This window comes from Pseudomonas tremae, from assembly GCF_001401155.1.
GTDB classification, from domain to species: Bacteria; Pseudomonadota; Gammaproteobacteria; order Pseudomonadales; family Pseudomonadaceae; genus Aquipseudomonas; species Aquipseudomonas tremae.
The window spans coordinates 1-56,705 of sequence record NZ_LJRO01000200.1; the positions used below are offsets into that span (position 1 = coordinate 1).

General features: G+C 59.5%; 53 protein-coding genes (1 of these 53 running past the window's edge). 29 read left to right on the plus strand and 24 right to left on the minus strand.

The window, feature by feature from the left end; translation table 11 throughout:
• From ALO43_RS14050 to phnP, 7 genes are all read left to right on the plus strand, one after another.
• A partial coding sequence (locus ALO43_RS14050) for a carbon-phosphorus lyase complex subunit (protein WP_235662988.1) occupies positions 1–1,032 on the plus strand: 1,032 nt, incomplete at its 5' end.
• On the plus strand, positions 1,029–1,916 hold the full coding sequence (locus ALO43_RS14055) for an alpha-D-ribose 1-methylphosphonate 5-phosphate C-P-lyase PhnJ (RefSeq protein ID WP_005893370.1): 888 nt from the start codon (positions 1,029–1,031) through the stop codon (positions 1,914–1,916). The genes ALO43_RS14050 and ALO43_RS14055, both read left to right, overlap by 4 nt.
• The gene (gene phnK / locus ALO43_RS14060; RefSeq protein ID WP_005893366.1) at positions 1,913–2,734 is read left to right on the plus strand and encodes a phosphonate C-P lyase system protein PhnK; all 822 of its coding nucleotides are present in this window, start codon (positions 1,913–1,915) and stop codon (positions 2,732–2,734) included. Before ALO43_RS14055 ends, phnK begins: the two co-directional genes overlap by 4 nt.
• Before the next feature lie 32 nt (positions 2,735–2,766).
• Positions 2,767–3,483 (plus strand): phosphonate C-P lyase system protein PhnL, encoded by a 717-nt coding sequence (phnL, locus tag ALO43_RS14065; protein ID WP_054997686.1) that lies wholly within the window; start codon positions 2,767–2,769, stop codon positions 3,481–3,483.
• Positions 3,477–4,622, plus strand: a complete 1,146-nt coding sequence (locus ALO43_RS14070; RefSeq protein WP_005893358.1) for an alpha-D-ribose 1-methylphosphonate 5-triphosphate diphosphatase — start codon at positions 3,477–3,479, stop codon at positions 4,620–4,622. The genes phnL and ALO43_RS14070 overlap by 7 nt, the downstream gene beginning before the upstream one ends.
• Positions 4,622–5,188: a phosphonate metabolism protein/1,5-bisphosphokinase (PRPP-forming) PhnN gene (gene phnN / locus ALO43_RS14075; RefSeq protein WP_005893356.1), complete on the plus strand. Its 567-nt coding sequence runs from the start codon at positions 4,622–4,624 to the stop codon at positions 5,186–5,188. The genes ALO43_RS14070 and phnN overlap by 1 nt, the downstream gene beginning before the upstream one ends.
• Positions 5,179–5,931 carry a phosphonate metabolism protein PhnP gene (gene phnP, locus ALO43_RS14080; protein WP_005893354.1) on the plus strand — a complete coding sequence of 251 codons (753 nt, stop codon included), beginning with the start codon at positions 5,179–5,181 and terminating at the stop codon, positions 5,929–5,931. Before phnN ends, phnP begins: the two co-directional genes overlap by 10 nt.
• Before the next feature lie 9 nt (positions 5,932–5,940).
• Here phnP and ALO43_RS14085 read toward each other — a convergent pair whose 3' ends face one another.
• The 8 genes from ALO43_RS14085 to ALO43_RS14120 all read right to left on the minus strand — a co-directional run bounded on the left by ALO43_RS14085 (position 5,941) and on the right by ALO43_RS14120 (position 15,820).
• On the minus strand, positions 5,941–7,464 hold the full coding sequence (locus tag ALO43_RS14085) for an amidase (protein WP_005893352.1): 1,524 nt from the start codon (positions 7,462–7,464) through the stop codon (positions 5,941–5,943).
• A 286-nt stretch (positions 7,465–7,750) separates the two neighbouring features.
• On the minus strand, positions 7,751–8,914 hold the full coding sequence (locus tag ALO43_RS14090; RefSeq protein ID WP_005893349.1) for a M20 family metallopeptidase: 1,164 nt from the start codon (positions 8,912–8,914) through the stop codon (positions 7,751–7,753).
• Positions 8,911–10,338, minus strand: coding sequence for a M20 family metallopeptidase (locus ALO43_RS14095; RefSeq protein WP_005893347.1), 1,428 nt, complete (start codon positions 10,336–10,338; stop codon positions 8,911–8,913). The genes ALO43_RS14090 and ALO43_RS14095 overlap by 4 nt, the downstream gene beginning before the upstream one ends.
• Positions 10,335–11,348, minus strand: coding sequence for an ABC transporter ATP-binding protein (locus ALO43_RS14100; protein ID WP_005893344.1), 1,014 nt, complete (start codon positions 11,346–11,348; stop codon positions 10,335–10,337). The genes ALO43_RS14095 and ALO43_RS14100 overlap by 4 nt, the downstream gene beginning before the upstream one ends.
• Positions 11,345–12,346, minus strand: a complete 1,002-nt coding sequence (locus ALO43_RS14105) for an ABC transporter ATP-binding protein (protein WP_005893341.1) — start codon at positions 12,344–12,346, stop codon at positions 11,345–11,347. The genes ALO43_RS14100 and ALO43_RS14105 overlap by 4 nt, the downstream gene beginning before the upstream one ends.
• Positions 12,347–12,362: 16 nt before the next feature.
• Positions 12,363–13,271 (minus strand): ABC transporter permease, encoded by a 909-nt coding sequence (locus tag ALO43_RS14110; protein WP_054997687.1) that lies wholly within the window; start codon positions 13,269–13,271, stop codon positions 12,363–12,365.
• Positions 13,272–13,279: 8 nt separating this feature from the next.
• Positions 13,280–14,197, minus strand: coding sequence for an ABC transporter permease (locus tag ALO43_RS14115; RefSeq protein WP_024669088.1), 918 nt, complete (start codon positions 14,195–14,197; stop codon positions 13,280–13,282).
• Between the two features lie 102 nt (positions 14,198–14,299).
• Positions 14,300–15,820 carry an ABC transporter substrate-binding protein gene (locus tag ALO43_RS14120; protein ID WP_054997688.1) on the minus strand — a complete coding sequence of 507 codons (1,521 nt, stop codon included), beginning with the start codon at positions 15,818–15,820 and terminating at the stop codon, positions 14,300–14,302.
• 207 nt (positions 15,821–16,027) lie between these two features.
• On the opposite strand from ALO43_RS14120, the gene ALO43_RS14125 reads away from it, so the two are divergent.
• From ALO43_RS14125 to ALO43_RS14140, 4 genes are all read left to right on the plus strand, one after another.
• Positions 16,028–16,936, plus strand: a complete 909-nt coding sequence (locus tag ALO43_RS14125; RefSeq protein WP_005893330.1) for a LysR substrate-binding domain-containing protein — start codon at positions 16,028–16,030, stop codon at positions 16,934–16,936.
• 174 nt (positions 16,937–17,110) lie between these two features.
• Complete coding sequence (gene folE2 / locus ALO43_RS14130; RefSeq protein ID WP_024669091.1) at positions 17,111–18,016, plus strand: GTP cyclohydrolase FolE2; 906 nt, start codon at positions 17,111–17,113, stop codon at positions 18,014–18,016.
• 11 nt (positions 18,017–18,027) lie between these two features.
• The gene (locus tag ALO43_RS14135) at positions 18,028–18,588 is read left to right on the plus strand and encodes a gamma carbonic anhydrase family protein (protein ID WP_005893326.1); all 561 of its coding nucleotides are present in this window, start codon (positions 18,028–18,030) and stop codon (positions 18,586–18,588) included.
• 56 nt (positions 18,589–18,644) lie between these two features.
• Complete coding sequence (locus tag ALO43_RS14140) at positions 18,645–19,811, plus strand: DUF1624 domain-containing protein (protein WP_042932588.1); 1,167 nt, start codon at positions 18,645–18,647, stop codon at positions 19,809–19,811.
• 84 nt (positions 19,812–19,895) lie between these two features.
• Here the strand turns inward: ALO43_RS14140 and ALO43_RS14145 are convergent, their stop codons facing one another.
• The gene (locus tag ALO43_RS14145) at positions 19,896–20,231 is read right to left on the minus strand and encodes a hypothetical protein (RefSeq protein ID WP_005893322.1); all 336 of its coding nucleotides are present in this window, start codon (positions 20,229–20,231) and stop codon (positions 19,896–19,898) included.
• 326 nt (positions 20,232–20,557) lie between these two features.
• Here ALO43_RS14145 and sfnG point away from each other — a divergent pair, with 326 nt between their 5' ends.
• Together sfnG and ALO43_RS14155 are read left to right on the plus strand one after the other, a co-directional pair.
• Positions 20,558–21,658: a dimethylsulfone monooxygenase SfnG gene (sfnG, locus tag ALO43_RS14150; RefSeq protein WP_024669093.1), complete on the plus strand. Its 1,101-nt coding sequence runs from the start codon at positions 20,558–20,560 to the stop codon at positions 21,656–21,658.
• A gap of 309 nt (positions 21,659–21,967) precedes the next feature.
• A complete protein-coding gene (locus ALO43_RS14155; RefSeq protein WP_024689876.1) occupies positions 21,968–23,539 on the plus strand; it encodes a sensor domain-containing diguanylate cyclase in 1,572 nt (523 codons plus the stop codon).
• A 35-nt stretch (positions 23,540–23,574) separates the two neighbouring features.
• On the opposite strand, the gene ALO43_RS14160 is transcribed toward ALO43_RS14155, so the two are convergent.
• Positions 23,575–26,715 carry an efflux RND transporter permease subunit gene (locus tag ALO43_RS14160; protein WP_054997689.1) on the minus strand — a complete coding sequence of 1,047 codons (3,141 nt, stop codon included), beginning with the start codon at positions 26,713–26,715 and terminating at the stop codon, positions 23,575–23,577.
• Positions 26,716–26,748: 33 nt separating this feature from the next.
• Positions 26,749–27,909, minus strand: a complete 1,161-nt coding sequence (locus ALO43_RS14165) for an efflux RND transporter periplasmic adaptor subunit (protein WP_042932583.1) — start codon at positions 27,907–27,909, stop codon at positions 26,749–26,751.
• A gap of 179 nt (positions 27,910–28,088) precedes the next feature.
• Between ALO43_RS14165 and ALO43_RS14170 the strand changes: the two genes are divergently transcribed.
• The 5 genes from ALO43_RS14170 to ALO43_RS14190 all read left to right on the plus strand — a co-directional run bounded on the left by ALO43_RS14170 (position 28,089) and on the right by ALO43_RS14190 (position 32,237).
• Entirely contained in the window at positions 28,089–28,646 is a 558-nt protein-coding gene (locus tag ALO43_RS14170) for a TetR/AcrR family transcriptional regulator (RefSeq protein ID WP_024669097.1), read from the plus strand.
• A 189-nt stretch (positions 28,647–28,835) separates the two neighbouring features.
• Entirely contained in the window at positions 28,836–29,441 is a 606-nt protein-coding gene (locus ALO43_RS14175; protein ID WP_005893304.1) for an SCO family protein, read from the plus strand.
• Positions 29,435–29,929: a copper chaperone PCu(A)C gene (locus tag ALO43_RS14180; protein WP_162235589.1), complete on the plus strand. Its 495-nt coding sequence runs from the start codon at positions 29,435–29,437 to the stop codon at positions 29,927–29,929. The genes ALO43_RS14175 and ALO43_RS14180 overlap by 7 nt, the downstream gene beginning before the upstream one ends.
• A 255-nt stretch (positions 29,930–30,184) precedes the next feature.
• Complete coding sequence (glsB, locus tag ALO43_RS14185) at positions 30,185–31,093, plus strand: glutaminase B (RefSeq protein ID WP_005893300.1); 909 nt, start codon at positions 30,185–30,187, stop codon at positions 31,091–31,093.
• 67 nt (positions 31,094–31,160) lie between these two features.
• The gene (locus tag ALO43_RS14190) at positions 31,161–32,237 is read left to right on the plus strand and encodes a DUF1615 domain-containing protein (protein WP_054997691.1); all 1,077 of its coding nucleotides are present in this window, start codon (positions 31,161–31,163) and stop codon (positions 32,235–32,237) included.
• Between the two features lie 48 nt (positions 32,238–32,285).
• Here the strand turns inward: ALO43_RS14190 and ALO43_RS14195 are convergent, their stop codons facing one another.
• A complete protein-coding gene (locus ALO43_RS14195; RefSeq protein ID WP_054997692.1) occupies positions 32,286–32,711 on the minus strand; it encodes a DUF1810 domain-containing protein in 426 nt (141 codons plus the stop codon).
• Positions 32,712–32,797: 86 nt separating this feature from the next.
• On the opposite strand from ALO43_RS14195, the gene ALO43_RS14200 reads away from it, so the two are divergent.
• The 4 genes from ALO43_RS14200 to ALO43_RS14215 all read left to right on the plus strand — a co-directional run bounded on the left by ALO43_RS14200 (position 32,798) and on the right by ALO43_RS14215 (position 38,419).
• Complete coding sequence (locus ALO43_RS14200; RefSeq protein WP_024689882.1) at positions 32,798–34,609, plus strand: ABC transporter ATP-binding protein; 1,812 nt, start codon at positions 32,798–32,800, stop codon at positions 34,607–34,609.
• Between the two features lie 86 nt (positions 34,610–34,695).
• Positions 34,696–35,733 (plus strand): NADP(H)-dependent aldo-keto reductase, encoded by a 1,038-nt coding sequence (locus ALO43_RS14205; RefSeq protein WP_005893286.1) that lies wholly within the window; start codon positions 34,696–34,698, stop codon positions 35,731–35,733.
• 66 nt (positions 35,734–35,799) lie between these two features.
• Positions 35,800–36,600: an SDR family oxidoreductase gene (locus ALO43_RS14210; protein WP_024669101.1), complete on the plus strand. Its 801-nt coding sequence runs from the start codon at positions 35,800–35,802 to the stop codon at positions 36,598–36,600.
• The gene (locus tag ALO43_RS14215) at positions 36,593–38,419 is read left to right on the plus strand and encodes a glycoside hydrolase family 15 protein (protein ID WP_024669102.1); all 1,827 of its coding nucleotides are present in this window, start codon (positions 36,593–36,595) and stop codon (positions 38,417–38,419) included. Before ALO43_RS14210 ends, ALO43_RS14215 begins: the two co-directional genes overlap by 8 nt.
• 63 nt (positions 38,420–38,482) lie before the next feature.
• Here ALO43_RS14215 and ALO43_RS14220 read toward each other — a convergent pair whose 3' ends face one another.
• From ALO43_RS14220 to ALO43_RS14240, 5 genes are read right to left on the minus strand one after another with little or no spacing between them, the layout of a single operon-like run.
• Positions 38,483–39,913 (minus strand): hypothetical protein, encoded by a 1,431-nt coding sequence (locus ALO43_RS14220; protein WP_005893277.1) that lies wholly within the window; start codon positions 39,911–39,913, stop codon positions 38,483–38,485.
• A gap of 57 nt (positions 39,914–39,970) precedes the next feature.
• Positions 39,971–40,942 (minus strand): lysylphosphatidylglycerol synthase transmembrane domain-containing protein, encoded by a 972-nt coding sequence (locus ALO43_RS14225; protein WP_053932274.1) that lies wholly within the window; start codon positions 40,940–40,942, stop codon positions 39,971–39,973.
• Complete coding sequence (locus ALO43_RS14230) at positions 40,939–41,679, minus strand: SDR family oxidoreductase (protein WP_053480824.1); 741 nt, start codon at positions 41,677–41,679, stop codon at positions 40,939–40,941. Before ALO43_RS14230 ends, ALO43_RS14225 begins: the two co-directional genes overlap by 4 nt.
• Entirely contained in the window at positions 41,676–42,992 is a 1,317-nt protein-coding gene (locus ALO43_RS14235; RefSeq protein WP_054997693.1) for an FAD-binding oxidoreductase, read from the minus strand. The genes ALO43_RS14230 and ALO43_RS14235 overlap by 4 nt, the downstream gene beginning before the upstream one ends.
• Positions 42,989–44,440, minus strand: a complete 1,452-nt coding sequence (locus tag ALO43_RS14240; RefSeq protein WP_054997694.1) for a UbiA family prenyltransferase — start codon at positions 44,438–44,440, stop codon at positions 42,989–42,991. The genes ALO43_RS14235 and ALO43_RS14240 overlap by 4 nt, the downstream gene beginning before the upstream one ends.
• Before the next feature lie 277 nt (positions 44,441–44,717).
• On the opposite strand from ALO43_RS14240, the gene ALO43_RS14245 reads away from it, so the two are divergent.
• Entirely contained in the window at positions 44,718–44,942 is a 225-nt protein-coding gene (locus ALO43_RS14245; RefSeq protein ID WP_005893272.1) for a DUF6555 family protein, read from the plus strand.
• Between the two features lie 33 nt (positions 44,943–44,975).
• Here the strand turns inward: ALO43_RS14245 and ALO43_RS14250 are convergent, their stop codons facing one another.
• Entirely contained in the window at positions 44,976–46,394 is a 1,419-nt protein-coding gene (locus ALO43_RS14250) for an MFS transporter (RefSeq protein WP_005893271.1), read from the minus strand.
• 277 nt (positions 46,395–46,671) lie between these two features.
• Between ALO43_RS14250 and ALO43_RS14255 the strand changes: the two genes are divergently transcribed.
• Together ALO43_RS14255 and ALO43_RS14260 are read left to right on the plus strand one after the other, a co-directional pair.
• Positions 46,672–47,991, plus strand: a complete 1,320-nt coding sequence (locus ALO43_RS14255) for an Nramp family divalent metal transporter (protein WP_042932619.1) — start codon at positions 46,672–46,674, stop codon at positions 47,989–47,991.
• Positions 47,992–48,052: 61 nt separating this feature from the next.
• A complete protein-coding gene (locus ALO43_RS14260) occupies positions 48,053–49,504 on the plus strand; it encodes an MFS transporter (protein ID WP_054997695.1) in 1,452 nt (483 codons plus the stop codon).
• Between the two features lie 4 nt (positions 49,505–49,508).
• Here the strand turns inward: ALO43_RS14260 and ALO43_RS14265 are convergent, their stop codons facing one another.
• The 3 genes from ALO43_RS14265 to ALO43_RS14275 form a co-directional block, all read right to left on the minus strand.
• Positions 49,509–49,706 (minus strand): hypothetical protein, encoded by a 198-nt coding sequence (locus tag ALO43_RS14265; protein ID WP_054997696.1) that lies wholly within the window; start codon positions 49,704–49,706, stop codon positions 49,509–49,511.
• A gap of 145 nt (positions 49,707–49,851) precedes the next feature.
• Positions 49,852–50,055 carry a hypothetical protein gene (locus tag ALO43_RS14270; RefSeq protein ID WP_024689889.1) on the minus strand — a complete coding sequence of 68 codons (204 nt, stop codon included), beginning with the start codon at positions 50,053–50,055 and terminating at the stop codon, positions 49,852–49,854.
• A gap of 63 nt (positions 50,056–50,118) precedes the next feature.
• Complete coding sequence (locus ALO43_RS14275; protein ID WP_024669111.1) at positions 50,119–50,607, minus strand: DUF3828 domain-containing protein; 489 nt, start codon at positions 50,605–50,607, stop codon at positions 50,119–50,121.
• 210 nt (positions 50,608–50,817) lie between these two features.
• Between ALO43_RS14275 and ALO43_RS14280 the strand changes: the two genes are divergently transcribed.
• Positions 50,818–51,402 (plus strand): LysE family translocator, encoded by a 585-nt coding sequence (locus ALO43_RS14280; protein WP_054997715.1) that lies wholly within the window; start codon positions 50,818–50,820, stop codon positions 51,400–51,402.
• 9 nt (positions 51,403–51,411) lie between these two features.
• Here the strand turns inward: ALO43_RS14280 and ALO43_RS14285 are convergent, their stop codons facing one another.
• From ALO43_RS14285 to ALO43_RS14295, 3 genes are all read right to left on the minus strand, one after another.
• The gene (locus ALO43_RS14285; protein ID WP_054997697.1) at positions 51,412–52,245 is read right to left on the minus strand and encodes an AraC family transcriptional regulator; all 834 of its coding nucleotides are present in this window, start codon (positions 52,243–52,245) and stop codon (positions 51,412–51,414) included.
• Positions 52,246–52,474: 229 nt separating this feature from the next.
• The gene (locus ALO43_RS14290; RefSeq protein ID WP_005893256.1) at positions 52,475–52,783 is read right to left on the minus strand and encodes an RcnB family protein; all 309 of its coding nucleotides are present in this window, start codon (positions 52,781–52,783) and stop codon (positions 52,475–52,477) included.
• Between the two features lie 96 nt (positions 52,784–52,879).
• On the minus strand, positions 52,880–53,737 hold the full coding sequence (locus ALO43_RS14295; protein WP_054997698.1) for an SDR family oxidoreductase: 858 nt from the start codon (positions 53,735–53,737) through the stop codon (positions 52,880–52,882).
• Between the two features lie 87 nt (positions 53,738–53,824).
• Between ALO43_RS14295 and ALO43_RS14300 the strand changes: the two genes are divergently transcribed.
• From ALO43_RS14300 to poxB, 3 genes are all read left to right on the plus strand, one after another.
• On the plus strand, positions 53,825–54,253 hold the full coding sequence (locus tag ALO43_RS14300) for a winged helix-turn-helix transcriptional regulator (RefSeq protein ID WP_005893254.1): 429 nt from the start codon (positions 53,825–53,827) through the stop codon (positions 54,251–54,253).
• 138 nt (positions 54,254–54,391) lie between these two features.
• Entirely contained in the window at positions 54,392–56,281 is a 1,890-nt protein-coding gene (gene mrdA, locus ALO43_RS14305) for a penicillin-binding protein 2 (protein WP_005893253.1), read from the plus strand.
• A gap of 151 nt (positions 56,282–56,432) precedes the next feature.
• Positions 56,433–56,705: the beginning of a ubiquinone-dependent pyruvate dehydrogenase gene (gene poxB, locus ALO43_RS14310; RefSeq protein WP_005893252.1), read on the plus strand. Its footprint extends 1,446 nt past the window's final position; only the first 273 of its 1,719 coding nucleotides appear in the window; it begins with the start codon at positions 56,433–56,435; the stop codon falls past the right edge of the window.

The following is a 56,705-nucleotide window of genomic DNA, read 5'->3' on the forward strand; positions in this document are numbered from 1 at the left end:
CGCCTGCTGGCCAGCAGGCGCCGTGGCGATACAGGCATCGCTGAGCTCGATGTCGAACAAATCCGTCAGCAGCTGCCGCTGGCCGTTGCAAGGGTCATGAGCGAAGGCTCGTTGTACGACCCGCAACTGGCTGCGCTGGCGATCAAGCAGTCGGCAGGCGACCTGGTCGAGGCGATCTTTCTGCTACGTGCTTACCGCACGACCCTGACGCGCTTTTGCGCCAGCCAGCCTATCGACACTTCGAACATGCAGCTCGACCGGCGCTTGTCTGCCACCTTCAAGGACCTGCCGGGCGGTCAGTTACTGGGGCCGACCTTCGACTACACCCATCGTCTGCTGGATTTCACCCTGCTGGCCGAAGGCGAGCATTCGGGGCCGAATGCGGCTGCGGAGGCGACGCTGGAGCCTTGTCCACGCGTGCTGGGCTTGCTGGCCAGAGAAGGGCTGATGAAGCCCGAGGTCGATGACGGCGAAAGCGTGGCGGACATCACCCGTGAACCGCTGGAGTACCCCGCCAGTCGTGCCCAGCGCTTGCAGGCGCTGGCGCGTGGCGATGAGGGCTTTTTGCTGGCACTGGGTTACTCGACCCAGCGCGGTTATGGCCGTAATCACCCGTTCGCCGGAGAGATCCGTATCGGCACCGTCGAAGTCTGGCTCGAACCCGAAGAACTGGGGTTTCCGATTTCAATTGGCGACATCGAAATCACCGAGTGCGAGATGGTCAACCAGTTCGTTGGCTCGGCGAGCGAACCGGCGCAGTTCACTCGCGGTTACGGGCTGGCGTTCGGCAACGCAGAGCGCAAGGCAATGGGCATGGCGCTGGTGGACCGTTCGTTGCGCGCTGAAGAGTTCAACGAGGAGATTCGCTCGCCTGCGCAACAGGAAGAATTCGTGCTGGCGCATTGCGACAACGTCGAAGCCGCAGGCTTTGTTTCGCACCTCAAGCTGCCGCATTACGTGGACTTCCAGTCTGAACTGGAGTTGATCCGCAAACTGCGCAAATCCGCACCGAAACCGGAGAGGGACCAATGAGTACTGCCCCCATTAGCACTGCGCAACCAGCACCAGGGCGGGACGAGGCTTACAACTTCGCTTATCTGGACGAACAGACCAAACGCATGATTCGTCGCGGGCTGCTCAAGGCGGTCGCGATTCCCGGTTATCAGGTGCCATTCGGTGGGCGCGAAATGCCGCTGCCTTACGGCTGGGGAACCGGTGGCATGCAACTGACGGCCACGATCCTCGGTGACGACGACGTGCTGAAAGTCATCGATCAGGGCGCTGACGACACCACCAACGCGGTGTCGATCCGGCGCTTTTTTGCCCGTACGGCAGGCATCGCCACCACCGAGCGTACCCCGGAGGCTACCGTCATTCAGACCCGCCACCGGATTCCGGAAACGCCGCTGCACGCCGATCAGATCATGGTCTATCAGGTGCCGATTCCCGAACCCCTGCGTTTCATCGAGCCCTCGGAAACCGAGACCCGCACCATGCACGCCCTGGATGATTACGGCGTCATGCACGTCAAACTCTACGAAGACATCGCCACCTTCGGCCACATTGCCACCAGCTACGCCTACCCGGTGATGGTCGATGATCGTTACGTGATGGACCCGTCGCCGATTCCGAAATTCGACAACCCCAAGCTGCACATGAGCCCGGCGCTGATGCTGTTCGGTGCAGGCCGTGAAAAACGCCTGTACGCCGTACCGCCTTTTACCCGAGTAGTGAGCCTCGACTTCGAAGATCACCCCTTTGAAGTTCAGCGCTGGGAGCAATGCTGCGCCATTTGCGGCAGTCACGACTCGTTTCTCGACGAACTGATTCTCGACGACGCCGGCACCCAGAGTTTTGTCTGCTCCGATACCGATTACTGCTCCCAGCGTGTCAAACAGCAGGAGAACGCACGATGATCAGTGCCCTTTCTTTGAATTCCGAGGCCGAGCGCCAGGCAGAACCTGTGCAGCCGCTGCTCAAGGTCCGGGGGCTGACCCGACTGTACGGAGTGCAGAAGGGCTGTCAGGACGTCAGTTTCGACCTGTACCCCGGCGAGGTGCTGGGTATTGTGGGTGAATCCGGCTCGGGCAAATCCACTCTATTGTCGCTGCTGAGCGGACGTTGCCCGCCGGATCGCGGCAACATCGATTATCGCGGTACGGATGGCGACTGGCTGGATCTGTACAGCGCCAGCGAGGCGCAGCGTCGCACGTTACTGCGCACTGAGTGGGGTTTTGTCGAGCAAAACCCGCGTGACGGTCTGCGCATGGGCGTGTCGGCCGGGGCCAACATCGGCGAACGGCTCATGGCCCAGGGCGTGCGCAATTATCAGCAGCTGCGTGGTGCGGCGGTGGATTGGCTGACTCAGGTGGAGATTGATCCGCAACGCATCGACGACCTGCCGCGCACGTTTTCCGGCGGCATGCAGCAACGCCTGCAAATCGCCCGCAATCTGGTGTCCAGCCCGAGGCTGGTGTTCATGGACGAACCCACCGGCGGGCTGGATGTGTCGGTGCAGGCACGCTTGCTCGATCTGCTGCGCGGGCTGGTTCGCGAACTGGACCTGGCGGTGGTGATTGTCACTCATGACTTGGCGGTGGCAAGGCTGCTGGCGGATCGGCTGATGGTCATGCGCCGCTCGAAAGTCGTGGAAAGCGGCCTCACCGATCAGATCCTCGATGATCCGCAGCATCCGTATTCGCAGTTGCTGGTGTCCTCGGTGTTGCAGCCATGAGCCAGCCGGTCCACTCACAAGAGGTGAGCTCAATGACGACGTTGATCGAGGTCCGCGACCTGTCGAAAACCTTCACCCTGCATCAGCACAACGGCGTGGTCCTGAATGTGTTGCGCGGCCTTAATTTCTCGGTGCGAAGTGGCGAATGCCTGGTACTCAGCGGGCAGTCCGGCGCTGGTAAAAGCACGCTACTGCGCACCCTGTACGGCAACTACCTGCCTGCCGCCGGGAGCATTCGCGTGCAGCACGAGAGGCAGATGATCGAGCTGGTCGGCGCTACCCCGCGACAAGTACTCGAGGTGCGGCGCAAGACTCTGGGCTACGTCAGCCAGTTTTTGCGCGTCATCCCGCGTGTATCCAGCCTGGACGTGTTGATGGAACCCGCACTGGCGCGAGGCTGGTCCCGCGAGCAGGCTCACGAGCGGGCGCAACTGCTGCTGACCCGCCTCACCATACCGCAACGCCTGTGGCCGCTGGCGCCCAGTACGTTCTCCGGCGGCGAGCAGCAACGCATCAACATTGCCCGAGCATTCATGGTGCCTTGGCCCGTGTTGTTGCTTGACGAACCGACTGCCTCGCTGGATGACGCCAACCGCCAGGTGGTGCTGGAACTGGTCACTGAAGCCAAGCAGGCCGGTGCTGCACTGATCGGCATCTTCCACGACCGTGACGCCCGAGAGTCGGTCGCCGACCGTCAACTCGACATGACCCCGGTGGCACTCACCGCCAAGGAGTTGCAGCAATGCTGAACGAACAGATTTTCAGTAACGCCCGTGTAGTGACTGCCGAGCAGGTGTTCACCGGCACTGTGGTGGTGCGTGACGGGCTTATCGCGGAGCTTCAGACCGGGAGCAGCCAACTGAGCCAGGCTCATGACATGCGCGGCGATTACCTCTTGCCGGGGCTGGTGGAGCTGCACACGGATAACCTGGAAAAGCACTTGTCGCCGCGCCCTGGTGTCGACTGGCCGTCGATGTCAGCCGTGATCAGCCACGATGCACAAATCGTCGCAGCCGGTATCACTACGGTGTTCGACGCACTGTCTATCGGCGACATCAACCCCAAGGGCAAGCGCATGCAGCAACTGCCCTCGATGCTGAAGGCAATTGCCGATGCAAACGAGGCTGGCCTGACCCGCGCTGATCATCTGTTGCACCTGCGCTGCGAGGTCAGCCATCCGGACACTCTTGATGTGTTTCGCGACCTGGTAGGCCAGCCCTTGGTGCAACTGGTTTCGGTGATGGACCACGCACCCGGCCAGCGCCAGTTCGCCCTAGAGTCCAAGTACCGCGAGTACTACATGGGCAAATACCACATGAGCCATGAGGAAATGGATCGTTTTATCGTCGAACAGGTCGCCAACTCCACCGAGTACGCCGACCGCTACCGGCGTGCGATTGTCGAACTGTGTCTGGCACGTGGCCTGTCGATTGCCAGCCACGACGACGCGACGATGGCGCATGTCGAGGAGTCGGCAGGTTACGGCATGAACATCGCCGAATTTCCGACCACACTCGAGGCAGCCAAAGGCTGTCGCCAACTGGGCATGAGTGTGTTGATGGGCGCACCGAACATCGTGCGCGGCGGCTCACACTCCGGTAACGTGGCGGCAGCATCATTGGCAAGGGAAGGGCTACTGGACATTCTCTCCAGCGATTATTATCCGGCCAGTCTACTGCAGGCGGCATTCATGCTCGCCGATCAGGACAACGAATGCGGTTTGCCGCAGGCTGTCAACATGGTCAGCCGCACACCGGCCGTTGCAGCAGGGCTGACGGATCGTGGCGAAATTCGCGTTGGGCTGCGCGCAGATCTGATTCAGGCGCGTAGCCATGGCGGTCTGCCGGTAATCGATAAAGTCTGGCGACAGGGCAAGAGGGTGTTTTGATGGTTGGCAGACTGATTTATCTGATCGGGCCGTCTGGTTCAGGCAAGGACAGCCTGCTGGACGCTGCCCGGGAAACCCTGGCGCGGCGCGACTGCCGGGTGGTTCGCAGAGTGATCACCCGTTCTGCGGAAGCGGTGGGCGAGGCGGCACAGGCAGTGACCGTCGAACAGTTCGAATACATGCGCGAGCGCGGTGCGTTCGCCTTGTGCTGGCAGGCCAACGGCCTGCGCTACGGCATCCCCATCGAGATCGATCAATGGCTGCTTGAAGGCCATGACGTGCTTATCAACGGTTCCCGAGCGCATCTGCAGAAAGCCCAAGCGCGTTATCCGAACCTGTTGGCCGTATTGTTGATGGTCAATCAAGACGTTTTGCGTCAGCGCCTGCTGGCGCGTAACCGGGAAACCCTGGCGGAAATCGAGGAAAGGCTGGAGCGCAACGCACGCTTCGCCGGGGGCTTGATGGCAGATACTCCGCAGGTGGTGCCACTGGATAATTCCGCTGATTTGCAACAGACGGTTGCGACCCTGATCGGCTTGCTGGACAAGCGACACGCATGCGCCTGACCCTGCTGGGCACCGGTGATGCGCGGCAGGTGCCGGTCTACGGTTGCAACTGTATGGCCTGTTCTGCGGCGCGGGACGATCAGGATTTACGGCGCTTGCCCTGCAGTGCGTTGATCGAATGCGCAGACCAACGCTGGCTGATCGACAGCGGCCTCAACGATCTGACCGAGCGTTTTCCGCCGCACAGCCTGAGCGGCATTTTGCAGACCCACTACCATGCCGATCATGCGCAGGGCCTGCTGCATCTGCGCTGGGGGCAGGGGTTGATCATCCCGGTCCACGGCCCGGCGGACCCGGAAGGCCTGGCTGACCTTTACAAGCACCCCGGCATTCTTGATTTCAGCCAGCCATTTGCAGCGTTCGAAACCCGATCGCTGGGCGCTATGCAAGTCACTGCGCTGCCATTGACACACTCCAGGCCCACCTTTGGTTATCTGTTTGAAGGTGACGGGCAACGCATTGCTTACCTGACCGACACCGTCGGCCTGCCCGACGTGACCCGCGAGTTCCTGCAACGCCAGCCGCTGGACGTGCTGGTTCTCGACTGCTCCATGCCCCCGCAACCTCAGCCACCGCGTAATCACAATGACCTGACGTTGGCGCTGGAAAGCATTGACCAACTGCGACCGGGCAAAGCGGTGTTGACGCATATTGGCCACACGCTGGATGCGTGGTTGATGACACAGCCTAGAGAGTTGCCGGGCAATGTGGTGGTTGGGCGTGATGCAATGGCGGTGGTCTGAGAATCCCCCTCACATCGCCCCCACCTCAGGCTTACCGCCCTTCGACCCACCATAAATAGGCGGATGCGTGACGATATGTGTCAGATCGACTCCCGACGTCAGCAGTTTCTGCAGGTCCGGGCGTGGCCGGGACAAGCGTGGGTCGTACGCCGTCGCTTGCTCAAGCGCCTGGGCGCAGGCGAGCAGTTTTGCGTCGCCACGAAAACCGCCGATCACCTGCAGCCCGAATGGCATGCCTTTATGATCGGTGCCGCAGGGCAGGGACAACGCGGGGTTGGTGGTCAGGGTGATGGTGTAACACAGCGCCAGCCAGCGGTAGTAGTTGTCCAGTGGTTCGCCGTTGACTTCGCGCAGGTACAGCTCGCTCCAGGGGAACGGCGACACCGGTGTGGTCGGGGCGAGGATAACGTCGTAGTGTTCGAATTGCTTCTGGAAGCCGCGAAAGATTCGGCTCTGTTCGCCATGTGCCTTTACGCAGTCCTGCAACGACATCGCTACGCCCATGTCGAAATTGGCTCGGGTGTTGGGGCCCAGCGCTTCCGGGTTGCGGTCGTGGGCGTCCTGCAAGCCGGCGACGAATGCTTCGGCGCGCAGGACGTCGAAGGTACGGTGGGCACTGCTCAGGTTCAGGTCGATGGCTTCGCAGGACTTGAACAGCGGTTTCAGTGCGCTGATCTTTTCCCGGAAGACTGCACGAATATGGGTGTCCACCGCGCAGGTGCCGAAATCTTCGCTGTAGCCGACCCGCAGTTGGCTGAGGTCTACCTGACGAGGAGCAAATTCGTCAGCGGCGATGGCATAGCTCAATGGGTCGGACTGCGCCAGCCCGGCGCTGGCACGCAGTTGCAGCAGGGTGTCGGCGACGTTGCGGCCCATCGGGCCGACGACGGAAATGGGGGTCCAGCCGAGTTTCTTGCGCTCGCTCGGCACCAAGCCCGGAGAAGGGCGCAAGCCGACGATGCCGCACAGCGCGGCGGGAATTCGCAGCGAGCCACCGGTGTCAGAGCCGCTGCACAGTGGCACCATATCCACCGCCAGCGCAGCGGCCGAGCCACCCGAAGAACCGCCTGCATTCAATTCAGGGTTGAACGGGTTGCCGGTTGCGCCCCAGACCACGTTGCGGGTGTTGGCGCCGGCGCCCAGTTCCGGCACGTTGGTCTTGCCGAGCATGATTGCCCCGGCAGCGCGCAGGCGGGCGACGAACAGGTTGTCCTGGGTGGGTATGTTGTCGCGGAACAATGGCGAGCCGTAGGTGGTGAGTACTTCTGCGGTTTCTTCCAGGTCCTTGATGCCGATTGGCAAACCATGCAGCAAGCCCAGCGGTTTGCCTTGCATCACCGCCTGTTCGGCGCTGACAGCCTCGCTTCTGGCGCGGTCAAAGCAGGTCGCGGCAAAGGCGTTGATTTTCGGATTGAGGGTCTCGATGCGCTCGATACAGGCGTCGAGCAACTCCACTGGCGAGATCTGTTTGCTGCCGATCAGCGCCCGCAGTTCGGTGGCGGATTTGCCGAGAAGCTCGGAAGAATTTTGCATGGGGTTTCCTCGTAGTGTTGATCGCAGCCACGCGCCACATTTACGGCTTTACACGAATCTGCTTTTGATTCTGGCCGCATGCCGTGGGAGCTTCAGGAGGTCACGACGGCTGCGATGGGCTGCGAAGCGGGCCTGAAATTGGTAACCTCGGTTGTGCCTGATGTCCTTTATATGCTGGTTTTGCTGTCGGTTCCCGACAGTTCGCGGACAAGTCCGCTCCCACACAAGCGACGCGTCGCCCGGTCTGCTCCTACCCTCATACATACCTGGCGGTAATGAGGCATCCTCAAAAATCCCCGAGCGCCAGTATCGTCGCCACTAGTGCCTGGCCTCTGGGGATCAAAGTATCAAGCTCCAGATACTCACGGTCGGTGTGCACTTTGCCGCCTACCGGGCCGAGGCCGCACAGGGTGGGGATGCCGAGGCTGGCGGTGAAACCCGAGTCGGCGCAGCCGCCGGTGAATTCGCCTTCGACAGCGAAGCCCAGCTCCTGCGCAAGGCCCTGATAAATAGCCAGCAAATCAGTGCTGTGCTTCGCTTCCATTGGCAGGAAAGTGGTGGCTTCCAGCAGTCTGGCCGATGTGCCGGTCAATTCCTCCTCGGCAACGATGGCCTGGACTGCTGCGAGAATTTCATCCCATTGCCTGAGCTCGACAAAACGTACATCGAGTTTGGCTGTGGCGCTGGGTGCAACGGTGTTGCTGGACGTACCGCCCGAGATCAGCCCGACATTGGTGGTAATACCCGCTGCATAGTTGGTCAGCGCATGCAGCTTGATCACCTTGTGTGCCAGCGCATGGATGGCGCTGGCACCGTCCGCATGATTGACCCCGGAATGCGCTGCACGGCCACTGACTTCGATGATCAGCGTAGCGCCGCCTTTGCGGGCGCTGACCACGTTGCCGCTGGCACGCCCTGGCTCCGGGTTGAGGACTGCGCGCGCCTGACTGGCGTATTTTTCGATGTGAACACGAGCGCTGGCGGACCCGATTTCTTCGTCGCCGGTGTACAGGATCTGCACGGGAAACGGCAGCGGGCCGATTTGTTTCAGTGCTTTGAGTGCAAAGCAGTTCAACACCAGGCCGCCTTTCATGTCGGCAACGCCGGGGCCATAGGCCAGTGCGCTGTCTTTTGTCTCGTCTTTCGAGTAGCCGCGCGTAGTTGTCGTGCCTTTCGGGAAAACCGTATCGCGATGACCGAGCAGCAATACAGGCTTGCCGAGGCCGCCCGGTAACTCGGCCAACAGCACATCGCCAAAACCTTCGACGGGGATGCGTTCGACGCTTATCCCGTCGGCCTGCAATTGCGCAGCGAGCAGATCGCCTACCGCATCGACACCGGCCTTGTCGTAGCTGTTGGAGTCGGTGTCGACCAGGCTCTGCAACAGGGCTTCCATCGCTCCGTACTGCTCGCTCAGCCAGTCTGTTGCCTGCCGTTGTGCTTCATTCATTGACTCAGCTCCTGTGCCCGATGCTCTCGGGTCAGCCGTGCGCCATCGGTTCCCAGGTCCCAGAACAGACCGGCCATGATTTGCAGGCTCTCTTTGACCACTGGCGCCAGCAAATGCTCGTCGGGTGCATGCTGCGAGCAGGCCGGGTACGAGTGTGGCACCCAGACCGTTGGCAGGCCCAGCACTTCAGCGAAGACATCGTTGGGCAGCGAACCACCCAGATTGGGCAGCAATGCTGGTTTTTTGCCGGTGGTGGTCGCCAGCGATTCCAGTGCCCAGCCGACCCACGGGCTGTTAGGTGAAAGGCGCGTGGCGTGCATCACGTCCATACGTGTCTGGCGCACCTCGACCTGAGTGAAACCGTGCGCATCCAGATGCGTGCGCACCGCTGGAATGAAGGCGGTGTAATCGCTGTCGACCACAAAACGGATGTGGCACAGCGCGTGGGCCTTGCCAGGTATGGCGTGCACTGGCGCGTCGGGGTTGCCGGTCTTGAATGCTAGGATGTCGAGGGTGTTCCAGCCGAAGACCTTTTCGCTGAGCGACAACGTCGGTTCCCCCCAATGCGGATCAATGTCCGGGTCGCCGGGGCCGCCGCCGACTTCGATATCCGCCAGCGCGGCTTTTACTGCGTCGGGAATGGCGGTTGGCATCAGGCCCGCGACTTTTACCCGACCGTGCTCATCGACCATGCTGGCGATGGCGTTGGCCAGGATGATGCCGGGGTTGGCCAGCAGGCCACCCCAGTTGCCGGAATGGTGCGCGCCTTCGCGCAGATTGACCGTCAGCTCGAAGTTGAACACCCCGCGTGAGCCGAGAAACAGGGTAGGGCGCGCGGCTGCCAGACGCGGACCGTCCGAGGCGATGAAAATATCTGCGGCAAGCTCTTCTGCGTGCGCCTGGCAGAACGCGCTGAGGCCGGGCGAGCCGTCTTCTTCGCCCATCTCCAGCAGCAGTTTGACGTTGAAACCCAGCTTGCCGTCGCGCGCTTTCATGGTCTGTTCGAGGGCGGTCAGGTTGATCAGGTGCTGGCCCTTGTTATCGGCGGTTCCGCGCCCATACCAGTGGTCGTCGCGTTCGGTGACCTTCCACGGCGACAGGCCCGCCTGCCACTGTGCATCGTAGCCGCGCACCACATCACCATGGCCGTAACTGAGCAGTGTCGGCATGGCCGGGTCTTCGATGCGCGTCGCGATCATCAGTGGCCCGCGGCCCGCGACCGGGTTGTCGTACACCTTGACGTCGAAACCCAGACGCTCGACGTGCGGAGTGATGAACTCGTTCAGGTAACGATAAAGCTCCGGCAGGCTCGAAGCCTCCTGGCTTTGGGTCGGATAGGCGACGCTGTCGCCGAGCAAGGCGAAAAAGTTGCCGTTGTCGAACTGCTCGGTGGCGTTTTCGATGGCATGCGATCGGCTACTCATGAGGGCATTAACTCCAGGGTTTTCGAGGTGTCGCGCAAGTGGCATCGGACGGTTCCTCCTTCCATGCGGCCAGTGCTCGGGTAGTTTTCCTTGCACACCGCCATGCAGCTCGGGCAGCGCGGATGAAAGGCGCAGCCGGACGGCGGTGACATAGGGTTGGGAAAGGTGCCATGCAGGCCCAGGTCCGGAATCCCCAGATGCGGGTCGGGGGTCAGCACCGAGTCCAGCAGCGCCTGGGTGTAAGGATGACCGGGCCTTGCAAACAGCGATTCGCGGCTGCGTTCTTCGACGATTTTGCCCAGGTACATAACCGCTACCCGGTCTGCCAAGTGTTCGATGACTGCAAGGTTATGGCTGATCAGCAGGTAGGTGAGGCCAAACTCCTGTTTCAGGTCCTGCAGCAGGTTGAGAATCTGCGCCTGCACTGAAACGTCCAGCGCCGAGGTCGGCTCATCGCAGATCAGTACATCGGGGCGCATCACCAGCGCACGGGCAATTGCCACGCGCTGACGTTGACCGCCGGAGAGCTGGCTGGGGTAGCTGTCGATTACCCGTTTCGGCAGACCGACTACATCCATCATCGATTCGACACGCTGACGGCGCTCGGCATTGCTGCCGATGTCATGCACGATCAGCGGCAGGGTGACGATTTCGCGCAGGGTTTTGCGCGGGTTCAGCGACGAGTAAGGGTCCTGAAAGATCGGCTGGATGCGCCGCGCCATTTCCTTGCGGTCGGTGCCTGCCAGGTGCTTGCCGTTGACCAGTACATCGCCGCTGCTGGGTGCAAGCAGGCCCAGCAGCATTTTCGCCAAAGTGCTTTTGCCGCAACCGGATTCGCCTACCAGGCCGAGGGTTTCGCCGCGCATCAGGCGCAGCGACACGCCGTCGACCGCTTTCAGCGTGGCGTTGGGTTTGAAGAAGCCACGGCTGATGCTGAATTCGCGGCGGATGTCGCACAGTTCCAGGGCGATATCTTTTTTGACACTGATGTTCAGGGCTTGTCGGGTCATGAGGTGATGCCCTCGCGGCACAACACGGGCTCGGCGTTCGCCGTGGCGAACAGGCAGCGGGTCATGTGATTGTGGCTGTGAACCGGCGGGACGTCTTCGGCGCAGGCTGCGACTGCCTGTGGGCAGCGGTTGCGGAATGCACAGCCATATTGCTCGCCCACCAGACTGGGCACCAGACCCGGAATCGACCCCAGCGGCTGACCCGGCTGGGTGCGTCCGGGAATCGGTATGCTCTCCAGCAGGCCGCGCGTATAAGGATGTTGCGGGTTTTCGAACAGCTCGATCGCCGGGGCGGTTTCGACGATCTGCCCGGCGTACATCACTGCAACCCGGTCGGCAATGCGCGCCACCAGCCCAAGGTCGTGAGTGATGAAGATTACTGCCAGGCCGAACTCTTTCTGAATGTCGCGGATCAGCCGCAGGATCTGCGCCTGAATGGTCACGTCCAGTGCAGTGGTCGGCTCGTCGGCGATGATCACATCCGGCTCGCACATCAGCGCCATGGCGATGATCACCCGCTGGCGCAGGCCACCTGACAATTGATGCGGATATTGGCGCAGGCGTTCGCCAGCGTTGCTGATCCCGACCTTCTCCAGCATCTGTGCAGCGCGCTGCAGGGCTTCCTTACGTGACACCTTGCGGTGCCGGGTCAGCACTTCACTGAGCTGATCGCCGATGCTGTAGGCGGGGTTCAGGGAGGTCATGGGCTCCTGAAATATCATTGCCAGACGGTTGCCGCGCAGGTCGCACATCTGCCGTTCGCTCTGGGTCAGCATGTCGATGTCGTCCAGCTTCAATGTCGTCGCGGTACGCCGGGCCTTGCGCGGCAGCAGGTCCATGAGTGCCAGCGAAGTCAGGGATTTTCCGCAGCCCGATTCGCCGACGATGCACAGCATTTCGCCGCGCTCTACCTGAAAGTCCAGGCCGCGCACTGCGTGGAGCGTGTCTTGCCCTAGAGGGATCTCGACACGCAGGTTTTCAACATGCAACAGCGCCATGTGCGTATCTCCTCTGTCAGTTGCGCCCTTCGGGCAGGATCAGGTCGCGCAGGCCGTCACCGACCAGATTGATGCCCAGCACCAGCACCATCAGAGCGATGCCGGGTATGGCGATTACCCACGGGGAAAAGAACATGTACGGTTTGCCCTCGGCGATCATTAGGCCCCAGGACGGAATCGGTGGCTGGACGCCGACGCCGAGGAACGACAATGCTGATTCCAGAAGTATCGCGTGGGCCATTTCCAGGGTGGCGACGACAATCAGTGCGCCGATCAGATTGGGCAGGATTTCGCTGGCCAGAATGCGCAGCGTCGAGCAGCCCAGGGCCTGGGCCGAGGCGACGTATTCGGCATCGCGAATCTGCTGCACGGCGGCCCGCACCACCACGGCAAAGCGGTCCCAGAGCAGGCAGCCCAGCAGGATGATCACCACTTTCAATGAACCGCCGATCAACGAAGCAGACGCCAGCGCGATCATCACCACCGGCATCGCCAGGCGCGTGGTGATCAGGTAGCTGATCAGCGCATCGGTCTTGCCGCCGAAGTAACCGGCCAGCAGTCCCATGATGGTGCCAATGACGCCAGAGATCAGCGCTGCCGAGAAACCGATGAACAATGATATGCGCGCACCGTAGAGCAGGCGCGACAGGTAATCGCGGCCCAGTTTGTCGGTACCCAGCACGTACTCCCACGTGCCGTTGGTCATCCACACTGGTGGCTTCATACGCAACATCACGTCTTGCGTATAAGGGTCATAGGGTGCGAGCCAGGGTGCGAACAGCGCACCGATCAGGATGATCAACAGCAAACACGCGCCGATGGCAAAACCGCGATGCGCAAAACTGCTGCGCAGGGTGCGCAAGACACTGCGCGCTGGTGGCTGGTAATCCTGAATGGCCAGTGGCGATGAGGTGGTTGTGCTCATGGAGCCTCCTATTTCACGCGGATGCGCGGGTCGAGCAGTGCATTGAGCACGTCGGCCAGCAGCGTGAGAACGATGTAGATCACCGCGATCAACAGCACGACCGCCTGCACCACCGGGAAGTCGTCGCGGGCAATCGCATCCCAGGCCAGTTGGCCGATGCCTTGCAGCGAGAAGACTGTTTCGATGACCACCGAGCCACCGAGCATGAAACCGAACTCCACGGCAGCCAGCGCGACCACCGGGATCAGCGCGTTGCGCAGCGCATGCTTGAACAATACGGTGGCTGGGCGCAGCCCCTTGGCTCGCGCGGTGCGGATGTAGTCGGAATTGAGTACATCGAGCATGCCTGCGCGGGTCAGACGCATGATTGCCGGGGTAGCGTAATAACCCAGGGCAATCGCCGGCATGACAAAGTGCGCCCAGGTCGAGTTGCCCGACACAGGCAGCCATTTCAGGGTGACCGAGAACACTACAATCAGCATCAGCGCGAACCAGAAGCTTGGCATTGCCTGACCGAGCACCGCGATGCTTAGCGCCAGACGATCAACCCAGGTATCGCGCTTCACAGCCGCCAGCACGCCCAGCGGAATGGCGATCAGCAACGCAATGCTCAGGGCCATCGCACCGAGCCCGAGGGTGATCGACAGGCGCGAGGCGATCAGGTTGTAGACCGATTCCTGAAAGAAGAACGAATCGCCAAGATCGAGGCGCACCACGTCGCCCAGCCATTCGAAATACTGGGTGACCAGTGGCTTGTTGAGGCCGTACTGCACGCGGATCTGTTCGATCTGCTCGCTGCTGGCTTCCGGTCCGCCAATGGCGGTGGCCAGGTCGCCGGACAGGTGCAGCAGTGAAAAACTGATCACCGACACGGTAATCGCCACGCACAGAGCAATGCCCAGGCGGCGCAAGAGAAATCCGAACATGACAAGTGACCTTGTGTTCAGGGGATAACGGGTTGGCGGCCGACGCTGCAAGGCCCTTCACGCACCTCACAGCTGGTTTCGCCGATTGGCGTCACGAACGGCCTATTTCCAGCTCGACAGCACGAAACGCGGCAGTTCATCCGGATAAGGCTTGAAGTTCAGGTCCGAGACGTAGGCGTAGTTCATCGAATAATTGAACAACGGTGCCCAATACGCCTGCTCGCTGATGCGCTGTAACGCCTTGCGGTAGTTGTCTTTGCGCACCTGCGGGTCCAGAGCGTTGTCGGCGGTCTGCAGCCAGCCCTGTACCTGCGGGTCCTTGATGTTGTCGTCGGGGTTGCCCTTGAACCAGGTGCCGGCCGAGGCCGAGGTGTCGAGAATCGAGAACGAGCCCCAGGCCTGAAAAGACATCGGCACCTTGCCGCCGCGCTGCTGGTCACGCAGTGCGGCGTACTTCAGGTAGCGCAACTTGGCGTTGATGCCTACTGCGCGCAGGTTGCCGATGATCGCTTCCACATAGTCGCGGTCACGGTAAGCGAATATTTCTGTTTCAAAACCATTCGGGTAACCGGCTTCGGCGAGCAGCGCCTTGGCCTTGGCCGGGTCATAGTTGTAGACAGTCGCGACTGTCGTGTCGCACCCGAACTGGCCAGGGTAGCAGGCCACCTGTAACGGTTTGCTTTCGCCGCCGACCAGTTGCGAGGCCAGGCCGTCACGATTGATCGCGTAGTTGATCGCCTGCCGAACTTTCAATTGCTTCATCGGCGAGTCGGCGCTGGAAGTGCCGCGTGCGTCGAGAATCAGAAAACCGATACGCATCGTCGCGCCGCTGGTGACGACCAGATTAGGCATGGCCTTGAGGTTTTCCGCCTGATCCGGAGCGACGCGCCAGGTCCAGTCGATGCCACCGGTCATCAGCTCGGCCAGTCGCGTTTCAGCATCGGCGATGACCCGGAAGTTGATGTGGCTGATCTTCGGCTGGCCCTGCGGGCTGTCTTTGAAGTAGTCCGGGTTTTTGTCCATCTTCACGCCTTCACCCGAGGCGATGGCCGTGACCTTGTAAGGCCCGGTGCCAATCGGCTTGCGACTGAATCCGGCCATGCCGACTTGTTCGAAATACTTTTTCGGAAACATCGGGACAGCGTTGGACAGGTATTCCAGCGCAGGCGGGAAGGGCTTTTTCAGGTGCAGGCGGACGCTGTAATCACCGAGTTTTTCGGCGCTCTTGATCCAGTCGACATTCTGTACCGTGACGACCTTTGACTCGGGCGACACCACGTAATTGAGGGTGAAGACCACATCGTCGGCAGTGAACGGGTCACCGTTGTGAAACTTGACCCCCTCACGCAACTGGAAGTCGATAGTGGTGTCGTCGACCTGCTTCCAGCGGGTGGCAAGCATGGGTTCGTACTGGCCGTTGTCGGGGTTGCGATAGACGAGGTTGTCCCAGATCAGGCGACCTAGGATGACGCCTTCGCGCAGGTCGTTGTGATAGGGGCTGATGTTTTCCGGTTCGCTGTCGGATGCGTAGACCAGCGTGTCGTCGGCCTTGCCGGCCAGTGCGGAAAAACTGCTGAACAGGCTCAATAGCGCAATGCTGCGAGCGAAACCCTTGATTCCCATGCCGTCATCTCCAAAAGGCAAAGTGGATGTATCAAAGGGCAGTGGGTCGCAAATGCGAGAAGAGGAGGACAACGAGGCGGCAGTGTTCTTTTGATTGCATTCTTTTGATTGAGTTGCGCCTCGACATGACTCTAGGCAAAGCGTATCAATGCCACAAGCACAATATTTCGAACCTTTCATTGCCGAAAAGGCAACGCAGGAGCCGCGATGCAACTCTACGGCGTACAGTCCACCGCGCTGCGCTACTTCCTCGAAGTGGCGCGTTGCGGATCGATCAGCGAAGCGTCAATCCGGCTCAATGTCGCGTCGTCAGCGGTAAGTCGGCAGATCAGCAAGCTGGAGCGCGAGCTGGATGCGCTGCTGTTCGAGCGCCAGGCACGCGGCATGATGCTCAGCGAGGCGGGCATTCGGCTGGCGGCCTATGCGCGCAAATCACAACTGGAGGCCGAGCAGGTGGTGCTGGAAATCACCGAGCTGCAGGGTTTGCAGCGCGGTCATGTGCGGATTGCCTGCTCTGAGGGGTTTGCGCTGGACTTCCTCCCGCAATGCATCGCGCGGTTCCGGCAGGTCTATCAAGGCATCCACTTCTCGATGGAAGTCTGCGCCCCGGCCCAGGCCACCGAGCGGGTGCGCTCGGGCGATGCGGACCTGTGCCTGACCTTCAGCCTGACACCGCAGAACGAGATCAAGGTCGAGCATATTCACAGCGGCGCCATCTGCGCGGTGGTCAGCCAGAACCACCCGCTGGCTTCGCGCAAAGAGGTTGCGCTGGCCGAGCTGCAGCCCTACGCCATTGCGCTGACCAACACCGACACGACGTTGCGCCAGCTGTTTGATATCTGTTGTGGTGTGCAAGGGTTGATGTTCGACCCGGTGCTGACCAGCAATTACATTGGCGCGCTGCTGAGATTCGTCAGCGAGGAGGGCGGTATCAGCCTGTCCAGCGAAATGACGCTCGACAAGCGCGCGCATGAAAAACAGCTCAAATCGCTGCCGATCAGCGACGAAGGCATGAAAGCGCGGCGTATCGAGCTGCAAAGCATGGCCGGGCGGAACCTGCCCGCTGCTGTGGCGGCGTTTCGCGATTTTCTGATTCAGGAGCTGGCAAAGACCTGAGAGGCCTGTGCCCGTAAGGTTTCGCTGTATCGGCTGGACAATGTGTGGTTGATGAACTATTTGCTCATGATGTTATAGTGTAACGAATTTGCAGTGGCGCGCTGTATACGCGTGCTCTGCCAACATCAGGCCTTGCCCACGCGGCGAGGTCAGCCAGCGAGACGACCGACCAACATGAACAACCCCCTCCCAGACGTTGCCCTGACGGAAGTTTCCTCGGCCCTGATCTCACTTGACTGGGTCGGCATGCAAGGCGTCGAAGTGCCTATCAGGCTCGCCGAAGCGGGCATCCGGCATCCTGTTCATGCGCATGTCGATCTGCAGGTCGATCTGGCCGATCCGAGCGTCAAGGGCATTCATATGTCGCGACTTTACCGCCTGCTCGACAGGTACGCCGAACACCAGATACTGAGCCCAGACACGCTCGCAGCCTTGATGGAGGCGATGGTCGAGAGCCATCTCGATTGTCACTCCAGCCGCTCCCGGCTGACATTGAGCTTCAACCTGCTGTGCCGTCGCCCGGCGTTGATTACCGAAGGGCTCAGCGGCTGGAAATCCTACCCGGTGAAGCTTGACGCCACTTGGCATGCAGGCCACCTGTGCCTGAATGTCTCAGCCGACATCACCTATTCGTCTACCTGCCCATGCTCGGCTGCATTGTCTCGGCAACTGCTGGAAGAGGCGTTCACGATGCGCTTCGGCAGGCAGTCGTTTGTCGACCCGATGGTGGTTGCCGCCTGGCTACGGGAGAACGCCTCCCATGCCACGCCGCACAGTCAGCGCAGCGTGGCGACGGTACAAGTGCGGGTCGCTGAACAGGCTGCCGAGCTGGGCCTGATGAGCCTGATCGATGCTGTCGAGCAAGCGCTGGGCACGCCGGTGCAGACCGCCGTCAAACGTGCTGACGAGCAGGCGTTCGCCCGGCTCAATGGCCAGAACCTGATGTACGTCGAAGACGCCGCACGCAAGATCCAGCAAGCACTTGAGGGCCGCTACGCCGCCTCCAGTGTCAGCGTGCGTCACTTCGAAAGCCTGCATCCGCACGATGCAGCTGCGCAGACCTCCAACTACCTGTCCTGAGGCTTCATACCGTGATCCGTAAAAACCCGTCCGGCCACCTGCCGGTCATTGCCGAATCCGCCTACATCGACAAAACCGCGATAATCTGCGGCAAAGTGATCATCCACGATAATGTCTTCGTCGGCCCTTACGCGGTGATCCGCGCCGATGAAGTCGATGCCAGTGGCGACATGGAGCCGATTATCATTGGCGCCAATTCGAACATTCAGGATGGCGTGGTCATCCACTCCAAATCCGGCGCTGCAGTGACTATCGGCGAGTTCACCTCGATTGCCCATCGTTCCATCGTGCACGGACCTTGCATAGTCGGAGATCGCGTGTTCATCGGCTTCAACAGTGTGGTGTTCAACTGCAAGGTCGGTAACGGCAGTGTGGTCAGGCACAACTCGGTGGTCGATGGCCGCGATCTGCCGGAGAATTTTTACGTGCCGTCCACGACTCGCATCGGGGCGAATACAGATCTCTCGCAGTTTCCGCCAGTGAGCATCTCGGCCTCAGAGTTTTCCGAAGACGTCGCACACACCAACATTGATCTGGTGCGCGGTTACAAGGCTCTGCAAAACGAATTCTGATAAAGCTTGAGCAATACGCTGCACCTGGCAAGCCCAACCACGGACCTGGAATTTTCATGACAACAGCTGTTCAACCCACCCGAGCACCGGCATCCCGGTTGCGCTCGATTGATGCTCTGCGCGGGCTGATAATCCTTTTCATGCTGCTGGATCATGTTCGGGAGACGTTCTTTCTGCACCGTCAGGTGCTGGACCCGATGGATGTAGCGACAACCGGACCCGATCTGTTTTTCAGCCGCACTCTGGCGCATTTGTGTGCGCCTCTGTTCGTGCTACTGACCGGGCTTTCGGCCTACCTGTATGGCGAGAAATACCAGGGCAGAAGCGACGTTTCGGCGTTTCTGCTCAAGCGCGGGCTGTTTCTGATCGCGCTTGAGTTCACTCTGGTGAGCTTTGCGTGGACCTTCCAGTTCCCGCCGACCATTATTTACCTGCAAGTGATCTGGGCCATCGGCCTGAGCATGGTGGCGTTGTCGGCGATGGTGTTCCTGCCGCGTTGGGCGCTGGTGGTTATCGGCGCTGTGATCATTGGCGGGCACAATCTGCTGGACACACTGCATTTCGGTGCCGAGTCTGCCATGCACATCCCGTGGGCGATTCTGCATGATCGTGGCTGGATCGACGTATCCGAAAACCTGCGCTTTCGCACCTCGTATCCGCTGTTGCCGTGGATCGGCATCATCGCACTGGGATATGCCGCAGGCCCTTGGTTTGTGGCAGGTTTCGAGCCAGCGAAGCGGCGTGCGAATCTGTTGATGTGCGGCGTGGGAGCATTGGCAGGTTTCGTGGTGCTGCGCATGATCAACGGCTACGGCGAAAAACCGTGGAGCGCTGGCGAGACCGGCGTGCAAACCGTCATGAGCTTTTTCAACATCACCAAGTACCCGCCATCGCTGGTGTTCATCAGTCTGACGCTGGGGATCGGCATGCTGCTGTTGATCCTGTTCGAACGCAGTCAGGAGAAAAGCTGGGTGCGCCCCTTGGTGGTGCTCGGTTCTGCACCGATGTTTTTCTACCTGCTGCACCTGTATGTGCTGAAAATCCTCTACCTGATTGCCTTGGCTATCTGGGGTGCGAATCAGGGTCAGTACTTTGGTTTCGACCACATGTGGGGCGTCTGGCTGGCCTCGGTGGTGCTGGCTGTGGTGCTATTTCCGGCGGTACGTTGGTTCGCCGCACTCAAGGCGCGTCGTCGCGATATCGGCTGGTTGAAATACCTGTAACTAACGAAAAAAGCGCCTCTCAGTGGGCGCTTTTCATGTTGACGAATCTGTGACGTGTGTCGATGGAAGCGGTGCCCAGTCAGTTCAACTGCAGGCCTCGGAGCCGATGTAGTCGTCCGTGGAATCCTGAATGATAGGTCTCATGCCACTGACTGCATGGGCTTGTTCCATGATTTCCAGCGTCGAACCGGTGCCCACCAGGTTCACCAAATGTTTTTCGCAGTTGTAGAGGCGCTTTGAATAAAGCACACCGAGCAGGCCTTCCCGCCGCGTGACGACCACGCGCAGATCTGAACTCCCGCTTTTTTCCAGCAAGGCGTGCTGGCCTGCAACGTCCATGGGGACGGGAATGGTTTTTGCCTCGGCATGAGCTCCCAGTGCCGGGATCAACAAGGCCAAAAGCCAGAGGGTAGACTTCATCAGTGCTCCTGCGGATGAATGTGATTTCATTGGATCCAAATTTACTCCTGTCCTTTACTTCTGAATAGCCACTACAGACGGCCTTTCGTCGGCTGGCCAGCCTGATCAATCGGGCCAACGGATGGCGCATGCCGGCAGGGGACTGTTGCGCTGGCAACAGTCGTCCTGCACCTTGCCGGTGTACGGACAGTTGACATCCACAAGCGGGTGTTCCAACTCGTTGATCTGTAAAGAGTTATATCTCTGGCACGGTTGCTGCTCTATAGCAATTGCAACCCCCGTTCGACTACTGCGCTCGGGAAACCTGCCGTGAGAGGAGTGCCGATATGAGCCAATCAGCCATCAAATTTGCGTACTGGGTACCGAACGTCAGCGGTGGACTGGTCGTCAGCAAGATCGAGCAACGCACCAGTTGGACCATTGATTACAACCGCAAGCTGGCGCAGATTGCCGAGCGTTCGGGTTTTGAATACGCGCTGACCCAGATCCGTTTTACCGCCGGTTATGGCGCCGAGTTTCAGCATGAGTCGGTTGCTTTCAGCCATGCATTGTTGGCCGCGACGGAAAAGCTCAAAGTCATCGCCGCTATTTTGCCGGGGCCGTGGACGCCGTCGGTGGCGGCCAAGCAACTGGCAACCATCGATCAGCTCACGGCAGGGCGCGTGGCGGTCAACATCGTCAGCGGCTGGTTCAAGGGCGAGTTTCAGGCCATTGGCGAGCCTTGGCTGGAGCATGACGAGCGTTATCGTCGCTCCGAAGAGTTCATTCGCGCTCTCAAGGGCATCTGGACCACTGACAGCTTTACGTTCAAGGGTGATTTCTATCGGTTCCACGACTACACCCTCAAGCCCAAGCCGATTCAGCGTCCCCACCCGGAAATCTTCCAAGGCGGCAGTTCGCGTGCTGCGCGCGATATGGCGGCGCGGGTGTCTGACTGGTACTTCACCAACGGCAATACCGTCGAAGGCATCAAGGCTCAGGTCGATGACATCCGCGCCAAGGCCGCTGCAAACGGCCATTCGGTGAAGATCGGTGTGAATGCCTTCATCATCGCCCGCGATACCGAAGAAGAGGCCCGTGCGGTGCTGGCGGAGATCGTTGACAAGGCAGACCCTGAAGCAGTCAACGCTTTCGGAGATGCGGCAAAGCAGGCGGGCAAGGCCAGCCCGGAAGGTGAGGGTAACTGGGCCAAATCCACCTTTCAGGACCTGGTGCAATACAACGACGGTTTCAAGACCAATCTGATCGGTACGCCGCGTCAGATAGCCGAGCGCATCGTCGAACTCAAGTCTGTCGGTGTGGATCTGATCCTGTCTGCGTTCCTGCATTTTCAGGAAGAAGTCGCCTATTTCGGCGAGCACGTGCTGCCACTGGTGCGTGACCTGGAGGCCGCTGCACAACGCAAGCCTGTAGCCGCCATCGCCTGATCCGCTGACCCTCCCGCCCGGTTGCCGTGAGCGGACTTCGCTCACGGTCCTTCAGAAATCCTCCGCCACTGTGATCCAGTGTCTGGCTGCCTGCGTAAGTTGATCCCCAATCAACCAAATGATATCTGTACGTGGCATTATGATGTCACCGTCCGGCACGCTGTTGCCTGGCGTCAGCCTTTTCGGCTTGGCCAGGCGGCTGTCGAGTAGAGCAGTTGATAGCTGGAGATTGTTGGTGGCCCCTGAGTGATCAGGTCCGGTTTTCAGAGACCAGATGCACTGGTTCTCACCGTTGTGGAGGCAGGTTTTTTGAAACGCGACCTTCGGCTTGCGTCGTGGCTGATCTTTGTAGTGTGTATCTGCGTGGTGATGCTGATGGTCTGGCAGGCATGGACCGCGCGCCGCAACACACTGGATAACATCCAGACCAGCACGGTGAATCTGGCTGGGGCGCTGAGTACTTATACAGACGGCATTTTCAAGCAAAGCGAGCTGATGCTTATCGGCCTGACTGAGCGTGTCGAAAAGGACGGTATCGGCCCTGATCAGCTCGAACGCCTGAGGTCGGTCATCGCACGTGAAATGGGTGCATTGCCGCAAATCGACACTGTCTCGCTGTACGACGCCAATGGCATCTGCATCTTTTCAAGCAATCCGAAGGAGGTGGGCATCAACAGTGCGCAACGCGATTTTTTTCAGCGTCACTTGCACACGCCTGGCAAGGCGCCCTACATAGGCCCGACCATCCGCAGTCGTGCTTCGGGGGAATGGGTGATATCGGTAAGCCGGCGCATCGAGAATCCTGACTCGAGCTTTGCCGGGCTGATGGTCGTGACAATCGGTGTCGAGCACCTTCTGAAATTCTATTCAGCCATTCAGATAGGCAAAACCGGCGTCATCAGCCTGACCTCGACCGCCGGGCAGTTACGTGTGCGCTATCCCCACCTTGAGGGAGAGATCGGTCGAGACCTTTCGTCGACGCCTATTTTTACGTCCGAACTTGATTCGCCGTCCGGGACCACCCGTTTTGTTTCCAGAATTGACGGCGTGTCCCGGTTCTACGCGTTCAAACGCAGTGACGTGTACCCGATTGTGACCGTGGTCGCGCTGGGGCAGAAGGAGGCCATGCTCGACTGGCTCGGACAGACCAAGCAGTCGATCCTGGTGATGCTGGTATTACTCGGGCTGGTCGTAGGGCTGGGGTTTCGTCTGCTGGGCCATATTCACAGCCGCATACGGGTAGAAGATCAATTGCTGGGTTCACAGGCTGCTCTTATCCGGCTGAATCAGCATCTGGAGCTTATTGCGTCCGAAGACAAGCTCACCGGGCTGGCCAATCGCCGCCGCTTTGATCAGTTTCTGGACCTGGAATTCAAGCGTGCCAGGCGCGAGCGCAGCACGCTGTCGTTAATTTTGATCGATGCCGATCACTTCAAACGCTACAACGACCATTACGGTCATCTGGCCGGTGACGAGTGCCTGGTGACGCTCGCCAGGATGGTCGAACAGTGCATTCGCCGGCCTGCAGATGTTGCAGCCCGTTACGGTGGCGAAGAGATCGCGGTGGTGTTGCCCGGGACCGACGAGTCAAACGCCCGCCAGGTCGCGGAAAACATCCTGCACGCTATTGGCGACAGGCAGATCGAGCATGCCGACAGTCCCTTCGGTATCGTCACTGTCAGCCTGGGGGTCGCCACGTTCATCGGCACTGATCGACGGCTTGACCAGCGGGGGCTGATCGAGCTCGCTGACCGTGCGCTGTATGCCGCCAAGTCACAAGGTCGCAATCGCGTCAACGCCGCCTCGGACATAGGCGGCGGCGCTTTGCCTGCCTGGAGTCGCGTCAAGGTGCTGCGTAATCAGCAGTCCGGACCGGAATAGCCGGGGTGGCGGTTTGCAGCCCGCCAGCCCGTTTTTTACCTTTCGTCGGGCTCGATGTCAGCAGTCTGGTGTTGTTGATGCGGCTTGCGGCGCAGCGCCGACAGTACCCAGACGAAGAAAACCGGCACCAGAACCACCCCCAGTAACGTAGCGCTAAGCATGCCGCCGATGACGCCAGTGCCGATGGCACGCTGGCTCGCAGCACCTGCGCCTGTAGCCAGGGTAAGCGGGACAACGCCGAGGATGAAGGCCAGCGAAGTCATGACAATCGGCCTAAAGCGCATCCGCGCCGCTTGAAGGGCAGCATCGCGCAGTGAGTGGCCCTGATCCCAAAGCTCTTTGGCGAACTCCACGATGAGAATCGCGTTTTTTGCCGCCAGCCCGATGATTGTGATCAGCCCGACCTTGAAATAGACATCATTGGGCATGCCTACGGCAGTCACAGCCAAGACCGACCCCAGCGCGCCCACCGGCACGATCAGCATCACTACCAGCGGAATCGCCCAGCTCTCGTAAAGCGCGACCAGCAGCAAAAATACCACCAGCAGCGCAAGTGCAAACAGCCCGGTCGCTTGCCCGCTGGCGACTTTTTCCTGATACGACAGACCTGTCCATTCGTAACCTATACCCGCAGGCAAGCTGGAGAGGATGTGCTCGATTTCCGCCATCGCTTCGCCGGTGCTCACGCCGGGCGGTGCATCACCGGCTATCCGGAACGCCGGGTAGCCGTTGTAGCGAGCAATCTGTACCGGGCCTTCTTCCCAGTGTGTAGACACGAACGCACCCAGTGGCACCAGCGTGCCGCTGCTGTTGGGTACATACAGTTTAAGCACGCTTTCCGGGGTCATTCGCGCGTTTTGGTCGGCCTGCACGACTACTCGCTGTTGCCGCCCAGCGTTGGCAAAATCGCTGATCACCGAGGAACCGAATGCGGTGGAGAGGGCGTTGCTGATCGATTCGAAGCTGACCCCAAGGGCGCGGGCCTTTTCGCGGTCGATGTTCAAGCGCAACTGCGGCGCTTCAGCCAGACCTTCCATCATCGCGTAGAGAATCTTCGGGTTACCATTGGCCTTGCCCAGCAGTTCGTTGCGCGCCGCCAGCAGAGCTTCGCGGCCCAGACCTGCACGATCCTGCAAGCGCAACGCGAACCCGCCCGAAGTGCCGAGGCCGTCGATAGGGGGCGGCGTGACGGCCATTACCGTACCGTCGCCGAGGCCGGCAAAATGTTGATTGAACGCAGCCGCTTCTTCCGCCGCCGACTGGCCGGTGCCACGTTCCGACCAGTCTTTGAGGGTCGGAAATGCCAGGCCGGCATTCTCGCCCATGCCGGAGAAGCTGAACCCCAGCAGCATGGTCACCGCGCTGGTGGCTTCACGCGACAGCATGTAGTTTTCCAGCAACTGCGCCGTGACATCGGTTCGCGCCCGGGTCGCGCCAGGCGGTAGTTGCACGTCGATGATCAGATAGCCCTGGTCTTCCACCGGCACGAAGGACTCTGGCAACCGCAGGTAGAAAAAACCCAGCAGGCCGACGATCCCGACATACAACAACATGTAGCGGCCGGCACGCTTGATCATGCTGGAACTGACACGCTCGTACCGGTGGGTGAACTTGCCGAACAGACGATTGAAGCCGCCAAAGAAGCCACGCTTTTCATGGTGCCCGGCAGGGATCGGCTTGAGCAGCGTGGCGCACAGCGCCGGAGTGAAAGTAAGGGCCAGAAACCCCGAAAACAGAATCGACACGGCCAGCGACAGCGAGAACTGCTGGTAAATTACACCGACCGAACCGCCCATGAACGCCAGCGGCAGAAACACTGCAGCCAGTACCAGAGTGATGCCGAAAATCGCGCCGGAGACCTGTTGCATCGCCTTTACGGTCGCCGCAGCGGGGGACAAGCCTTCCTCGGCCATGATTCGCTCGACGTTTTCGACCACCACGATGGCATCGTCGACCAGAATACCGATAGCCAGCACCATGCCGAACATCGTCATCATGTTCACCGAAAAGCCCAGCAAGTACATGATTGCCAGCGTACCTGCGAGACACACCGGTACCACGATGGTCGGGATCAGCGTGTAGCGGATGTTCTGCAGAAACAGGTACATCACCAGAAACACCAGCACCATGGCTTCAATCAGGGTGTAGATCACTTTGTCGATGGCCACATCGACAAAGCTTGAGGTGTCATACGGTATCGAAAACTCGACCCCCTCGGGGAAGTTGGCCGACAGCTCGGTCAGCCGCTGCTTGACCGCCCTGGCAGTGCCGATGGCATTGGCGCCTGGCGAAAGCTGGACGGCCCCGGCCACAGCGCGCTTGCCGTTCAGACGTGATTCGAAACTGTAATCCTGACTGCCGATCGCGACCCGTGCGACGTCTGACAGATGCACCGCAGAGCCATCTTCGTTGGCACGCAGCACAATTCGTCCGAACTCTTCCGGGTTGTCCAGCGTGCCCTTGACCGCCAGCGTAGCGGTCAACTCTTGTAATGACGTGCCTGGGCTGCTGCCGAAACTGCCAGCCGGCACTTGCACGTTCTGCGCGCGAATTGCCGTGTTCACGTCATCGATGGACAAACCGAAGCCGACCAGCTTCTGCGGGTCGATCCAGACTCGCATGGCGGCTTCTGCGGCGAAGAACTGCAGCCTGCCGACACCGTTCACCCGACTGATTTCATTGTTGACGTTACGTGCTGCGTAGTCAGCCAGAGCGACCGTGTCCTTGTTGGCCGAGTCGCCTGTGTAGTTCAGGGTGAAGATCAGCAGAAAGCCGGAGCTGGCCTGTTCGACTTGCAGCCCTTGACTGAGAACAGTCTGCGGCAAGCGCGCTTCGGCTTTCTTGATACGGTTCTGGACTTCTACCTGCGCCAGGTCCGGATTGGTACCGGGCACGAACGTGACATTGATTTCGGCGCTGCCGGTCGAGTTGCTGGTCGACTCGTAATAGAGCATGCCCTTGGCACCGTTGAGCTCGTCTTCGATGACACTGGTCACCGAATCGGTCAGCACTTTGGCAGAGGCGCCGGGATAGGTGGCGGTGATGGTGATCTGCGGCGGAGCTACATCCGGGTACTGCGCCACCGGCAAGGCAGGCAGCGCCATCAGTCCGGCCAGTAAAATGAACAAGGCCAGCACCCAGGAAAGATTGGGCCGCCTGATAAAGAACAGAGACATGTGCAGTGATCCTCGGTCGCCCTGAAGGCGGTTTTACTGGGCGTTGGCTTTGGGCTGGGCGGGCGGCGATTTAGCGGTAACCTTGTCACCTGGATTAAGCCCGCTCATGTTGCCGACGATCACCTGTTCACCGGTTTTGAGCCCCTCGGTGATCTGCCAGCGCGAGTCCTGCATGGCGCCAGTCTTGACCGGCCGGGTCTCGACTGCGCCGTCCTGACTGATCACCAGTACGCGTGCTGCACCATCACTGGAACGCTGAATGGCGCGCTGGGGAACGAGTATGGCGTTGGCGTCGACCCGCTGAGGCGTGCGTACGCGCACATACATGCCCGGCAGCAATACGCCTTTGGGGTTGGCGAAGCGCGCGCGCAACGAAACCTGGCCGGTGGTCCGGTCCACCGCAACATCGGTAAAAAGCAGGGTGCCCGTGCTCTTATAGTCAGTGCCGTCGACACTCAGTGACAGCGCGTCTTCTCCGCCCTTGGGCAAGCGACCCTCCTGAATGGCTGCGCGCATCCGCAGCGCTTCAGCCGCTGGCTGGGTGAAGTCGGCGTAGACCGGGTCCAACTGCTGAATCGTCGCCATCAGTGTGGTCTCGCCCTGACCGACTAATGCGCCTTCGGTGACTGTCGCGCGACCGATACGCCCGGAAATCGGTGCCCTGACCGTGGCATAGCCCAAGTTCAGCCTGGCGGTTTCCACATCAGCCTGGGCAGATTTCTTGGCGGCAACCGCGTTCTGCAGCGCAGAGCGAGCGGTGTCGAAGGTCTGCCGACTCACCGCTTCAATTTCCACCAGTGACTCATAGCGCTTGGCCGTGGCCTGCGTTTCGAACAGCGTGGCTTCGGTGCGTGCCAGATCTCCCTGAGCCTTGGACAACGCTGCCTTGAACGGCGCCGGGTCGATCTGGAACAGTACCGCACCGGCTTTCACGTCGGCGCCTTCCTCGAAATTGCGCGTCAGCACGATGCCGGCCACCCGGGCTCGCACCTGTGCCACACGAACCGGTTCGATACGGCCGGGCAATTCGTCGATGACAGTGAAAGGCTCGGTGTTGACCGTGAACGCTTCTACCTCCTTGGGGGGCGCAGACGCAGCGTGGTCCTGCGCCGGCTTCTGCTCGCATCCGGCAAGCCCCAGCACGGCCAGCAGTGCCAAACCAGGCACGAAACGCCAATCGCTCAAACTACTCATCATTCACCTGGCCGCAGCCCATCAGACGCTAAAGACGCGCATAATCCACCTTTGTACTATGATGAGTCAACATTGACTCATATGAGACTTTAGTGACTAATTGTGTAGGCGCTTTGAGAATGCAGCTATCTTCTGCACAATGCGCCGCCCGCCACTTACACGAGTTGAAGACGTACCTAATGGAATTACCCGCTGCTGACGACAAATTTCTGAAGGCCCTGGCCGTTGCGCTGGTTGACCATTCCAACGGTACGCTCAAGGACATTGCGCAGGCTGCTGGCGTAAGCAAGGCGACCCTCAACCGGTTCTGCGGGACCCGGGCCAATCTCGTGGAAATGCTCCTCAACCATGCCTCGGTCCTCATGAATCAGATGGTAGCCGACGCAGACCTGAAGCACGCGCCGCCGCTCGAGGCTTTCCAGCGGCTGGTGGACAACCACCTTATGCATCGCGAAATGCTGGTCTTTCTGGTCTTCCAGTGGCGCCCTGATTCGCTCGACGAAAGCTGCGGCGGTCGTCGCTGGTTGCCTTACTCCGATGCACTCGATGCGTTCTTCCTGCGTGGTCAGCGTGAAGGACTGTTCAGGATCGACATCAGCGCCACTGTTCTCAGCGAAATGTTTGCAGCGCTGCTCTCCGGGATGGTCGACGCCGAACGCCGCGGTCGTCTGGCGCGCGCAGGGATGGGAGCGCTGCTGATCCAGTTTTTCCTGCAGGGCGCGGCGGCCGTCAGGTAAGCAATAGCCTTGCAGCCAGCCCCGTGCTGTTTTGTCGCACCCTGCCTGACGCCCATAAGACCGACGTTTGCGCGCCTGCTAATGGTTTGATACAGGATTGTCGGTATTCCCGACCGTCCGTGAGTGGTAAATTCGCCCCCTCTGAATTTGTCTGAACCCACGCGCCTTATCCTCCAGGGGACGTAAGACATGACGTACCAACCGACCCGCCGCCAGGTGGTCACAGGCCTCTCGTTGCTGAGCCTTGGCCTGCTGGCTGGCTGTGGCAATTCCAATGCTTTGCCGTTCAAGCACGGCAAAGACATGAGCAACGAAATTGTTGGCCGTAACTTCCGGCTCAAGGATTCGAAAGGCAACGTCAAGACCCTGTCGAGCTTTCGCGGCTTGATGCCGATGATTTTTTTTGGCTTCACCCAATGCCCGGCCATTTGCCCGACGGCGCTGGCGCGTGCCGCCCAGATCAGAAAACTGATGGGCGAGGAGGGCAAGACGCTTCAGGTGGTGTTCATTACACTTGATCCGGAGCGCGATACGCCCGAAGTGATCGATGCCTACGTAAAAGCATTCGACCCGACCTTCGTTGCCCTGTCCGGCACGCTTGAAGAGACGGCCGCAACGGCGAAGGAGTTCGGCGTGTTTTTCGAGAAGGTCCCGCTGGGCGATACTTACACCATTTCCCACACAGCCACCAGTTACGTCTACGACACCCGCGGCGTGCTGCGCCTGGGGTTGTCGCACAGGCTGTCCGCTCAACAATGCACCGAAGATCTGCTCACTTTGATGGAAGTATGCTGATGACTGCTCTGATTCGTAATGCCGTAAAACCGCTTTTGCTGACCCTTTCGCTGCTGGGCCTGAGCGCTCAGGCACTGGCTGAAACACACGTCGATGATGCCTGGGTGCGTGCCACCGTACCGGGCCAGCCTTCGACGGGCGCCTTCATGCGCATTACGTCCAGCACCGACAGCAAACTGGTGGACGTTGCTTCACCTGCTGCCAAGACCGTGCAGATCCATCAGATGAGCATGAAAGGCGATGTGATGAGCATGCAACGCGTGACCTCGGTCGACCTGCCGGCGGGTGAGCCGGTGGTATTTGACTCCAACGGCTATCACGTGATGTTCATGGGCCTTGCTGCGCAGGTCAAAGAGGGTGACAAGGTGCCCCTGACCCTTACGGTGGAAGACGCCAAGGGCGTGAAGGAATCCGTTCAGGTCACGGCGATAGCCAGGTCACTGACCAGTGACGAAGACGGCGGGCACGGTGATCACAGCGGTCATTGACGTATTGCCTGATATGCGCAAGTGGCACGCGGAGCGTCACACGATAGTCCAGATTCCCGTTCCCCATGCTCGCGTGAGAATGCCTCGGGTGAGGCTCCGCGTCACAACTCTGCGCCGCACCACTCTTTCAGGTTCGTCGATGACCTGACCTGAGCGGACTGGGCATCCACTACGCCGGTTACGTGATCCACAATGCAGTGATGCGAGGCGCTGAGCGTTGCTGTAGTGTGCGCACCCAAAACAAGGGGCGCCTACATGCAAGACCTGCTGAACGAAATCCTCGATGAAGTAAGACCTTTGCTCGGCCAGGGCAAGGTCGCCGATTACATTCCGGCGCTGGGCGGAGTTCGGCCTGATCAGCTGGGCATCGCGGTGTATGGCAACGATGGCCAGATATTCTGCGCGGGTGATGCCGAGACACAGTTTTCGATTCAGAGCATTTCCAAGGTGTTCAGTCTGGTTCAGGCCATCGGCCATTCCGGCGAGGACATCTGGCAGCGTCTGGGCCATGAGCCCTCCGGCCAGCCGTTCAATTCGCTGGTGCAGCTGGAGTTCGAGCGAGGCAGGCCGCGCAATCCGTTCATCAACGCCGGTGCGCTGGTGATCTGCGACATTAACCAGGCGCGTTTTGCGGCGCCTTCGTTGTCGATGCGCGATTTTGTGCGCCGTCTGTGCGGCAACCGTTCGATCACCTCCGACTCCAAGGTCGCCGAGTCCGAATACCAGCACCGTTCGCGCAACGCGGCGGCGGCTTATCTGATGAAATCCTTCGATAATTTTCACGGCGACGTAGAGGACGTGCTGCGCAGTTATTTTCACCATTGTGCGTTGAGCATGAACTGCATTGATCTGGCGCGAGCTTTCGGGTTTCTGGCCAATCAAGGTTTTTGCGCCCACAGTGGCGAGCAGATCCTCAGCGCCCGCCAGGCCACCCAGGTCAATTCGATCATGGCCACCAGCGGTCTTTACGACGAAGCCGGAAACTTCGCCTACCGCGTCGGTCTGCCGGGCAAAAGCGGGGTAGGCGGCGGGATTGTGGCAATCGTGCCGGAGCGCTTTTCAGTCTGTGTGTGGTCTCCGGAGTTGAACGCGGCAGGTAACTCCCTGGTTGGTATGGCTGCGCTGGAAAAACTCAGCGCGCGAATTGACTGGTCAGTCTTTTGAGGTAACAGTGCTCGGAACGCAAATCGTCAGGAGTCATGGATTGAATCGAAGTGTGTGCAAATGGCTCATGATGAGTGCTGCGCTTGTGGCACTAGCGGGGTGCGGTACTCAGCGCGCTCAAGAGCCTGAACTGAGCCCCGAGCAGGCGCGTGCGCAGATCTCGCGTCTGATGCCTGCCAATGTCTCGGACCGGCAGGCGTGGGCGGCGGATATCCAGGCCGCGTTCGCCGCGCAGAAAATTCCGATGACAACCGAAAACGTATGTTCTGTATTGGCTGTGACCGAACAGGAATCGACCTTTCAGGCTGACCCTGCAGTGCCGGGCATGGGCCGTATTGCCCGCGCCGAAATCGACCGCCGCGCCGCGCGGCTGCACATTCCGAATGCTCTGATTGCCACGGCGTTGCGGGTGCGTTCGCCGGATGGCAAGACGTACGGCAAGCGGCTCGACTCGGCTCATACGGAAAAGGACCTGAGCGCCATTTTCGATGATTTCATCGGCATGGTGCCGTTGGGGCAGGTCCTTTTCGGTAACTTCAATCCGGTCAAGACCGGTGGACCGATGCAGGTCAGCATCGCTTTCGCCGAAAAACATGCCGAGGATTATCCCTACACGGTTGACGGTTCGATCCGGCGAGAAGTGTTTACCCGCCGTGGCGGCATGTATTTCGGCATCGCCCATCTGCTGGGTTACCCGGTGAACTACACGCAGACCTTGTACCGCTTCGCCGACTTCAATGCCGGTTGGTACGCCAGCCGTAACGCCGCATTTCAAAATGCTGTGAGCCGCGCGACCGGTATCGAACTGGCGCTTGATGGGGACCTGATCCGCTTCGACTCCACCTCGCCAGGCGCCACCGAGCTTGCAGTGCGCACGCTGGCGGACCGGTTGGGCATGAACAAGTCGCAGATATGGAGTCAGCTCAAGCAGGGCGACACCCTGGAGTTCGAGGACACCGATCTGTATCGCAAGGTATTCGCGCTGGCCGACACGTCAGCAGGCAAGCCCCTGCCAAGGGCCGTATTGCCCGGCATTACCCTGAAAAGCCCGAAAATCACTCGCAACCTCACCACCGCCTGGTTCGCCGAGCGCGTGGATGACCGGCGTGAACGCTGTGTGCAGCGCGCGCCGAAGGGCATTTGAACCAGTTGGCACCGACTCCGCTCGTTTGAGGGTGCATTTCATGGATGATCAGCGTGACAGAAGCTTTTCCGTGGTTTTATCCCGTTCGCCTGCAAAAAATGCATCAAGCACGCTCTTGAACACTGGTCGTTCAGGGGCGGCGAGGGCGAACAGGGTCATGCTCGAATGCAGCTTCAGGTCATCCGGCGAGCCGAATATCTGGCGTGCCGTACGCTCCGCCTGAGTCACGATGATGCTGGCGCATTGCTCCAGGCGCGCACCGAGCAGCGGGTGCTGCAGGTAGGCGCGGGTTTCTTCCAGACCGCTGATGGCGTAACGTTGTGCCATGTCGCTGCGGCCCAGCCCCTCGATCTGCGGAAACACGAACCACATCCAGTGGCTGCGTTTATGCCCGGCTTCAAGTTCCATTACCACCTGTTGGAACACTGGCTGCTGAGCGTTGACAAAGCGTTGCAGGTTGTAAGCGTCGTTCATGATCTGCTTCCTGTTTTTTCACGAACCTGTGGTCGTATGATGGCCGCCCGACACGGGGGTTCTACCGGTCTCGAGAGTTTTTGCGAATGCCTGTCTTCAAGCGCTTCACTATTTTCATGCAGCAGGCCTTTCGGGCTATGCACCTGGTATGGACCACTTCTCGCGGCTTGTCCGTCGGCCTGATACTGGCAACGCTGATTGCTGGACTGTTGCCCGCACTGGCCGCCTGGCTGGGACAGCGCATCGTGGACGCCGTCGTGGCCGCAATGCAGTTGCACGCCAGCACCGGCGACGCGCCTCTGTGGCCGGTATTGCGTTACGTATTGTTCGAAGCCGGTGTGCTGGCGCTGCTGGCCTGTGCGCAAAGAGCGTTGTCAGTGCAGCAGGCGCTGTTGCGGGTTTTGCTGGGCCAGAAGGTCAATACGTTGATTCTGGAAAAGGCCCAGACCCTGTCGCTGTCGCAATTCGAGGATTCGGAGTTCTACGACAAACTCGTGCGTGTCCGGCGCGAGGCCTCGACACGGCCGCTCGCGTTGGTGACCAAATCGCTCGGGCTGCTGCAAAACCTGATTTCGCTGATCAGCTTTGCTGTGCTGCTGGTGCATTTTTCGCCGTGGGCGTTGTTGATCCTGGTTGTCGGTGCATTGCCGGTGTTTTTTGCCGAGGCTCATTTTTCCGGTGATGCGTTCCGGTTGTTCACGCGTCGTGCCCCGGAAACCCGTCGACAGAATTACATTGAAACTCTGCTTTCCCACGAGGGCTACATCAAGGAAGTCAAGTTGTTCGGCTTCGCGCCATTGCTGCTGCGGCGCTATCGCGAGACCTTCGAGCGTCTGTACACCGAAGACCGCCGCCTGACTCTGCGCCGTGACGGCTGGGGCTTTCTGCTGGGGCTGCTGGGCACTGCGTCGTTCTACCTGGCGTATGCGTGGGTAGTGATCGATGCGGTACAGGGCAGAATCACTCTCGGTCAGATGACCATGTACCTCGTGCTCTTCAAGCAGGGGCAGGCCGCGGTCAGTAGCAGCCTTAGCGCTATTAGCGGCTTGTATGAGGACGGCCTGTACCTGGCGGACCTGTATGTCTACCTTGGCCAGCCGGTCACGCCACCGACGGGCAGCCTGACGCAGGGCGCGCTGCCAGGCGATGGCATGCGTTTCGAAAGGGTGAGTTTCACCTACCCGGGCACCAGCCGCCCGGCACTTGAGCATATCGACCTGCACCTGGCACCGGGTCGCAGCGTAGCGCTGGTGGGTGAAAACGGTTCGGGCAAGACCACCCTGATCAAGCTGCTGACCCGCTTGTATCGCCCTGACGAGGGCCGAATCCTGCTGGATGGCAGCGATTTGCAGGACTGGGAAGAAGATGCGCTGCGCTCGCGCATTGGCGTGATTTTTCAGGACTTCATTCGTTATCAGTTTCTGGTCGGCGAAAATCTCGGTGTCGGCGACACTCATGCGTTTCACGATGAAACCCGCTGGCGCGAGGCGGCGGCGCAAGGCATGGCCGCGCAGTTCATCGAACAGCTCGACAAGGGTTACGCCACGCAGTTGGGACGCTGGTTCGCAGGCGGTCAGGAGCTGTCCGGTGGTCAATGGCAGAAAATAGCGCTGTCTCGCGCTTACATGCGCCGGGACGCCGATATTCTGATTCTCGACGAACCCACCGCTGCGCTGGATGCAGGCGCAGAGGCCGCCGTGTTCGATCATTTCCGTGAATACGCGAAAGGCCGCATGACGCTGCTCATATCGCACCGGTTTTCCAGCGTGCGTAACGCCGAGCACATCGTTGTACTGGAGCACGGGCGGGTGCTGGAACGCGGTGACCATGACAGCCTGATCGCCGCTGCAGGGCGCTACGCAACGCTGTTCGATCTTCAGGCGCAGGGCTATCGCTAGATAAAAGTGTTGCAGTGAATGACCAGTCGGCGTTTTATGGAAGCCCTGTTTCACGCCGTAATTTTTTGAATCAAACGGAGACATCGATGCAATTTCGTAAATTGGGCAAAACCGACCTGTCGGTCAGCGCGATCTGTCTGGGCACCATGACCTGGGGCGAGCAGAACACCCAGGATGAAGCATTCGAACAGATTCGTATGGCCAAGGACGCCAAGGTCAACTTCCTCGACACGGCCGAGATGTACCCGGTGCCGCCGCGTGGCGAGACCTACACCAAGACCGAAAGCATCATCGGCGAGTACTTCAAGAAGTACGGCGACCGCAGCGACTGGGTGTTGGCCAGCAAAGTGGCCGGACCCGGTCGCATGGAGCACATCCGTGATGGCAACCCGCGCCTCGACCGCAAGAACATTACTGCAGCACTTGAGGCCAGCCTCAAGCGTCTGAACACGGATTATCTGGACCTGTACCAGTTGCACTGGCCGGATCGCAAGACCAACTTTTTCGGTGTCCTGGGTTATACCCACGACCCTGACGACCAAGCGGTCGAGATCGAGGAAACCCTGTCGGTCCTGGCTGATCTGGTCAAGGCAGGCAAGATCCGTCACTTCGGTCTGTCCAACGAAACGCCGTGGGGCACCCAGCGCTTTCTGAGCCTTGCCGAAAAGCTTGATCTGCCGCGCGCCGTGTCGATCCAGAACCCCTACAACCTGCTGAACCGCACATTCGAAGTCGGTCTGGCAGAAATCGCCATTCGCGAACAGATCGGCTTGCTGGCCTATTCGCCACTGGCGTTCGGTGTGCTGGCCGGCAAGTACCTTGACGGCGCACGTCCGGCCGATGGCCGCCTGACCCTGTTCGAGCGCTTCCAGCGCTACAACAACCCGCAGGCCGTCAGCGCTACCGCCCAATACGTTGCGCTGGCCCGCGAGCATGGTCTGGACCCTTCGCACATGGCACTGGCTTACGTGACCAGCCGCCCGTTCGTGACCAGTAACATCATCGGCGCCACGAAACTGGAGCAGTTGAAGATCAATCTGGACAGCATCGATGTCACGCTGTCCGATGAAGTGATCGCCGGTATCGAGGCTATTCACACCGCGCAACCCAACCCCGCGCCATAACCTGCACTGAACTTCCCGTCAGCCTCGCCAGTCAGCACTAGGTGCTTACTTCGAGGCTGAACCCTGATGCATATCTCTCTCAAGCAACAAGTCGCAATCGTTACCGGTGCCAGTTCCGGACTGGGTGCCGGTGCCGCAAGGGCGCTGGCCGACGCTGGCGCTGCAGTGGTCATCAACTACAACTCCAAGGCTGAACCTGCCGAGAAGCTGGCCGAAGAAATTCGCGCTGCGGGTGGCCGTGCCCTGGCGATCGGGGCCGACGTGTCGAAAGAGGAAGATGTCGAGCGGATGTTCGCCCAGACCATTGAGCACTTCGGTGCGCTGGATATTCTGGTCGCCAATTCCGGTCTGCAAAAAGATGCGTCCATCGTCGACATGAGCCTGGACGACTGGAACACGGTCATCAATGTCAACCTGACCGGGCAGTTTCTTTGCGCCCGCGCCGCGTTGCGCCAGTTCATCAAGCAGGGCATGCGCCCCAATGTGTCCAGGGCGATGGGCAAGATCATTCACATGAGTTCGGTCCACCAGTTGATCCCTTGGGCCGGGCACGTCAATTACGCAGCGTCCAAGGGCGGCGTCGACCTGCTGATGCGCAGCATCGCCCAGGAAGTCGGCGAACTGAAGATTCGCGTCAACAGTGTTGCGCCGGGTGCGATCCGCACGCCGATCAATGCCGACGCGCGTAAAGGTGATGCCGAGAAGGAAATGCTCAAGCTGATTCCCTACGGCCGCATCGGCGAGCCGGAAGACGTTGCCAACGCGGTCCTTTGGCTGGCTTCCGATGCATCCGATTATGTCCACGGTACTACCCTGTTCATCGACGGTGGTATGACCCTTTATCCGGAGTTTCGTGGCAATGGCTGACTTTCCGGAAGAGGCGCAGAACCGCATCGAGAATCACGGCATCATCGGTGACATGCGCAGTGCAGCGCTGATCGCCGACACCGGCAGTATCGACTTCTGTTGCTGGCCGGACTTCGACAGCCCGTCGATCTTTACCGCGCTGCTCGACACCAACGACGCCGGAATCTTTCAGCTGGCGCCGGATCTGCCTGATGCACGAAGGCTGCAGATTTACCTGCCCGACACCAACGTGCTGCAAACCCGCTGGATTTCCGAAGATGCGGTGGTGGAAGTTACTGACCTGATGCCGATTGGCGAAGATCAGGAAGACCTGCCGCGTATCGTACGTCGCGTGCAGGTGCGTTTTGGCGAGGCGACGATCCGGATGCGCTGCCGCGTGCGCATGGACTACAGCCGCGCTGAAACCAACGCGCGCATCGACGGCCAGGACGTCTGTTTCGAGGCAGAGGGGCAGCCGGGCATGCGCTTGTCGGCTGCCACGCCATTGCATCTGCAGGATCAGGACGCGGTCGCTGAGTTTCATATGCACAAAGGCCAGACCATCGAGTTCATTCTTGGCGGTATCGACGACCCTAATGTCGCAGCGGGCAAGTGCTCGCGTTATTTCAACGACACGTTGAAATTCTGGCGTCGTTGGGCTGGCCAGTCGCAGTACAAGGGCCGCTGGCGTGAAATGGTTACCCGTTCGGCGCTGGCGCTCAAGCTGCTGACCTCTCGCAAGCATGGCGGCATCGTCGCTGCAGCGACATTTGGCCTGCCGGAAACCGAGGGTGGCGAACGTAACTGGGATTACCGTTACACCTGGATCCGTGACGCATCGTTCACCGTTTATGCGTTCATGCGCCTGGGCTACACCGAAGAAGCCAATGCGTTCATGGGCTGGGTGCGTGGGCGCCTGGATGACTGCTGCGAACAGACCGAGAAGCTCGGCATTCTGTATGCCCTCGACGGCCATGCCGAGCTGCCCGAAGAACATCTCGATCACCTCTCCGGTTACGGCGGTGCGCAACCAGTGCGTATTGGTAATGAAGCGTACGAGCAGGTCCAGCTGGACATCTACGGCGAGCTGATGGACGCCGTTTACCTGGCCAACAAGTACGGTGACGCAATCTCCCATGAAGGCTGGAAACATGTGGTGCGTCAGGTAGATTACGTGTGCGAGCACTGGAATGACCGCGATGTGGGCATTTGGGAAATGCGCGGCGGCGATCAGCACTTTCTGCATTCGCGGCTGATGTGCTGGGTGGCGCTGGATCGTGCTCTGCGCCTGGCCTTGAAACGTTCGCTGTCGGGGCCTTTCGAACGCTGGAACAAGGTGCGCGAAGATATCCAGAACGACATTTGGGAGAACTTCTGGAACGAAGAACTGGGCCACTTTGTGCAACACAAGGGCAGCCGCAACCTTGATGCGTCCATGTTGCTGATGCCGCTGGTGCGCTTTGTCGGGGCCAATGATCCGAAGTGGCTGGCGACGCTGGATGCCATCGAAGCAGCGCTGGTGCGCGATGGCATGGTATTCCGCTACCGCAACGACGACGATCATGATGACGGCCTGGCGGGCGAAGAGGGCGCCTTCGTGGCCTGCTCGTTCTGGTACGTGGAATGTCTGGCCCGTGCCGGGCGGGTCGAGCAGGCGCATCTGGAGTTCGAGCAACTGCTGCGTTACGCCAACCCGTTGGGGCTGTATGCCGAAGAGTTCGACAGTCACGCGCGGCATCTGGGCAACACACCGCAGGCCTTGAGTCATCTGGCGCTGATCAGCGCGGCCAGTTTTCTGGACCGTAAACTGGGAGGCGGGCAGGCGCTCTGGCAGCCTTGAGTGTACCGAGCGTTTTCGAAAAGGCGCTGTGTGGTACAGCGTCCATCGCCCGCCAACACCGGGTTACTTAGGGCGCAGAACGTAGCCGACCGACTGTTTTTCCAGTCGATAATCTTCGGCATATGTTTCGCAATGGCTCAGTCTCGTCAGGTACGCGCCTTGGCCATTCAGGTACTCGCGCGTGTCGACGGCATCGCCGCACATCGCCAGCTCGCGCCCGCTCAGCAGTCCCACGGCCTGAGCTGAGCGCAGCGCACCCATGGGCGTCCAGTCGGCGATCAGCAGCGCGCCCTCCGGCACCGACTCTTCGTAGGCGTGCACGAACTGTTCGGCAGATCGATCGCGCAGATAAGGCACCATGAAATAATGAATGTCGTCTCGCATCGGCAGCTTTTCGGTATGCGCAGGCAGCTGGATGACGCCATTGGCGTAAAGCGCATAGGCCAGAAGGATCACCGCAGGCGCGGACAACACTGAAAGATTGAGCAGGACCCCGCGAGCAGCGTTGCGGGGCAACAGGCGCCGCAGTTGAATCATGCCAAGGACACTCAACATCGCTATGCCAGGCAGGAAAAAAGTAAAGCGGTCGGTGACGTTATAGGAAATGGCGAATACCAGGTTCAGGAGTGCCGCGGCCCATAGCAAGCGTAACCGACTGCCCTTGGGAAACAGCACCAGACCCGCCAGCTGAGGTCCGATCAGCGATAGCAGCAACAGCACTACCGAGGTTTTTTCCTGTAACAGTTGGTCGAAGCGCAGCAGGCTGCCTTCCCATTCCGGGCCAGCGAGAGTCGAGGACGCTCCGGTCAGATAACGACGGGCGATCTCCAGCAGCCCCGAGCCTGCGTTCAGATCATTGATCACAGCAAAGGCCGCTGCCGCAAAGCCCAGCAGGAAGCCGGGCAGTGTGATCAGCGCCAGAGCTTTGTGCTGATACAGAATTTGCACGTACAACGGCAGCAGGACCACAAAGGTCAGTTGGTGGATCGAGGCGGCCATGCCGGTCAGAACGCCGACCATGAACAGCTTTTTCAACGGTGTCAGCCGGCTGCTGTCGTGAAATTGCAACGCATATGTCAGCAGCACGAGCAGGGTGTGCAGCAGGTAGACCTCCGCCTTGGTCGAGACCCAGAAAACTCCGTGGGCGAGCAGTGTCGCCACTGCGGCAAGTACGGCCTGACGAGGCCCTGCACCGACGTTCAGGGCCAGTCGATAGATGACCCAGGCGAGTGGCAGCAAAATCATAGAATTCAGCAGGCTGAGCGGCGTAGCTCCGAACAAAGTCAAAAATACGGCATTGAACAACTGATAAAGCGGATGCTCCAGTGGTCCGAGCGACTGGCTGAAATACGGCCCCTCATGGGCATTGGCCAGAAACATGCCGTTGTCCATCCATTGCACCGGCCCGCTGGAAGCCAGAAAGCTCGCTGCAATGGCGAGGCATAGCAGAACCATGGGAATGATGTTTGATGCGCGTGAAGTATCGGCAGGCATTGAATAAAACTCCTCCTTGAGGTGAACAGAAAAACGGGAAACGATTACCTGGCGGCGTCAGGGCTGACGCTCCGGCACCTGTGCAGCGTCTTTGAACCGGGACAGCATCGCCGCCCCGATGGCCACCGCAAACCACAGGGTCGCCAGGCGGATCAGTAGCGTTGCCGCAACGGCATCCGCGCTTGGCATGCCTTTGAAAATCAGCAGTCCGACCATGACCGCTTCGGCACTGCCCAGGCCGCCAGGCATGAAACTCACTGCGCCTGCGAGCATCGCCAATGCGTAAGTGAACACGGCAAACGTGAGGGGGATCTGGGCGCCCAACCAGCCAAGCATCCAGTAGAACGCTAGTGCTTCGGCGCTCCAGGCGATCAGGCTTAGCCAGCTGGCCGTCAGCAGTACGTCCCAGCGCAGGCATTGGCGCGCCGCGAGCAACATGTCGAATACTTGCCGCCACAGTCTGTGCCGTCGTGTGCCGCTGGCCGCCGGTATCAAACCCCGCAGGCGTTGCAGCAAAGGGCGTTGAGACAGGACCAGCAGGACGGCGAGTACCAGTATCAGGCCAGGCACGATGATTGTTTGCGCTTGCGGATACCACGACAAGCCGAACAACGTCAGCAGCACGATGGCCAGCAAGTCGGACAGGCGCTCGCTGAAAAAGGCGGCAAAGCTGTGCGGGTAGGGCACGCCCAGCGGTTTGAGTAGCACGCCGCGCAAGGCTTCGCCGGCCTTGCCAGGCGTCGTGGTCAAGGCAAAGCCCGCCAGATAAATGCTCAGGCTGTGTCGCCACGCGAGCGGATGCCCCAGGACCTGAAGGTAGAGTTGCCAGCGGCCGAAGCGCAGGCCGTAATTGAGCGCGGACATCAGCAATGCTGCGCCAATGCCAAGCAGCCCGACCTTGGCGGCCGCCTCGCTCACCGCCTGCCAGCCGCCCCACAGGGAAAACCCCAGATACCCCAGCGCAGAGCCGACCACTGAAAGCAATACCGCCCTATAACGCCACCCTGACAGCGCCGACAGACTGCTCACAGGTCGAGCCTTTTGAACAGCGCTCGCGGTATCGAGCGGATCACCCACATGATCCAGGCCCAGTAGCCCGGTACGTAAAGACTGCCTGATTGACGCTCAATCCCCGCGACGATGCGTCTGGCAACCGTTTCAGGCTGCGCAACCAGCGCGGCAGGCAACTTCTGACCCTGGGTCATGGGGGTATCGACAAAACCGGGCTTGATGGTCAGCACACGCACACCGATCTTGAACATACGCGCGTCCAGCCCGTCGCAGAACGTGGTGACTGCTGCCTTGGCCGAACCGTAAAGGTAGTTGGAAGGGCGGCCGCGCTCGCCAGCCACCGAAGAGATAACCGCCAGTGTGCCGCAGCGCTGTATTTCGAAATGCCGGGCCAGCAGGGTCAACAGCGCGATCACTGAAACACTGTTGGTGATGAAAGCCTGCAGCGCCAGGGCAACGTCTTGTTCGCACGCGCGCTGGTCGGGCAATGTGCCATGCGCAATCAGCACAATGTCGATCTGGCCCAAGGCCTTCAGGCATGCGTCGAGCATTGCCGGGTGTTCGGCAAAGTGCGTAGCGTCCATGGGGTGCAGCATGATACTCCCGGCACCACGAGCCTTGAGGTCGGCTTCGTTGCTTTCCAGCTTTTCCACATTGCGTGCGACGAGGAAAAAATCACAGCCTTGCACTGCCCAGAGCCTAGCGCAGGCGTGGGCGATGGTAGAGGTCGCTCCAATGATCAGGATTCGTTTCATGGCATCACTCGTTTCCAGAAGCGGGACATCAGGGAAGGGTCGCGCAGGGCTTCCAGTTGCTCCCAGGCTGGGTAGGCCAAACGAAAATCGCTACCGTTCATGTGGGCATCCTTGGCCGGGTACAGGCGTCCGCCGGCTTCCCGGACGATAGCGTCCAGGCGCGGGAACAGAGAACCGGCCAGATCGTGGGTCTGCGGAAAGTCGAGCGCCAACGAGGTGCCTTGCATCGGAAATGACAACAACCCCGGTGAGACGATGTTGCCGCAGCGCTTGAGCACCGCGAGAAAAGATCCCCGCGCCGATGCGGCGATAACATCGAGCAACGCCTGAATGGCTTGTGGGGCGCAATTTTTCGGGATCACGCACTGGTATTGCTGAAAACCGTTGCGGCCATACAGGCGATTCCAGTGATGAAGGCGATCCAGCGGGTAGAAAAAAGATTCGTGGCTGCAGCGCCTTGGCGTGGATCGGCGTGGATGTGCATGCCAGTACATCGAATTGAAGGCGCGCAGTGAAAAGTTGTTCACCAGGGAAAACGGTGGCATGAACGGTATGCTCAGTGCGCGGCGCGGCGTTGCCATCAGCGAACCATAACCGGCATGGTCGCCGACGATGTAGACCCCGCGCCCGCTGTTGTTGCCTTTGGCCAGGCAGTCGATCCACGCCACGCTGTATTCGTGTCGGGCGTCCAGAGCCTGGGACAAATCAAAAAACTCTTTCAGGTTGGCAAAGCGCACGACGCAGCTATCAATCTGGCTGGTGCGGACAGGCATGAGTTGCAGATCGATCCAGTTGATCACCCCGGTCAGGCCCAGGCCGCCGATGGTTGCGGCGAACAATCGCGGGTGTTCCTGCGCTGAACAGATCATCGGCGGCTCGCCTTGGCGGATCAGCCCGAAGCGCTTGACGTGACAGCCGAATGTCCCGCGTCGATGATGGTTCTTGCCATGAACGTCGTTGGCAACCGCCCCGCCCAGTGTGACGAATCGGGTGCCGGGGGTGACCGGTAGAAACCAGCCATGCGGTATGGCTGCGTCGAGCAGTTGCGACAAGGTCATGCCCGCTTCGAGTCGGACCATGCCGGTCTGCCAGTCGGCGGCAATGAAGCGGTCCAGTCGGCGCATGTCCAGCACATGATCGCTGGCGGCCAGACAGCTGTCGCCGTAACTGCGTCCGTTGCCGAACGGCAGGCTGCTGCGATGGCGGCCAATGATGTCGGCAATATGTGTGGGCAAGCGCTCTATCGCTTCACATGCGTGACCTTGCTGCGGAATGAGGGGGTAGCGACCCCATGAATAGAGAGGTGCGTTCATGCTGCGACCCAGAAAACAGTCAGGAACAGAAATCCGATGCCTTGGCTCACCCGGTCGCGAATCGCGAACACCACCGGGTCCTCGTTCATCTCGCCGCGATGAGTCAGCATCCAGATCCGGGTTATCCAGAACAGCAACAGGGGGCATGCCAGCCAGATCGCATGTGGGTGCTGGTAAAGGGCCGACGTTGCGCCTTCATGGATATAGAGCGCCAGAACCATGACGGCCAGATTGCCCGACGACGCTCCCAATGAGGCGATCATCTCCAGATCGCCGGGGTAGTAGCCGCGACCGCGTGTCCTGCTGGTCAGATTGCGCATCCGGGCGTCACGCAGTTCGGCGTAGCGTTTGACCAGCGCAAGGCTGAGAAACAGAAACATCGAGAACGCCAGAATCCAGAACGTCAGGGGTAACTGAAACGCCGCAGCACCTGCAAGGATGCGGGTGGTGTAGAGCATCGCCAGAACGATGACATCCACTGCCATATGCCGCTTCAGATAAAGCGAGTAAACCAGCGTCAACAGGTAATAAGCTGCCAGCACTGCCGAAAACTGCCACGGCAATGTGAGCATTGCGCCCGCGAACGCAGCCACCAGCAATAGCGGGATCGCGACCAGGCCGGACTTTATCGACAGTTGGCCGCTGGCGAACGGACGCAGGCGCTTGCTGTGGTGGTGCCGATCGTCTGCCAGATCGAGGAGATCGTTGAGCAGGTAGACGCTTGAAGCACACAGCCCGAAGCATAAAAATGCCAGTAAGCCGTCAAGCATCAACAGTGGGTTCTGGAGTTGGTGGGCGGCCAGCAGCGGCACTAGAATCAGGGTGTTTTTCATCCATTGGTGCAGGCAAAGCGCTTTAAACCAAGCGTGCCGCCGCGTCGATGCGGTTTTGATGACCTGAGCGACATTACCCAGCGCGCGTGCCTTGCGCTCTACGCCTGCCAGCGGGCTGGCAACGATAGACTGGCGCGAAACCTTCCAGACGCACAGGTCATCCCGCGAGTTGCCTATGTAGTCAAAGCCGCCTTCGCCGTAGAGGCTGACCAGCAGATCGCGTTTGCGATGGGCAGAGAGGTTGATCAGGCCATCCGAGGCCAAGACCTGATCGAACAGTTGCAGGTGCGTGGCTATTTGGCTGGCAAGTGTGTCATGGCAGGCCGTTGCCAATACCACCAGACGTCCGCTCTGGCGTTGGGTCTGTATGTAGTCAATGACCGCTGCGTGGTACGGCAGCAAGGTCACATCAATATCGGTGCCCAGCGCCAGCCCTTGTTTCAGCGACGCCTTGCCTTGCAGCAGCCAGGCAAAAATCCGCAACACCTGCAGCGGGTGATGGCGTATGAATGCCATCGCCGTTTCAAACAGCATGTCCGAAGACAGTAATGTGCCGTCGAGGTCGACCACCAGCGGAGGGTGAACCTCAAGAATTCTTCCCTGAATGCCGGACATGAATAGTCGCTCCTTTGAAAGTGAGCGCACTATGGGACGAAAGCGGACATTCACCACGACAAAAAAGTTAAAGACCATCAGCAATATAGCCGTGCCGATGACGCCAGAGAACGTGTCTGCTTCAGCGCCGACGATGCTTGATGACTATTGATGGATGGCGAGTGATTGATATGGAGGCGGTGTACGCCGGTCGCGCGGATCCAAAAAAGAGTGAATTTCCGGCGTCGGTTTGAGTCACCTATACTCAAGTCACTGCTGAAAAAGGATCAGACTTTCAATGGCACTTCCAAAGCACTACCGCATTGATTATCTGTTAAACGGTTCGTTCAAGAGCTTTTACATACGTACCGAGAACATGGATAACGCAGAGGCGTGGCACCACGCGAGTGTGGACGCAGGTCTGGCACGCATCCCCAAATACCGCCTGGAAAAAGTCCAGCGCGTGTCCAAACCCTATGCCGAGCACTTCGGTGTCACTGACGTGGAGTGGGCTCAGGCCTGAGCCACTCCACGTATTGATGTCACCCGCCTGACGTCAGCGGCTGCTTATCTGCTCCAGCGCCAGGTTGCGTGTGCGCGGTCCGAAGCGACCGATGGTGATGATCACGATCAACATGCTGATGACAATGAATCCCAGCACGCCCGGCGTGCCGAAGTGATCGAGGAATATGCCGATCAGCAGGCTGCTGAACACGGTAGACAGGCGACTGAACGAGTAGCAGAAGCCTACCGCCCGGGCGCGTATATTGGTCGGGAACAGTTCGCCTTGGTATGAGTGGTAACTGAAACTCAGCCATGCGTTGCAGAACGTGATCATAATTCCGCAGAAGACCAGTCCTGCGGCGCTGCTCTGAAACGCAAACAGGCTGCCGAAAATCATCGCTCCGAGCGCTGATCCCACGATCTGCCATTTGTTTTCAAACCGGTTGGCAAACTTCACGAACAACAGCGGACCCAGCGGGTAGGCCAGCGTGATCACAAACGCATAGCCCAGGCTGTGGGTGACACTGAGGCCCTGACCGGAAAGCAGCGCGGGCAGCCAGTTACCGAAGCCGAAGAAGCCGATTGCCTGGAAGACGTGGAACACGATCAGCATGACGGCGCGCCGACGGTAAGGCGGTTGCCAGATATCTGAGAAGCGGCCTTTGCCTTCGAGTGCCACGTTCTGCGGTTCCGGTTGATCCAGCGGCTTGCCGTGGTCTTTGACGCAACGCGCTTCGATACCGTCCATGATTCGTTCGGCTTCGTCGTAACGTCCTTGCTGCGCCAGCCAGCGAGGTGATTCGGGCAATGCCGAGCGCAACCACCAGACAAAAAGGGCAAACACTGCGCTGCCGATCACCACCCAACGCCAGCCGGAATAACCAAACGGCGACAGAGGCACCAGCCACCATGACATGAGCGCAACGGTGGGGACTGACAGGAACTGAATGAAAAAGGTGAAGGCGAACGCAGAGCTGCGAATACGCTTGGGCACCAGTTCCGCGAGATAAGTGTCGATGGTCACCAGTTCGACGCCCAGGCCGATGCCGACCACAAAACGCATGGCTATAACGCCCAGGGCAGAGGTTTGCAGGCCCATGATCACGGTGGCAACCGTGTACCAGATCAATGCGAAGGTGAAGATTGTCCTGCGCCCTAATCGGTCGGCAACAGGGCTGAGCAGGCTAGCGCCCAGAAACAGCCCCAGAAAGGTGGCAGAGGCAAAAGCGGCCTGATCGGAAAACCCGAACAGGCCTTGACTGCCCGTGGCGAAAATCCCGTCGCGAACCAGCCCCGGACTGATATAGGCGGTCTGGAACAGGTCGTAAAGCTCAAAGAATCCGGCGATGGAAAGCAGGGCAACCAGTCGCCATATCGTCGCAACCGCCGGCAGGCGGTCGATGCGCGCCGAAATCGAGGCAGCTCTTGTTGGGTCACTGACCGAGACGCCTGTCTGGAGTGATGAATTCATCGGTGAGCATCCTGAGTTCTTGTTGGAATCTGGATGGTACTACTGATGATTTGCATTATTTTGTTTCTGAATGCTTCAACGTGTGTTTTCTGAATGAATGATTGTTTAATCGTTAGCACTCTTGGTTTTCTGATTTCCTGTTTTTACTGCTTAGGTTGAGCCGATTGGCCGCCCGTCAGCACCGCCAGCGAAGTGCAGTGCGACGCTGCGAAGGATGTATCAACATGTGTCGCAAAACCTTAGGATGGAGGCCTCGCTTTCTACCTGCCGGGTTCCCGTGACGTACAAATTGCCCACCACCGCTACAGCGCCTTTCTGTCCCTCGGCAACGACTGACAGCGTCAGCATTCCGCCCAACGCATCCTTGCTGCGCAAGATGATGCTGTTCGTTGGCCCTGGCCTGCTGGTGTCGATCGGCTATATGGACCCCGGCAACTGGGCGACCGCCATCGAGGCGGGCTCGCGTTTCGGCTACTCGTTGCTGTTTGTCGTGGTACTGGCCAGCCTGTCGGGTATGGTGCTGCAAAACCTGTGTTCCCGCCTTGGCATTGCGACCGGACGAGATCTTGCGCAGCTGTCTGCCGCTCGCTACAGCCGTAACGTCGCCACAGGCCAGTGGTTGCTGGCAGAGTTGTCGATTATCGCCACCGACCTGGCCGAAGTCCTGGGCGCTGCGCTGGCGTTTCATCTGCTGCTGGGTGTCTCTATCACCACCGGTGTAGCGCTGACCGCTTTCGATACGCTGATCGTGCTGGCCTTGCAGGGCGCCAACTTTCGGCGTCTCGAGGCCATTGTCCTCGGGCTTATCGCTACCATCGCCACTTGCTTTACCGTCGAGCTGATTCTGATCAAGCCATTCTGGCCGGATGTCTTCGCCGGTCTGCGGCCGAGCTGGGATGTGCTGAGCAGCCAGGAGCCTTTGTACATTGCCATCGGAATCCTGGGTGCCACAGTCATGCCGCACAACCTTTATCTGCATTCCTCGGTGGTCCAGACCCGGGTCAATGGTTCGGACCTGGTCAGCAAGGCTAGCGCCATTCGTTACGCGCGACTGGACACTGTCGGTTCACTGAGTCTTGCGCTGCTGATCAACGCCGCGATTCTGATCCTCGCTGCAGCAGCCTTCCACACCACCGGCCATACGGAGGTGGTCGAGATTCAGGATGCTTATCACCTGCTCGATCCGCTGGTAGGAGGCGCTGTCGCCAGCGTACTGTTCGGCGTGGCATTGCTGGCAGCGGGGCAGAGCTCGACGTTTACCGGCACCATCGCCGGGCAGGTGGTGCTTGAAGGTTTTCTGCAGGCGAAGATCCCTTGCTGGCAGCGGCGCCTCATCACTCGTGCGCTGGCACTGATCCCGGCGTTGATCGGGGTGATCTGGCTGGGAGACGGCTCGGTCGGCAAAATGCTGGTGCTCAGTCAGGTGGTATTGAGTCTGCAACTGCCATTCGCCTTGTGGCCGCTGATCCGTTTTACCAGCGATCCGCAGCTGATGGGGCCGTTCGTCAACAGCCGCCTGGTAAAAACCGCTGCCTGGGGCCTGTTCGGGTTGATCTCTGCGGCCAACCTGACGTTGCTGTGGTTCTGGATCATCTGAACTCGGGCAGAGCAAGCGACTCTCAACTTGAGACCACCGTCAGCCGTGAGGAAACCCGGACATGAACACACCCCGCGACACTGCAAGCGTGTTCGAGACTGATCTACCGGCCCGTCTGGATCGCCTGCCGTGGGGGCGATTTCACACCTTGCTGGTGGTGGCTCTGGGCATTACCTGGCTGCTCGACGGCCTGGAAGTGACCCTTGCCGGTTCGGTGGCAGGGGCCTTGAAGGCCAGCCCGGCGCTCAACCTCACCAACAGCGACATAGGCCTGGCGGGGGCAGCGTATATCGCCGGCGCGGTGCTGGGCGCGCTGTTCTTCGGCTGGCTGGCCGACCGCCTCGGGCGTCGCAAGTTGTTCTTCATCACCCTGCTGCTGTACGTCGGCGCTACTGCGGCGACGGCTTTCTCGTTCAGTTTCTGGAGCTTCATGCTGTTTCGGTTTCTGACCGGTATGGGCATCGGCGGCGAATACACGGCTATAAATTCGACCATCCAGGAGTTCACCCCGGCGCGCTACAGAGGCTGGGTTGACCTGACCATCAACGGCACGTTCTGGCTCGGCGCAGCATTGGGGGCGATCGGCTCGATTGTGTTACTTGACCCTCAATGGCTGGGCGCGGAGCTGGGCTGGCGCCTGTGTTTTGGAATTGGCGCAGTGCTGGGGCTGCTGGTGCTGTTGATGCGCCTGTGGCTTCCGGAGAGCCCGCGCTGGTTGCTGATTCACGGACAATCGGCCGAAGCGAAGAGAATCGTCGAGCAGATCGAAGCGGATCTACAACGTCAGGGCCACACATTGCCAGCGGTCGAGGGCAAGCCCCTGCGCCTGCATGTTCGAGACCATACGCCGCTCGGCGAAGTCGCCCGAACGCTGCTGGTGACGTTTCGACAGCGCTCGCTGGTCGGCCTCACATTGCTGACTGCACAGGCATTTTTCTACAACGCGATTTTTTTCACCTATGCACTGGTGCTGACAGATTTCTACGGCGTGCCCGCAGAGCGAGTGGGCTGGTATGTGCTGCCTCTTGCGCTGGGTAATTTCTGCGGGCCGCTGTTGCTGGGCAGGTTGTTTGACGTGATCGGGCGTCGAGTGATGATCAGCCTGACCTACGGCGTGTCCGGCATCTTGTTGGCAATAAGCGGTTACCTGTTCCAGCAAGGGCTTATGGACGTCACTCAGCAAGCCATCGCCTGGATGGTGATTTTCTTCTTTGCTTCGGCGGCTGCCAGCTCGGCTTACCTGACTGTGGCCGAAACCTTCCCGCTGGAAATTCGCGCCCTGGCAATCGCGGTTTTTTATGCATTCGGCACCGGATTGGGCGGAATGATCGGGCCGACGCTGTTTGGTGAACTGATCGACACCGGCGAACGCAGCAATGTGCTGATTGGTTATCTTGTCGGGGCAGGGTTGATGTTGCTGGCGGCCGTTGTGCAGTCGATCTGGGGCGCGGCCGCTGAACGCAAGTCTCTGGAGGAAGTAGCGAGGCCGTTGTCGCAGGCCGGAGATCGGTAGATCGTCAGATGAACACGCCGCGAAGGCCGTCTACCGATGCTTGTAAACCGATGATGCGCTCGTTGACTTCTCGTGCTTCATGCGGACGAGACGTACGTTCAAGGTACAACAGATGCCCGGCCATGTTGACCGAGACGCGCTCAAGGTCGTCTGCGGTACGCTGTACGTAGGCCTGGATGTCTTTCAACTGCTCAATCTGCACGGATGTTCCCCATTAGGTCGCATCCGAGCGCACTAGCCTGATAAATGAGCGACTCCAATGAGCCTGCCAGCACGATTTGTCGGCAACCTGAACAGGTTTCTTTAATGCCTGGCTTAAATAAATTCATCAGGTAGCAGCGGCCCCGCTAATCCTCATCCTGCTCGTCCTGTTCCGTATAGGAATTCAGCAGCTCGGCCAGCGCCAGCGTGCGGTCCAGCCCGCTGCGACTGGACATGATATCGGCTACTGCCTGCGTGGCGGCGATTCTTGCAGCTTCGCGCTCGGCATCGGTGTTATTGGGCGTGGCAGCTTGCGCAGCCTCAATAATCGATTGCTCAAAGGTATTCATGGTGCTCGCTCTTCGGGTTCAGGTTGCTGTAATACCGAGAATACTGAAGTGTTTCAAGGGCGATCAGTCGCCCTCGTAGGGGAATTCTTCAAGCGTTTGCATCAGCGCAACGCCTTGCGGGCCCTGCATGTTATCCAGCACCCAGCAACTGTTGGCATTTTTGGCCAGTAACAGGCGTGTCGTCTGGCTGGTAACCGGCTGTTGCGGGGCGTCTTTGTAACCCAGGTTGTAGGTCATCTCGACCACCGCCTGTTTGTCGGAGTTGGACACCAGCTTCCAGTCGATTGGTTTCTGCACGTCGCCATCTTGCGCATCTGTCCACGGGTTGGCACTGACCGCACACTGATCGCCGTTCTGGCAGGCCCAGTCTTTCTTGAGAAGGCTCAACAGTGGTTTGGACAGGTAATCCGCGCCCCCTTTGCCGTTGACGTAAAAATCCTGATGCTTTTCGTAGATCCAGCGCGCGGTATCGACCGGGCTGGCAGCGGGGCAGGCGGCCTGCACGGTGGAGGACAGCAAGCAGGCAATGGCGATGGCAGCAGTTCTGGACATGGAGCAGGCTCGCAGAGAAGGTGGCAGTGATGGTACAGGCTCACGCCTCTGCATTTGTAAGCCAAGCGGACAAAAAAGCAATGGTTTTAAGTTTTGTATCTGGCGCGCCGGATGACTGAAACCGGGTCAAGGGTAATTTCCTTCAATACGCTGTGCGTTGCCGCCATTACCTTGATTCGGTCATTTCTGATCGTGTTCGAGGAGTTCTCTATGAGTTTGCTGGTTTCTATGGCTGCGTTTGCTTTGGCGTCGTCCATCACGCCGGGGCCGGTCAACATTGTGGCGCTAAGCGCCGGCGCAAGTTTTGGTTTCTGGCCGGGCATGCGCCATGTGTTGGGCGCAACGCTGGGCTTCACGCTGTTGTTGCTGCTTATCGGTTTCGGCCTGCACGAAACTTTGCAGCAGTGGCCTTTTCTGACCCGGATCATTCAAGGGGCTGGAGTGGCCTTTCTGTTGTACATGGCCTTTCGGCTGGTAACCGATAACGGGCTACTGAGTTTAGGCCAGCAGGGCACTGGCCCATCGATGATACAAGGCGCGGTCATGCAGTGGCTAAACCCCAAAGCCTGGCTAGCGTCGATAGCAGGTATGGGCGTTTTTGTCGCCAATGGCGAGGCTGTATTGGTCTGGCAATTTGCAGCCATCTATTGCGTGGTCTGCTATGTGTCACTCGGCTGCTGGGCCTTTGCCGGGAGCTTCCTGAGCCATTACTTGCGCAACGCGGCGAGCGTGCGCGCGTTCAACCGGTTCATGGGACTGTTGCTGATTGGCTGCGCGTTTTACCTGGTTATCTGATCGTATTCATCACAACCGGTACTGGCTTGGCGTTGCGGCCAGATGCTTTTTGAATTCGCGCTGAAAGTGCGCCTGATCGGAAAAACCGCTTTCGAGTGCCACATCGGCGATCATCTTGCCTTGTTTAAGTTCGGTGCAGGCGTGCTGAATGCGTCGGTTGAGTAGGTAGGCATGCGGCGTAAGGTGATAGTGCTGTTCGAACGAGCGAATCAGGTACGACGCCGACAGGGTGGAGACTGCGCAGATGTCGGCAAGTTTGATGGAACGAGTGAAGTTCTCGTTGATGTAGTCGGCGGCCCGCGTGACTCGAGCGGAGGGTTGAGGTGGGTGCAGTTGCGCAGCGCCCAATGTGCCCAGCATGAGGGTGAAAAACGATACGGCTGAGCAATGCTTTTGCAACGTATCGAGACTCGCGTCGACCAGTGTCTCGTAAAGCGCCGTCAATGCGCTGAACAGGACCGGATTGCAGCTATGCGTGTAGGGCAGCGGCTGAAAGCCGGCTGCTGCATCCAGCCTCGCGTCTTGCTGAATATCGCTCAGCCAATAGCTGTCGACGTAAAGCATCAGGTACGACCACGGCTGGTCATTGATCGGATTGCAGGCATGTACATCGCCAGGGTTCATCAGCACCACGGTGCCTGCCATGACGCGCCGCGATGTCTTTTCGTGCAGATAGGTACTTTGCCCGGCAATGATCGCGCCAATGGAAAAAAATTCATGCGAATGCGGGGCATAACAGACCTTTCTGCCGTCCTCTACCGAGCGTGCCTCGATGAAAGGCAGACGCTCATCGCGCCAGAAGAAAGGATTCACGGTCGAGTGGTTGGGGTGTGTGCTGTTCATGCAGATATCCCTTCAGCAGAGCGACCAGGGTAGCTGAACTGATGAGTCAGAGCGCCACCAAATGTATCCCCACTTTTAAGCGTGAGGAGCAAGAGGCACCGGGCCTAGGCTTGTGGGGCTGCACCGATCATGTTGCATATGTCTGACTGACTCTTTTCGACGCGCCGCGTTGACATGTATTTCGTGACCCTATGTGTCACTCAGGCATGCCAGCGCGAGGCACATGAGATTACTTTTTGATCGGCACGATATCCATGATCTGGCCATTCACTTTCTGAAACCGCACATACTTGTCATTGACCTTTACCCATTCGCTTTCCTTGGCGGGCTCTTCCAGGCCTTTGCTTTTCCAGTCTTTGACTTCGAGGTCGCTGCGGCGATATTTCTCGGGTATGCGGGAACCGAGTTCAAGCTCGTGAACGTTGTCCTTGGACTCGGTGATTTTCGGATCAGGCGTCTCGGCAGCATGAACCGGCAGGGTGACGGCGGAGAAACAGCCGAGCAGGGTCATGCAGGCGATCAGCGATTTAGTATTCATGTGAAGACTCCCAGTCTTAGGTCTCAGTCGGCTTTATGCCATTGGTCATAACTGGGACCTTCACGATTTGGAATCATTCGATCGGTTTTACAGTGCTCAGCCTCGCAGTGCTTCCTCAATGGTTTTTACCAGTGGGGTGGCAGGGCGACCGATCAGTCTGCTCAGCTGGCGGCTGTCGTCAAACAAGGCGCCTTTGGCGGCTGCCGCGTCGGAATCGGCTAACAGATTTGCGACGAAATCAGGCAGGCCGGCTTGAATCAAAGCGGCTTCGAACCCGGTTTGCGTCAGATTGGCGTAAGGCACTGGTTTGCCCGACTGTTTCGACAGCTCGGTGGCAAATTCGGCAAGGGTGTAAGACTCGTCGCCCGCCAGCTCGTAAACGCGACCTGACTGATCTTCTTCCGAGGTCAATACAACCGCTGCAGCCTCAGCGTAATCAAGGCGCGATGCCGAGCTGATTCGGCCTTCGTCGGCGCAACCCATCATCGCACCATGTGCCAGTGCCCCCGGTATGCCTGCCGTGTAATTCTCGGTGTACCAGCCATTGCGCAGCAAGGCGAATGACAACCCGCTGGCGCGCAGGTAGTCCTCGGTCTCGCGATGTTCTTTGGCCAGGCCCAGTGACGAGGCATCAGCGTGCAATACGCTGGTGTAGGTGAGCAATTTGGCCCCGGCGCGCTTGGCTGCATCAATAACCGCCTTATGCTGGGAAAGGCGCTGGCCTATTTCGCTGGAAGAAATCAACAGCACCTTTTCAGCTCCCGCAAATGCGCTGTCCAGGGTCGCGGGTTGCGAATAGTCGGCGTGACGAACCTGGACCCCCAGTGCCGACAGGTCAGCGGCTTTATCGGGGCTGCGTACGGCTGCGATGATCTGTCCGGCAGGAATGCGGACGAGCAGTTGCTCAATGACGAGGCGGCCTAGCTGGCCAGTGGCACCGGTGACAACGATCATGGAATGATTCCTCGAATCGGTTGAAAGGAAGCGTCAGCATAGTCATCATGCTTACCTTTCGTAAGTACGCACAAAAAGGTAAGTGTCATGAGTGAGTCTGCCCCGCAGGTGCCATCTGATACCGTCGAGTCCATGCTGGCCTTTGTTCGCCAGGGACACGTCTTGGCCACTGAGTGCCCCTCAAGGGTCGTGCTCAATCACATTTGCAGTCGATGGGGCGTGCTGGTGCTGGTGGTGTTGCGTGGCGGCGTGCACCGTTTCAGCGAAATGCGACGCAAGATCGGCGGGGTCAGCGAAAAAATGCTCGCCCAGACACTTCAGCATCTGGAGCAGGACGGTTTCGTCAGCCGCAAATCGCTGCCTGTCGTTCCGCCGCATGTCGAGTATCGGTTGACCCCGATGGGCGAAGAGGTTGCTTTGCAGGTCGAGACACTGGTCACCTGGATCGAGACAAGTCTGCCGCGCATCATGCAGGCGCGCGAAGCGTCAGCCGAGGCCCGTGCATTGCCTGCCTGAGGCATTTCTGACAGATTTTTCATCTGGCGAATGTCAGCGCAACTGCCTGTCATCAGTCGCTTCTTGCTATGGTGCGCGCCGAAATATTCATTTACACGTTCAGTTGCGCCGTTTGCCCTTCATCGAGAAGCTGTAGAAATGCCCAATCCAATCCCCCTGAAAGACCACGAGAAAGAGACGCGGCTGGTCAACCAGCGACTGATTGCCTGTGCCGTGCTGGTCGGGCTGCTGGCCACCTGCCTGGTGGCGAGAATGTACTTCCTGCAGGTCACCGAGTTCGAGTATCACTCGACGATCTCCGAAAACAACCGCGTCCATGTACTGCCGATTCCGCCTGAGCGCGGTTTGATCTTTGACCGTAATGGCGAAGTGCTGGCCGACAATCGGCCCAGTTTCAATCTGACCCTGACTCGTGAGCGAGCAGGTGACTGGCACAAGGTTATCGACGAACTGATGACCCTGCTGGAACTGCCGGATGAAGACCGTATTCTGTTCGACAAAGAGCTGAAACAGGTACGTCATCCATTCGAGCCTGCGACCCTCCTGTACGAACTGACCGAAGAGCAGATCGCCACATTGGCAGTCAATCAGTACCTGTTGCCGGGCGTTGATGTCGCGGCACAGTTCGTTCGTCACTACCCGCTGGGCGCACATTTTGCTCACTCTATCGGTTACGTTGGGCGCATCAACGAAAAGGAAGCGGCGCACCTCGACAACGAGTATCGCGGCACTCAATCCATCGGCAAAACCGGGATAGAGCGCTTCTACGAGTCAGAGCTGCACGGTCATGTGGGTTACGAAGAAGTCGAGACCAATGCCCAGGGGCGCGTACTGCGGGTTCTGAAACACACTGACCCGGTGCCCGGCAAGAACATCACCCTGACGCTGGATGCGCATCTTCAGGCTGCTGCGGAGGACGCGCTGGGTGATCGTCGTGGTTCGGTAGTGGCGCTGGACCCGGAAACAGGCGAGGTGCTGGCGATGGTCAGCAAGCCGAGCTTCGACCCCAATCTGTTCGTGACCGGCATCAGCTTCAAGCAATACGCTGCATTGCGCGATTCCATCGACCGGCCGCTATTCAACCGCGTGTTGCGCGGTCTGTATGCCCCTGGCTCGACGGTCAAGCCGGAAGTTGCCATTGCCGGCCTCGACAGCGGTGTGGTCACTGCCTCGACCAAGGTCTTCGACCCTGGGTACTTCCAACTGCCGGACTTCGATCACAAGTACCGCAACTGGAACCATAGCGGTGATGGCTGGGTAGACATGGACACCGCGATCATGCGGTCCAACGACACGTACTTCTATACCTTGGCGCACAAGCTGGGCATCGACCGACTGCATGACTACATGACCATGTTCGGCATTGGCCAGAAAGTCTCGCTGGACATGTTCGAGGAGGCCGCCGGGCTGATGCCGTCCCGCGAATGGAAGCGCGCAACGCGCCGTCAGGCCTGGTTCCCCGGCGAGACGGTAATCCTCGGTATAGGTCAGGGCTACATGCAGGTCACGCCATTGCAACTCGCCCAGGCCACTTCGCTGATCGCCAGCAAGGGCGTCTGGCATCGTCCGCATCTGGCGATGGAAGTCGGCAATGCCGCGCCGGTCGATGAGCATCCCATGCCCAATATCGTGCTGCATGACCCCAATGAGTGGAATCAGGTCAACACCGGCATGCAGATGGTGATGCACGATCCGCGCGGTATCGCCCGCGACGCCGCAAAGGGCGCGCAGTACCGGATTGCCGGCAAGAGCGGTACGGCGCAGGTGGTGGCGATCAAGCAGGGTGAACGTTACAACCGTCTCAAGACCCTTGAGCGTAACCGCGACAACGCCTTGTTCGTCGGTTTCGCCCCGGCTGACCATCCGAAGATCGTAGTGTCGGTGACCATCGAGAACGGCGAGGCGGGTGGTCGGGTGGCCGGTCCGGTGGTGCGGGAAATTCTCGACGCCTGGCTGCTCGACAGCGACGGCAAGCTCAAGCCGCAATACGCAGTGCCCACCAAGGCGACGGGCAACCCGCACGCCTGAGCCGTCTGCCCAGGCAGACTGCCTGCCTGAGCCCTGAACAGGGCTCAGGTTTTCTGAACTGTCGAGATTCCGTCGGGTCGACCACAACAGGCGTGGCAGAGCGCTATGCCTGTTTGTTCGACCCTTTTATTGCCTCGACAAGGAACCCCTTATGTCCAAGACCATTGCCGATCATTTTGCGCAAACCCTCGCAGCGGCAGGCGTTTCCCACATATGGGGGGTGTCCGGTGACAGCCTCAACGGCTTGACCGATAGCCTGGAACGCATCGACTCGATTCGCTGGATGCACACCCGCCATGAAGAAGTGGCTGCCTTCGCTGCAGGCGCTCAAGCGGCGTCCAGCGGTAAGCTGGCGGTTTGCGCGGGCAGCTGCGGACCTGGCAACCTGCATTTGATCAATGGCCTGTATGACTGCCATCGCAAC

What these genes read in the sequence shown, in the direction of transcription:
- ALO43_RS14055 (WP_005893370.1), top strand. Translation starts at nt 1,029, where the DNA reads ATGAGTACTGCCCCCATTAGCACTGCGCAACCAGCACCAGGGCGGGAC.
- phnK (WP_005893366.1), top strand. Translation starts at nt 1,913, where the DNA reads ATGATCAGTGCCCTTTCTTTGAATTCCGAGGCCGAGCGCCAGGCAGAA.
- phnL (WP_054997686.1), top strand. Translation starts at nt 2,767, where the DNA reads ATGACGACGTTGATCGAGGTCCGCGACCTGTCGAAAACCTTCACCCTG.
- ALO43_RS14070 (WP_005893358.1), top strand. Translation starts at nt 3,477, where the DNA reads ATGCTGAACGAACAGATTTTCAGTAACGCCCGTGTAGTGACTGCCGAG.
- phnN (WP_005893356.1), top strand. Translation starts at nt 4,622, where the DNA reads ATGGTTGGCAGACTGATTTATCTGATCGGGCCGTCTGGTTCAGGCAAG.
- phnP (WP_005893354.1), top strand. Translation starts at nt 5,179, where the DNA reads ATGCGCCTGACCCTGCTGGGCACCGGTGATGCGCGGCAGGTGCCGGTC.
- ALO43_RS14085 (WP_005893352.1), bottom strand. Translation starts at nt 7,464, where the DNA reads ATGCAAAATTCTTCCGAGCTTCTCGGCAAATCCGCCACCGAACTGCGG.
- ALO43_RS14090 (WP_005893349.1), bottom strand. Translation starts at nt 8,914, where the DNA reads ATGAATGAAGCACAACGGCAGGCAACAGACTGGCTGAGCGAGCAGTAC.
- ALO43_RS14095 (WP_005893347.1), bottom strand. Translation starts at nt 10,338, where the DNA reads ATGAGTAGCCGATCGCATGCCATCGAAAACGCCACCGAGCAGTTCGAC.
- ALO43_RS14100 (WP_005893344.1), bottom strand. Translation starts at nt 11,348, where the DNA reads ATGACCCGACAAGCCCTGAACATCAGTGTCAAAAAAGATATCGCCCTG.
- ALO43_RS14105 (WP_005893341.1), bottom strand. Translation starts at nt 12,346, where the DNA reads ATGGCGCTGTTGCATGTTGAAAACCTGCGTGTCGAGATCCCTCTAGGG.
- ALO43_RS14110 (WP_054997687.1), bottom strand. Translation starts at nt 13,271, where the DNA reads ATGAGCACAACCACCTCATCGCCACTGGCCATTCAGGATTACCAGCCA.
- ALO43_RS14115 (WP_024669088.1), bottom strand. Translation starts at nt 14,197, where the DNA reads ATGTTCGGATTTCTCTTGCGCCGCCTGGGCATTGCTCTGTGCGTGGCG.
- ALO43_RS14120 (WP_054997688.1), bottom strand. Translation starts at nt 15,820, where the DNA reads ATGGGAATCAAGGGTTTCGCTCGCAGCATTGCGCTATTGAGCCTGTTC.
- ALO43_RS14125 (WP_005893330.1), top strand. Translation starts at nt 16,028, where the DNA reads ATGCAACTCTACGGCGTACAGTCCACCGCGCTGCGCTACTTCCTCGAA.
- folE2 (WP_024669091.1), top strand. Translation starts at nt 17,111, where the DNA reads ATGAACAACCCCCTCCCAGACGTTGCCCTGACGGAAGTTTCCTCGGCC.
- ALO43_RS14140 (WP_042932588.1), top strand. Translation starts at nt 18,645, where the DNA reads ATGACAACAGCTGTTCAACCCACCCGAGCACCGGCATCCCGGTTGCGC.
- ALO43_RS14145 (WP_005893322.1), bottom strand. Translation starts at nt 20,231, where the DNA reads ATGAAGTCTACCCTCTGGCTTTTGGCCTTGTTGATCCCGGCACTGGGA.
- sfnG (WP_024669093.1), top strand. Translation starts at nt 20,558, where the DNA reads ATGAGCCAATCAGCCATCAAATTTGCGTACTGGGTACCGAACGTCAGC.
- ALO43_RS14160 (WP_054997689.1), bottom strand. Translation starts at nt 26,715, where the DNA reads ATGTCTCTGTTCTTTATCAGGCGGCCCAATCTTTCCTGGGTGCTGGCC.
- ALO43_RS14165 (WP_042932583.1), bottom strand. Translation starts at nt 27,909, where the DNA reads ATGAGTAGTTTGAGCGATTGGCGTTTCGTGCCTGGTTTGGCACTGCTG.
- ALO43_RS14170 (WP_024669097.1), top strand. Translation starts at nt 28,089, where the DNA reads ATGGAATTACCCGCTGCTGACGACAAATTTCTGAAGGCCCTGGCCGTT.
- ALO43_RS14175 (WP_005893304.1), top strand. Translation starts at nt 28,836, where the DNA reads ATGACGTACCAACCGACCCGCCGCCAGGTGGTCACAGGCCTCTCGTTG.
- ALO43_RS14180 (WP_162235589.1), top strand. Translation starts at nt 29,435, where the DNA reads ATGCTGATGACTGCTCTGATTCGTAATGCCGTAAAACCGCTTTTGCTG.
- glsB (WP_005893300.1), top strand. Translation starts at nt 30,185, where the DNA reads ATGCAAGACCTGCTGAACGAAATCCTCGATGAAGTAAGACCTTTGCTC.
- ALO43_RS14190 (WP_054997691.1), top strand. Translation starts at nt 31,161, where the DNA reads ATGATGAGTGCTGCGCTTGTGGCACTAGCGGGGTGCGGTACTCAGCGC.
- ALO43_RS14195 (WP_054997692.1), bottom strand. Translation starts at nt 32,711, where the DNA reads ATGAACGACGCTTACAACCTGCAACGCTTTGTCAACGCTCAGCAGCCA.
- ALO43_RS14200 (WP_024689882.1), top strand. Translation starts at nt 32,798, where the DNA reads ATGCCTGTCTTCAAGCGCTTCACTATTTTCATGCAGCAGGCCTTTCGG.
- ALO43_RS14205 (WP_005893286.1), top strand. Translation starts at nt 34,696, where the DNA reads ATGCAATTTCGTAAATTGGGCAAAACCGACCTGTCGGTCAGCGCGATC.
- ALO43_RS14210 (WP_024669101.1), top strand. Translation starts at nt 35,800, where the DNA reads ATGCATATCTCTCTCAAGCAACAAGTCGCAATCGTTACCGGTGCCAGT.
- ALO43_RS14215 (WP_024669102.1), top strand. Translation starts at nt 36,593, where the DNA reads ATGGCTGACTTTCCGGAAGAGGCGCAGAACCGCATCGAGAATCACGGC.
- ALO43_RS14220 (WP_005893277.1), bottom strand. Translation starts at nt 39,913, where the DNA reads ATGCCTGCCGATACTTCACGCGCATCAAACATCATTCCCATGGTTCTG.
- ALO43_RS14230 (WP_053480824.1), bottom strand. Translation starts at nt 41,679, where the DNA reads ATGAAACGAATCCTGATCATTGGAGCGACCTCTACCATCGCCCACGCC.
- ALO43_RS14235 (WP_054997693.1), bottom strand. Translation starts at nt 42,992, where the DNA reads ATGAACGCACCTCTCTATTCATGGGGTCGCTACCCCCTCATTCCGCAG.
- ALO43_RS14240 (WP_054997694.1), bottom strand. Translation starts at nt 44,440, where the DNA reads ATGTCCGGCATTCAGGGAAGAATTCTTGAGGTTCACCCTCCGCTGGTG.
- ALO43_RS14245 (WP_005893272.1), top strand. Translation starts at nt 44,718, where the DNA reads ATGGCACTTCCAAAGCACTACCGCATTGATTATCTGTTAAACGGTTCG.
- ALO43_RS14250 (WP_005893271.1), bottom strand. Translation starts at nt 46,394, where the DNA reads ATGAATTCATCACTCCAGACAGGCGTCTCGGTCAGTGACCCAACAAGA.
- ALO43_RS14260 (WP_054997695.1), top strand. Translation starts at nt 48,053, where the DNA reads ATGAACACACCCCGCGACACTGCAAGCGTGTTCGAGACTGATCTACCG.
- ALO43_RS14270 (WP_024689889.1), bottom strand. Translation starts at nt 50,055, where the DNA reads ATGAATACCTTTGAGCAATCGATTATTGAGGCTGCGCAAGCTGCCACG.
- ALO43_RS14275 (WP_024669111.1), bottom strand. Translation starts at nt 50,607, where the DNA reads ATGTCCAGAACTGCTGCCATCGCCATTGCCTGCTTGCTGTCCTCCACC.
- ALO43_RS14280 (WP_054997715.1), top strand. Translation starts at nt 50,818, where the DNA reads ATGAGTTTGCTGGTTTCTATGGCTGCGTTTGCTTTGGCGTCGTCCATC.
- ALO43_RS14285 (WP_054997697.1), bottom strand. Translation starts at nt 52,245, where the DNA reads ATGAACAGCACACACCCCAACCACTCGACCGTGAATCCTTTCTTCTGG.
- ALO43_RS14290 (WP_005893256.1), bottom strand. Translation starts at nt 52,783, where the DNA reads ATGAATACTAAATCGCTGATCGCCTGCATGACCCTGCTCGGCTGTTTC.
- ALO43_RS14295 (WP_054997698.1), bottom strand. Translation starts at nt 53,737, where the DNA reads ATGATCGTTGTCACCGGTGCCACTGGCCAGCTAGGCCGCCTCGTCATT.
- ALO43_RS14300 (WP_005893254.1), top strand. Translation starts at nt 53,825, where the DNA reads ATGAGTGAGTCTGCCCCGCAGGTGCCATCTGATACCGTCGAGTCCATG.
- mrdA (WP_005893253.1), top strand. Translation starts at nt 54,392, where the DNA reads ATGCCCAATCCAATCCCCCTGAAAGACCACGAGAAAGAGACGCGGCTG.